Raw genomic sequence first — 56982 nt, 5'->3', positions numbered from 1 at the left:
TGCGCGGCCGGGTGTCGCGCGGCTCGGCCGGGCCGTCCGGGCGGAACAGGTCCGTGTTGACGCCGGAGGGCACCAGGGCCATCTGGCTCCTCGGGACACCCATCATCAGCAGCTCGCGGATCTCGTCCTGGCACTGCACGACGACCTTGTCGGCGACCCGGCCCAGCTGGCGCTCGTACGCGACGCGGTGCTCCGGGCTGGTGTCGTTGGCGCCCTGGTGGCGGCGCTTGACCGAGCCGAGCGCGTGATAGGTGAGCACCACCGGCACGTCGCTGCTGCGGGCGGCGGTGACCGCGGCCAGGCCGCTCATCCAGAAGTGGGCGTGGACCACGTCGGGCAGCCAGGTGGTGCGCCAGTCCTGGGCGGTCCACTCGGCGAAGTCCCCCATGTACGGCAGCAGGTCGTCCTTGGCCAGCGTCATCGCCGGTCCGGCGGGAACGTGCACGACCTCGAAGCCGTCGGCCGCCACGACCTGCGGCAGGTCGGGGTCGTCGCGGCGGGTGTAGACGCGGACCTCGTGGCCCTGCCCGGCGAGCGCCGCGGAGAGCTCGGCGACGTGCGCGTTCTGGCCGCCGGCGTCGACCCCGCCGAGGGCGGACAGGGGGCTGGCGTGCTCGGAGATCATCGCGATGCGCATGTTTCCTCTTCCAACAGTCGGTCCCAGTCCGCGAGGAAGCGGTCGAGTCCGTAGCGGGCCAGGGCGACCTGACGGGCGCGCGCGCCGAGCCGGCGGGCCGCGTCCGGCTCGTCGATCAGCCACTGCGCCGCTTCGGCCAGGGTGTCGACACGGGTGGAGAGCACACCGGCGTCGGGGGGAACGGCGGCGATCGCCTCCGTGGTGGCCAGGGCGAGCACCGGCATGCCGATCTGCATGGCCTCGATGAGGCTCAGCCCGAGCGACGTCCACCGGCACAGGTGCAGGTACGCCCGCCGCCGCGCGATCTCCTCGTGCATCCGGGCCTGCGGCGGGTCGTCGTACGCGGTGACCCGCTCGAGCTCCAGTCCGGCGACGCCCATCCCGTACACGTCGAGCGGGGCGACCGCCGCGAACCGCGGCATCAGGTCGGTGCCGGTGACCCGGTTGCGCCGTACGGGCTCGTTGGTGACGACCGCGAACCGTTCGAGCTCGCCGGTCCAGCGGGCGGCCGGTTCGACGATGCCGTGCTCGATCACCGTGGTGCGGGTGCCGCCGGTGTCCCAGAACAGCTCGTTGAAGTGGGTGACGTGCGCGATGACCAGGTCGTCGCGGTCGGCCATCGGGTGCCGCGAGTTCGGGACGTCGCCCTTGGGGGTGTTGTGCTCGACGTAGATCTTCGGTGCGGGCAGGTGGGCGACGCGCTCCAGCTCGTCGGGGCGCTGCAGGACGATCACGTCGATGTCGCCCGGGCGCAGCGCGCCGACGTCGACCTCCTCGACGGTCTCCGGCCAGTCGAAGGTGCGGGCGCGGCCGCGGCCCCATTCGTCACGCCCGGCGTTGACCGGGACGAGGTAGCGGTGCTTGCCCTGGACGAACGACGTCGTCCAGGAGCCGTGCACGTGCCAGAGGAGGATGTTCACGCGGCTACCTCTTCCGTTCGCTTCGCGGGGGACGGCACGCCGAGCAGCCGCAGGGCGGCGAGGACGTCGGCGGGCCGGATCGAGGACAGGCAGGGGTGCCCCGGCACGGGACAGCGGGTGGCCCGGGTGTCGCGGCACGGCGCCCCGGCGTCGCCCAGGCGCACGTGCGGTACCCGGTAGGGCCCCCACTGCCCGAAGGGGACGGTCGGGGCGTAAAGGCTGACGACCGGGGTGCCGACCGCGGCGGCGAGGTGGGCGGGGCCGGTGTTGGCGACCACGACGCAGGCCGCCCCGGCGAGCAGGCGGGCGAGGTCGCCCATGCTGGTCGGGCCCACGTCGGTGGCCTCGCCGCCGGCCACGAAGGCGGCCAGCTCGCGCTCGTCGGGACCACCGGTGACCAGGACCTCGTGGCCCTCGGCGGCGAGGGCGGCCACGACCGCCCGCATGGTCTCGGGCGGGCAGGACCGGGCCTCGACCGACGCGCCGGGGTGGACGACGACGTACTGGCCGGCCCGGATCGGCCCGAGCGCGACCCGCAGGCCGCCGTCGTCGGTGTCCGGCAGGGCGAAACCCGCGGCGGCGGCGACAGAGCGGGCCCGTTCCGCTTCCGGCACCCCCACCGGTACGCGGTGCCGCACGTCGAGCAGCGATCCGGGGTAGTCGTCGCTGATCGCCGTGATCCGGCCGACCCCGGCGGCGCGCAGCAGCAGGGCCAGCGGGAGCGCCGACTGGTGGAACGAGGTGAAGATGACGGCCTCGTCGGCGCCGGTGGCGGCCAGCCGGGCGGTCAGGTCGTCGACGAAGGCGGCGTCCACGGGCGACGGTTGCGGGTCGATCCACGGCAGCCGCGCCTCGACGATCTCGTCGACGCCGGGCAGCAGCTCGGCGGCGGCCCGCCCACGCGGCCCGCAGAGCAGCACCACCCGCTCGGCGCCCGCCGCGACCGCGCGGATGCCGGGCCCGGTCAGCAGCACGTCGCCGGCGGAGTCCGACCGCACGACCAGCACGGTGCCGGCCCGGCCGCGGACGTCCGCCGGGGTGACCAGCGCCTGCCGCTGCAGGATCAGGTCAGCGGCACCGGGGAGATCCGTGGCGGCGGCGGGCGCGGCCGCGACCTCCGGGGCGAGCGTGACGTCGGTGGGGACGATGATGCCGGTGGCGCCGGCCGCCGCGGCGGCGACCATGTCGCGGCCGATGTCGCCGACGACGACGCAGCGCTGCGGCACCGTGCCGAGGGCGGTGGCGGCATCCTCGACGAGTCCGGGGGCGGGCTTGCGGCACCGGCAGCCGGCCGTGTCATCGTGCGGGCAGAACTGCCAGGTGTCGAAGGGACCGAGCAGCTCCTCGATGCGGGCGTGTACCGCGTGCATCTGCTCGGCGGTGAACCGGCCCCGGGCCAGCCCGGACTGGTTGGTCACCACGCCGAGCCGCAGCCCGGCGGCGCGCAGCCGGTCGAGCGCCTCGCGGGCGCCGGGCATCGGCCGCACGAGGGCCGGGTCGCCGTTGTACGGCACGTCGACGACCAGCGTGCCGTCGCGGTCGAAGAGGACGGCGTCGTACAGCCCGCTCACCGTTGCGGCTCCAGCGGGCGCGCCCCACGCCACCTCAACCAGCCCCGCAGCCAGTGGGCGGTCGCCACCGGCGGGATGGCCGCGCTGGTCAGCACCATGGTGGTGACCTCACGGGCGTCCCGGGGGCCGGGCTTGACGCGGGCGACCGTGAACTCGGCGGTGCCGGCGGCCCACAGCGCGGCCGCCACACCGGCAGCAGTGGCCAGGGACCCGCGCCGGGTGAGCGCTGCCGTGACGGTGAGCGCCGCGGCGAGAGCCCCCGCGGCGGTCACCGCCACGTGCCGGGGGCGGCGCCCGGGCGGGATCTCGAGGCGCGCGCGCCAGTCCCGGCCGTACAGGTGCCGCAGGAGCGCGTCGTCGGCGTTGCCGCGCTGGGTCCGTACGCTGACCCAGCGGTTCTCCGGACGCACCGGATGGGTGACCGTCCGTCCTCCCTTGACCAGGTCGAAGCCGGCGAGCCGGACCCGGTGGGCGAGCTCGGCGTCCTCCCGGAACGCCCGCGGCAGGCGCTCGTCGAAGCCGCCGGTGGCGAGCAGGGCGGATCGCCGGTACGCCATGTCGGCGGTGATCCACGCGCCGTCGGCCAGCGCGGCCGTCACCCGCTCCCAGTCCGTCGGGCGGCGGTCGTCCGGCAGCGGTACGCGCAGGTTGCCCTGCACTCCCCCGGCCTGCGGGCCCGCGGCGGCGAGATCGTCGTTAAGCCGCGACAGCCAGTCCGGGTCGGGCAGCACGTCGTCGTCCAGAAAGGCCACCCACTCGTGGCTGGCCGCCTGCCACCCGACATTGCGGGCCGCGGCCGGACCGGCGGCGCGGCCGGTGAGCACCTTCACGTCGACGCCCGGCGGCACCGGCAGCTCATCGGTGGCCGCCGGCCGGTCGTCGACGAGCAGCAGCTCGACCGGCCCCGGTGCCGGGCCGCCCGCCGCCAGCGCGGTGAGCAGAGCCGTGAGGCTGGGCCGGCCGAGCGTGGGGATCACCACGGATATGCCGCTCATCGACCGTTCCCGAACGCCGACGCGCGGTGAACCGCGAAGGGCCCGAGGGCGAGCAGGTCGACCGGGGCCGAGCCGAACAGCTCCATCGCCTCACGCGGAGTGTCCACCATGGGCCGTCCGGCGGTGTTCAGCGAGGTGTTCACCACCACCGGGAGGCCGGTGAGGCGCTCGAACTCGGCGAGCATCTCGGCGACCACCGGCTCGGTCTCGGTGTGCACGGTCTGCACCCGGGCGGTGCCGTCGACGTGGGTGACCGCCGGGATGCGGTCCTTCCACTCCGCCTTCACCTTGTGCACGAACAGCATGTACGGGCTCGGGTAGACGCCCTCGAAGATGTCGGCGAAGCGCTCGGCGCGGACCATCGGCGCGATCGGGCGGAACTGCTCGCGGCCCTTCACGTTGTTCATCCGCGTCTGGGTGTCGGCGTCGCCCGGGTGGGCGAGCAGCGAGCGGTGGCCCAGTGCGCGCGGGCCGTACTCGCTGCGGCCCTGGTACCAGGCGACGATGCCGTTGTCGGCCAGGACGCGGGCGGCTTCCGCGGCGATGGACTGCGGCCGCGTGTACGGCAGGGCGGCCCGCTTCAGCTCGGCCTCGAGCTCCTCGTCGCTCCACCCACGACCGAGATCGGCGCCCGCGAACGGGGCGATCGTCCCACCCTGGCGGGCGACCGACAGGGCGGCGCCCAGCGCGGTGCCGGAGTCACCGGCCGCGGGCTGCACCCACACCCGGTCGAACGGCCCCTCGGCGGCGATCCGGGCGTTGGCCACACAGTTCAGCGCCGTGCCGCCGGCCATGGTCAGCGTCTTGACGCCGCCGGACGCCTCGTACGTCCACCGGGCCAGGTCGAGCAGGACCTCCTCGAGGCGGACCTGCACGCTCGAGGCGAGGTCGGCGTGGGCGTCGGTCATCTCGCCCTCCGCCGTCCGCGCCTTGGTCAGCGCCGACCAGTCGATGCGCTCGACGGTGAAGCCACCATCCTCGTTGGCGTGCACCCACTCGCGGAACAGGTCGAGGTACTTCGGCCGGCCGTACGACGCCAGCGCCATCACCTTGTACTCGTCCGAGGAGTGCATGAAGCCGAGGTGCCGGGTCAGGTCCTCGTAGAGCAGGCCCAGCGAGTGCGGCAGCTGCTGGCTCGCGAGGGTGGTGAGCTGCCCGTCGCGGTAGACGCCGGCGAGGTGGCTGGCGACCTCGCCACGACCGTCGAGCACCAGCACGGCGCTGTCCTCGGGAACGGAGAGTCCGGCGGAGGCGGCGTGGGCGACGTGGTGCGGCACGAAGCGCACCTGCTCGGGGTCGAGCCCCGGCAGCGCGCCGGCGAGGAACTGCGGCGCCCGGCGGGCGTAGTCCACGCGCAGGTAGTCCCATGGGTCGTTCAGGCCGAGGTCGGCGGCATCACGCGTCATCCCCGGATCGAAGGAGTAGGCGACGGCGTCGAGGTCGCCGGGCTTCAGGCCGGCCTCCTCCAGGCACCAGGCGGCGGAGAGCTCCGGCAGCTCCCAGGCCGAGAACGGCACGGGGCGCTTGCCGTGCTTGCGCCGGCTGAAGCGCTCCTCCTCCGCGGCGGCGACTACCTGACCGTCGACGATCAGGGCGGCAGCCGGATCGTGGAAGATCGCGTTGATTCCCAGGACTCGCATGGGGCGGCGGATACCCGGGCTCACCTTGTTTACTCGCATGATCATCGACTTCTTAGAAACTTCTTTAGTTGCGTCGTGACCTGCACTGATAGGCACGCCGCCCAGGTTTGGAACCGCGAGCGAAGGGCAACCGGCCCGCATGCATGACGTGGAACAGCTCATCGATGGCACGTGGGGACCCGGCAGCGGCACGCGTCAATTGACCGTTTTGAACCCTGCCGACGGGCAGCCGGTCACGACCGTCGCGGTGGCGTCCGAATCGGACGTGGCGGCGGCCGTGAAAGCGGCGCGGGCCGCGGCGCCCGGCTGGGCGCGTACCGCACCGGCGGCGCGTGCCGCGGCGCTGCACGCGGCGGCGAACGCGGTCGAGGCGGCGGCGGACGAGCTCGCCGAGATCATGAACGCGGAGATGGGCAAGCCCGTGGGCGGGGCGAGGGACTCGATCGGCGCGGGCGTCGGCACGCTGCGGCAGTACGCCGAGCTCGGCCCGACGCACCGTGGGCGCAGCCTGGCGGGCAACGACGAGGCGATCGACCTGATGGCGTACGCCCCCCGCGGCGTCGTCGCCGCCATCACGCCGTGGAACGACCCGGTCGCGGTCTCGTGCGGCCTGCTCGGCGCCGCCCTGGTCACCGGCAACACCGTGGTCTACAAGCCGAGCGAGCGCACCCCGGCGACCGGCTGGCGGCTCGCGCAGATCCTCGCCCCGCATTTCCCCACCGCCGTGCTGTCGCTGCTCAGCGGCGACGCCCCGGTGGGTGCCGCGCTGGCCGAGGCGGACGTGGACGTGGTCGCCCACGTCGGCTCGACCGCGACCGGCCGGGCGATCGCTGCGGCGTGTGCGCGTACCGGGGCCAAGGCCCTGCTGGAGAACGGTGGCAGCGACCCGCTCATCGTCGACGCCGATGTGGACCCGGCGTGGGCGGCGCAGCAGACGGCGCTCGGGGCGTTCGCGAACTCGGGCCAGATCTGCGTAGCGGTCGAGCGCGTCTACGTGCACCGAGACGTGGCCGAGCCGTTCCTCGAGGCGCTGACCGCGGAGGCCGGCACGTGGGCCGCCGACATCGGCCCTCTGGTCGACACCCGCCTGCGCGAGGCCGTGCACGCCCAGGTCAGCGCGGCGGTGGAGGCCGGCGCGCGGGTCCTGACCGGCGGCACCGTGCCGGACGGGCCGGGCGCGCACTACCCGCCGACCGTCCTGGCCGACTGCACCGACGACATGCCGGTGGTCCGCGAGGAGACGTTCGGCCCGGTCGCGCCGGTGGTCGTGGTCGACTCGTTCACCGAGGCGCTGACCCGGGCCGCCGACTCCCCGTACGGGCTGGCCGCCACCGTCCTGACCGGCTCGATGTCCCACGCCCAGCAGGCCTGGCGCGAGCTGCCGGCCGGCACCGTGAAGATCAACGCGGCGTTCGGCGGCGCGCCCGGCGGCGCGGCACACCCGCGGCGCGGCAGCGGCCAGGGCTTCGGCTACGGCCCCGAGCTGCTCGACGAGATGACCGTGACCAAGGCGGTCCACATCGAGGCCCCGCCGGCCGGCTGGTGAGCGCCGATCAGCAGCCGATCGTGACCAGGTCGCGCTCGACGTCCTGAGGCAGCGCCCGCCGCTGCCTCAGGACCCAGGGCGCCATCCTCACCGCGTCGGTCACCCCGGCGCGGTCCTCCCGCCAGGCGGCAGCGACGGTACGCCGCACGACGGCCGGCGGCCTGCGCAGCATCGCGGTCAGCACCCGGTTACGCACCTCGAGGCGGCGGCGGGCGGATACGTTCCGGCCGGCCGGCAACGGCAGATGCCGCACGGTCAGCGAGGGCGCGTAAGCCAGCCGATGCCCCGCGGCGGCCAGGTCCATGGCGAGCAGCGCCTCCTCGCCGTACACGTGCAGGGCCGGCTCGAATCCCCCGGCCGCGAGGAACGCCTCCCGCCGCACCATGACGGCGCAGGACAGAAAGCCCAGAATGGACGGTCCCGGCGCGTCGACGGGCACACCGAGCCGCGCGGCGGCCATGGCCGCCGAGATCGGGTCCTCCCGCCCCTCGGGCCCGACCAGCACGCGCGCGGATATCAACGCCGTCCGAGGGTACGCATCCAGCAGCGCGGCCGCCCCCGCCAGCGAACCCGGTTCCCAGTACGAGTCGTCGTCGGCGAACGCGACGTACCTGGTCCCCGCCCGCTCGACCCCCACGTTGCGGGCCGCCGCACCGCGGTTCTCCCCCAGCCGCACCACATCGACGCCGGGATGCTCGTCCGGCCCGCCGTCGTCGGAACCGTTGTCCACGAGAATGACCGGGGCGGCGTGCCGGGGCAGAGTCTCCCGCAGCCGCTCCCGCCGGTTGCGGGTCGCGACCACGACGGTCACGTCGCCGGTCTCGGGCGTGGCGACGCGGCCCGGTACGGCTGCTCGATCGATCTGGATCGTCATGGCCAAGGCCAGTACCCGCGATCTTGCGTGTCCAAGCCCTGACGGTCAGTCACGAAAGAGGGAACCGCCCCGAACGGCTCACCGGCGGGTGGCCACCGCGGCCAGGCTCACCGCGACGCCGTCCTCGGCCAGCGCCGCGGGCACAGCCAGCCCGCGCCGCGCCGCGACCGACCGCCAGCGCGCCCCCGCCCAGCTCGACCCGGCGGCGGCAGCGGCTGCGGTCACCGCCGGCAGGATCACGGAGCGTCCGCGGCGGCGGGCGTACCAGCCACCGGCGACGGCGCCCAGCACCAGCCGGCCGGCGAGGGGCCCCGGCTGCAACCGGCTCGGCGTCCCGGGCAGCTTGTCGACGACCAGCTCCCCGCCCGCGGCCAGCACGGTCAGGACGCGCACGAACCGGCCGCCGTCACCGGCCAGCGCCGCCAGCGGGGTCGCGCTCCGGGCACCGGCGGACGCACCGAGCACGGCGGCACGCAGCAGGACGTCTCGAGCCATGGCCCTACCGCTACCCGGAGCGCCACGCCGGGAAACGCCTCGCTGGTCCGGCTCGGCCGGCGCCGGCCCAGGCCGCCAGCGGCGCTATTGTCGGACAGCATGACCGTCGGCGTGACCATCGTGGACGCGTGCATCCACCAGGGACGTGGAGGCAGCCCCACCGCCGTCCTGCTTGATGACGACCGCCTCGACGACGACGCGCGCCGGGCCGTCGTCCGCGCTGCCGGCACCTCCCACGCGGCCTTCGTGATCCCGGCAACGGATGCAGTCCGGTTCTTCACCAGCAACGCCGAGCTCACCAACTGCGGCCACGGCACGATCGCCGCCCAGGCTTTCCTGCTGCACAGCCGCGGCACAGCCGTCCACCACGGGCGCCAGCGGAGCGGGGCACGCACCTTCGACACGACCGCCGTCCGGCGCGACGACGGCATCGAGGTGTGGTTCGACCAGGGCATCGTCGACCTGCCACGCACGGATCCCGCCGGCCTCGGGCGGATCCTCGACGCCCTCGGCATCGCCGGGCCCGCCCTCGCCGACGGCGACAGGCCAGTCGTCGCGTCGCCCGGGACACCGCGCCTGCTCGTGCCCGTGGCCAGCACGGCGGTCCTGCTGTCCCTGCGACCGGACTTCGGTCGTCTCGCCGACGAATGCCGCCGGCACGGCTACCTGGGCTGCTTCGTCTACCGGATGTCCCCGGAGCGCGACACCGCGGACGCCCGCATGTTCGCCCCCGCCATCGGCGTCGACGAGGACATCGTCAACGCCAACAGCAGCGGATGCCTCGCCGCCCACCTCCACGCCACTCACGGGCGGGGCACGATCGACGTGCTGCAAGGACACGCCGCCGGGCGACCGTGCCTCGTCCACGCCACCGCCACCACCACGGCCGAGGGCATCTCCACCCGGGTCGGCGGAACCGCCCTCATCCGCTCGCCGGCGGATGCTCCTTGAGCCAGGCGGCCGCCCGGCGAGCCGAGGCGCGGGACAGCCACGCGTCCTGCACCAGCTCCGCCAGCTCCTTGCGGGTCAGCTCGCCGATCCGGCACGCCCGCACCAGCACCGACGGATGGCCGTTGAAGTGCGGCGTCGTGAAGAACGGCGTCGACTCGTCCTGCACGAGCGCCTGCTTGTCGTCCTGCGACTCGACCCAGAAGACGATCACATCCGGGTAGCGCACCCCGGTCTGCGGGTCGACGGCGTCCGGGCGAGGGTTCCGGAAGAAGACGAACGACTTCCCGCCCACCTGATAGACCGGGTTGTCCCCGCTGCCGTACTCGACCGTCACGTGCGGCATGGACTGCGCCAGCTCGTGCACGTCCTCGACACCAGCCGGCCGGTCATCGTCGAGGGACACGCCCCACCGTAGCCGACGCCCGGCTACAGGGCGCGGAGCTTGTCGGCCAGGTCCTTGTGGAAGAAGTCGATGAAGCCTTCCGGGTCCGGGCCGGCGTTCATCAGCACGATGTGGTCGTAACCGGCTTCGGTGTACTCCTTCACGGCCTTCACGTACGGTTCCGGGTCCGGGCCCACCGCGAACTGGCCGCGGATGTCCTCGGCGCGGACCGTCTGGGACGCGGCCTCGAAGTTCGCCGGGTTCGGGAGCTCGCTCATCACCTTCCAGCCGGTCAGCGCCCAGCGGGTGGTCTTCAGCGCCTCCTGCACGCCGGCCTCCTCGGTGGTCGCCCAGGCGACCGGGACCTCGGCGTAGCGCGGGCCGGTGCCGCCGGCTTCCCGGTACGCCTCGACCAGGTCGGTGCGGGGCTCGGTGACGAAGAGGCCGTCAGCCAGCTCGGCCGCCATGGTCGCGGCGTTCTTGCCGCCGGCGGCGACCGCGATGACCGGGAGCTGGTCCGGCAGGTCGAAGACGCGAGCGTCCTCGAGCTGCAGGTGCTTGCCCTCGTACGACTGGTAGCCGCCCTGCCACAGCAGCTTGATGATCTCCAAGGCCTCGCGGAGGCGTTCCTGGCGGCCCCGGACGCTCGGAAAGCCCTGGCCGACGACGTGCTCGTTGAGTCTCTCGCCGGAGCCGATGCCGAGCGTGAAGCGGTTGTCCGAGGTGATGGCGAGGGTGGCGGCTGCCTGGGCGATGATCGCCGGGTGGTAGCGGACCGTCGGGCAGGTCACGCCCGTGGCCAGGCCGATACGGTCGGTTTTCGCCGCTATCGCGCCGAGGACCGTCCAGGCGAAGGGCGAGTGGCCTTGGACGTCCAGCCAGGGATGGTAGTGGTCGCTGATCTCGACGAAGTCGAAGCCTGCTCGTTCGGCCTGCACCGCCTGCTGGATCAGTTCCTTCGGGCCGAAACCTTCTGCTGACAGCTTGTATCCGAGCTTCATGCCGTTTTGCCCCCTTGGTCGTCGGTTTCTTGGCAGGTGCCCCGCGGATCGGGCGGCAAACCCCCGGGGCCGGCGTACTGCTTTACTATGATACTAGGAAAGCAGTAGGAGATACCGTGTTCGTCTTCCGGCTCGAGACGCACTCCGGCGTGCCGCCGTACCTGCAACTCGTCCAGCAGGTCCGCCAGGCGGTGCTGCTGGGCTTCCTCCAACCCGGCGACCGCCTCCCGCTCATCCGCGAGGTGGTGGAGGACCTGGCGATCAACCCGAACACCGTCGCCAAGGCGTACCGGCAGATGGAGCAGGAGGACCTGGTCACCGGCCGGCCCGGCCAGGGCACGTTCGTCAACGAGCAGCAGTCGGCCGTGATGCCGGCATCGACCTACACGTCGCTGCGCCGGGGCCTGACGACCTGGCTGCGCCGCGCCTATGCGGCCGGCCTCGACGAACAGGCGGTCAACGCGCTTTTCAGCTCCGTCCACCAGCAGACGAGGAACGAGGACGTGGCGTGACAGCGATCGAGTTCGCGCTGCGCACCGACGGTGCGGGCAAGCGGTACAGGAAGGGCTGGGCACTGCGCGACTGCACCCTCGCCCTGCCGGCCGGCGGCGTGATCGCCCTGGTCGGACCGAACGGCGCGGGCAAGACCACGCTGCTGCGCCTGGTCGTCGGTTTGCTGGCTCCGAGCACCGGCACGGTGGAGGTCCTCGGCCACGACGTCACCGCGAGCACCCCTCAGACCCTGTCCCGGATCGGGTTCCTGGCCCAGGACCACCCGCTGTACAAGCGCTTCACCGTCGCCGAGATGCTCCGCTTCGGTCGCGCCTGCAACCTGCGGTTCGACCAGCAGCTGGCCGAGCGCCGGCTGACGAAGCTGGGCATCCCGCTCGACCGCAGGGCCGGTACGCTCTCCGGCGGGCAGCAGGCCCAGGTCGCGTTGGCTCTGGCCCTGGCGAAGCGGCCGGACCTGCTGGTCCTCGACGAGCCGGTGGCCAGCCTCGACCCGCTGGCCCGGCACGAGTTCCTGCAGGTGCTCATGGGGGCGGTCGCCGAAGGCGGGGTGACCGTCCTGTTCTCCTCCCACGTCGTGCACGAGCTCGAGCGCGTCTGCGACCACCTGGTCGTGCTCAACCAGGGCCGGGTCACGCTCACCGGTGACATCGACACCCTCCTCGCCGAGCACCGGCTGCTCGTCGGCCCGCGTACGGCCACCGACCTCGACCGGGCCGGCACCGTCGTGGAGGCCGTCCACAGCGACCGGCACACGACCCTGCTGGTACGCGACGGCGCCATCCCGGCTGCGCCCGGGTGGCAGGCCCGGCCGGTTGCGCTGGAGGACCTGGTGCTGGCCTACCTGCGCCGGCCGTCCGAGCCGAGCGCCGCGGTCACGCCGGAGGTGGCGGCATGACGTGGTTGATCTGGCGGCAGCACCGGACCGAGGTCTGCGTCCTGGCTCTGCTCGTCGGCATGTTCGGCATCGCCCTGCTCGTGCTCGGGACGCAGGCCCACGACCTGTTCGCCGGCGGTCCCGCCAGGTGTGCGGGAGAGGCCGGTGTCGGCGAAGCCTGCGCGGCCTCCTTCCGCCGGCTCGACGAGGATTACGGGTACGTCGAGAACCTCCTGGCGGCCATCTACCTGGTCCCCGTCGTCATCGGTGCCTTCCTCGGTGCGCCACTGCTCGCGCGCGAACTGGAGGACGGCACCTGGCAGCTCGCCTGGACGCAGGCCGTGCCACGGATGCGCTGGCTGGCAGTCAAGCTCGCGGCGCTGGCCGGCGTCACCGTCACGCTCACCGGGGTGTTCACCGCGGTGCTCACCTGGTTCCGTCAGCCGTTCGACGCGTGGGAGGGGCGGTTCCAGTACGACGCGTTCGACCTCGAGGGACTCGTCCCGGTGGCGTACGCGCTGTTCGCTTTCGGCGTCGCCACCGCCGCCGGGGCGATGCTGCGGCGCAGCCTGCCCGCGTTCGGCGTCGCGTTCGGGGCGTTCCTCGCCGTCCGGATGACGGTGGCGCTGGTGGCCCGTCCCGCGTACGCCACGCCGCTCACCGCAATGGAGCCAGTCCCCGCCGGCGGCTCGAAGTCCGGCTTCGCGGACTGGGTGATCGAACACGGCTACGCCGATGCCACCGGGCGCAGGCTGAGCGGGACCGATTACTACGAGCTGGAGGACGCCGCCGACCGGGCCGGCACCAACCTCGACCAGTTCCTGCACGCGCGGGGCATGCAGCAGTTCAAGGTCTACCACCCGGCCGACCGGTTCTGGACGTTCCAGCTCATCGAGGCGGCCCTGTTCGTCGCCGTCGCCGCGGTCCTGATCGGTGTCGTGGTGTGGCGGGTACGCCGTCGTATGGTCTAGTGCCGTATGCAGCACTGAGGGGTGTGGTGACCGGGGAGGTCACCACACCCCTTCTGCGGTGCGTCGCTCAGGAGCGGGCGTCGGAGACGGCCTGCTTGGTCTGGTCCTTGGCGTCCTGGGCCGAGGACTGGGCCTGCTCCTTGGTGGTCTGGGCCGCGTCCTGCGCGGTTTCCTTGACCTGAGCGGCGGCCTGCTGGACCGTGCCGGAGACGTCGTCCTTGAGGTGGGAGGCCACGTCCTTGACCTTGTCGGTGAGGTCTCCGCTGTGTTCCTTGATCTGCTCGCCGGCTCGCTTCTCGGCCTCGGTGACCGGGATGAGGGTGGCGGCCAGCATGCCGACGCCGAAGGCGATGATGCCCGCGGCGAGGGGGTTGCCCTGGGTCTGCTGGGTGACGGCCTGCGGGGCGCCGCGGACCGTGTCGGCGACGTTGTGCGCCGCGTCCGAGGCCTTGTCGCCGAGCTGCGACGCCTTCTCCGACGCCTTGTCGCTCAGCTGCGAGGCCTTGTCCTGCACGGTGCCGGCCGCCGAGTGGGCGGCTCCCGCGGTGGCGTGCCGGGCCTGGTCGGTGCTGCCCATGACCTTCTCCTTCACCGAGGTCCAGCGGCGCTTGGCCACCTGCCTCGGGCTCGTCTTCTCCGCGAGCAGGTCCACGTCGCGCGTCAGGGAGGCGCGCGTCTGCTCGATCTCCTGCCTCAGCCGGTCGGGTTCTTCAGCCATTGGGCGTCCTCCTTGATCGTGTCGACGGTGCGGTGCGGCACGGGGTCGACGGTCTTGAGCTTCTTGCGCCCGTTGGCGTACAGAACGGCGCCGACGATGCCCCAGATGACCGCGACGATGAGCGCCGCCCACCCGAGGTCCATGACGTTGCCCAGCGCGAACACCAGGGCGAAGCTGAGCAGCACCACCGCGAGGTAGCCGGCGAAGCCGGCGCCGCCGAGCATGCCGGCGGCCTTGCCCGCCTTGGTGGCCTCCTGCTTGAGCTCCGCCTTGGCGAGCTCCACCTCCTGGCGGAACAGCTGGGAGAGGTCGTTGCTGATGTTGCCGATCAGCTCACCGACGGAGGTCGACGAGACCTCCTCGGTACGGTCCTGACCGGCCGGGTACGGCGTGGTCATCGCGTGCCGCCCGGATACTCCTCCTCCACGACGACGGGCGTGCCCGTGCCGGTGGAGGCGTACTCGGTGCCGCCCGCGGTGTAGCCGACGGCCGGGTCGACGTAGTCCGTCGTCGTGGTCGTGGTCTCGTAGCCGGTGGCGTAGGTGCCGCCGCTGCCGTACGAGGTGCCGGTGTCCGCACCGGAGACGAACGAGTCCGTCTGGGGCTTGCCGGCGGTGTCGTCGGCCTTGGCCACGCCCTTGCCGAGCCGTCCGACCACGAAGCCGGCGACCAGGGCGGTGGCGAGGAAGGCGCCGGGGCGGCGGCGGGCGAAGTCCTGGACCTCGCGGAGCACGCCCTCGGGGCCGTGGTGGTCGAGGTAGTCGGCCAGCTGCCGGCCGCCGTCGGCGACCCGGGAGACGACGCTCGCGGCCGGCGAGTCCTGCCGGTCGCCGCGCATCTCGTCGAGCTGGTCGGCGGCCTGCCGGATGCTGCCGACGAGCTTGTCGTTCTGGGTACGGGCCTGGCTGCTGACCTTGTCGCGGACCTCGGAGGCGACGTTGCGCGCCTGGCTCTTCGCCTCGGCGCCGACCCGCTGGACCTGCTCCTTGGCGGTGTCCTTGACCTCGCTCGCGGCCTGCCCGGCGGCCTGCGCGCTCTCCCCCGCGACGTGCTTGGCCTGCTCCTTGGCGCCGGAGGCGCCGCTGTCCGAGCCGGTGGTCGCCGTCGTGGCCGGGTAGGTCTCGGCGGCAGGGTACGTCTCCGTGGCAGGGTACGTCTCCGTGGCAGGGTAGGTCTCGGTGACCGGCTGGACCGGTACCTCGCCGTAGCCGGGGGTCGCGTCGCCATAGTCCGGTGCGCGGGCGCCCGTGTAGGGGTCACTCATCGCTACCTCCATCGTGGTTCGTCCGTTGGTGCGTCCCCCTTGCGCCTACCCGCTGGGGACGTTCGCCGAACCTGGTTCGGCTTGACCGATAGTGCGAATTCGCCCTGCATATATCGCGTGCGATGGGGTAAGCGCGCAGGCCGCCGCTTCTCCTATCGCACCCATCGGCTTACCATGTTCGACATGGTGACCGAAGGTGCGTACGACGGGCGGCGGCTGCGACAGTGGCTCGACGGCGAGGCCCGCGGGTTCTCCCGCCGCGACCTGATGAAGCTGACGGCCGCCGTCGGCGCCGGAACCGCGCTGGCACCGGACGCGGCCGCCGCCGCACCCGCGCCGGGCGGGCCGATCGTCAAGCCGTTGCCGCCCGAGCTCTTCCGGGTGTTCGGCGCGAACGCCGAGATGCGCTGGTCCGCGATGGACGGCCAGGGCTACCTCGTACCCGTCGACCGCTTCTTCGTCCGCAACCACACCCGGACCCCGGTGATCGACGCGGCGACCTGGCGCCTGCACGTGACCGGGGCGGGGCTGCGGCACGGGCCGGTCGAGCTCACCTACGCCGACCTCAGGCGCCTCCCCGCACACACCGTGACGACACCGGTCGAATGCGCGGGCAACGGCCGCAGCTTCTTCACCACCCAGCAGGGCGAGACGGTGTCGGGCACCGCATGGCAGCTCGGCGCGATCGGCGTGGCCCGGTGGCGCGGCGTCCGCCTGTCGACGGTCCTGCGGCACGCCGGACTCACCCGGCACGCGGTCGACGTCCTGCCGGTCGGCCTCGACGACAACTTCGTCACCGGTGGCGTGGACCTCGGCCCGGTACGCCGTCCCCTGCCGATCCGCAAGGCCCTGCACGACGTGCTCGTCGCGTACGAGATGAACGGGCAACCGCTGCCGCCCGACCACGGCTTCCCCGTCCGCCTGATCGTCCCGCACTGGATCGGCATCGCCTCGATCAAGTGGCTGGGCAGCATCGAGGTCGCCGACGAGCCACTGTTCTCGCCGTGGAACACGCAGTTCTACCGGCTGTTCGGGCCCGGCTTCCCGGCGGAGGGGCAGCCGTTCGACCGCCAGGTCGTCAAGAGCGCCTTCGAGCTGGACCGCGACGCACAGCTCCCGGCGGGCCGCCCGGTCCGCCTCCGCGGCCGCTCGTGGTCGGCGTCCGGCCGCATCCGGCACGTCGACGTCAGCACCGACGGCGGCGGCCGCTGGCGCCGGGCCCGCCCGGTCGGCGGCAGCGAGGGCGCGGCCTGGCAGCGGTGGGAGCTGGACTGGCGGCCCGAGCCCGGCCGCCACGAGCTGCTGGCCCGGGCGACGGACGTGCACGGCAACACCCAGCCGGACGTCGCGGTGCACAACGACCTCGGCTACCTCTTCGACGCCGTCGTCCGCCACCCCGTCGTGGTCGCCTGACGTCCCGCCGCCCGGCCGTTACGGCATCAGGCCGATCGCCGGGCCAGCCAGACCCTGCGCTCGGCGCGCACCGTGAGGTCGGTGCGGTGCGGAAGCTCCGCCGCCAGCTGCTCCAGGTCGGTCAGGTCCTCGGCCGGGAGGCGGTCCTGCAGGCCGTGGCGGATGCGGCCCAGCGCGACCGCCGCATAGCGGCCGGCCGCGGCGGGCAGCGGCGGCCGCAGGACGAGGTCGAAGTGGCGCTCCGCCTCGACGGTGTAGCCCGCGCCCGCCAGCCGCTCGCCCCACGCCTCGCCCATGTGGAGACCGTGTTCGAGGCGCTTGGCGGCGAGCAGGGCCTGGCACCGCTCCTCCAGCGCGGCTCCGGCCGGGTCGTCCAGGAAACGCGGGAACGAGTCGAGCTCGACCACGGCGAACAGGCCACCGGGGCGGGTCAGCTCGAACGCCCGGGCGAGCGCGGTGTCCGGGTCGCCGACGTGGTGCAGGGACGCCGACGCCCAGACCAGGTCGGCCGGCTCCAGGGGTGGCCAGGGGTCGTCCAGGTCCGCCCGGACGGTCCGGATCCGGTCCCCCAGGCCCTCCTCGTCCGCCCGGTGGCGCAGGTGGGTGAGCATCTCCTCGTCGACGTCGACGGCGGTGATCCGGGCGGAGGGCAGATGGCGGGCGAGCGACCGGCTGCCGACACCGGTGCCCGCGCCGAGGTCGACGATGTGCGGGTGCTCCGGCAGCTGTGCTCCCACCCAGCCCACCAGTTCCGCGTAGTACTCGTGCAGGACGACCGCGTCGAGTTCGAGCATCTCGCCCAGGTGCGTGTGTGCCATACACCGACCGTACGCGTCTCATGCGCTTATGGCATAAGCTCTTGCGCATGAGGCAAGACGGAGAACTGGACGCTCTGGTCCGCCAGCGCATCCGCGGGATACGGACCGCCCGCGGATGGTCGCTGGACGAGCTGGCGGTGCGCTGCTACCTGAGCCCGTCCACGCTGAGCCGGATCGAGACCGGTCACCGGCGCATCGCGCTCGACCAGCTCGCCCCGATCGCCCGGGCGCTGGGCATCACCCTGGACCAGCTGGTCGAGGCGGGCGGGGACGACGACGTGGTGATCCGGCCGCACCACGAGCCGGAGCGAGGCATCACCACCTGGCTGCTCTCCCACGGTGACGCCGCGCCCGGGATGACGGTCGCCAAGCTGCGGATCACCCGGCCGGTTCCGGCGGACCTGCGGGTGCACCCGGGGCGCGACTGGTTCACCGTGCTCTCCGGGACGGTGCTGCTGCGGCTGGGCGAGCGGACCATCCGGGTCGAGGCGGGCGAGGCGGCCGAGTTCTCCACGATGGTGCCGCACGCGTTCGGCGCGGACCGGGGACCGGCCGAGGTGCTGTGCATCCTGGACCACGACGGCGAGCGCAGCCACCTCGGCCCGCAGCGCTGACCCTCAACCACCGTGCCAGGTGCGCCACAGGGCCGCGTACGCGCCGCCCGCCGCGACCAGGTCGTCGTGGGTGCCCAGCTCGACCAGGCGCCCGGCCTCCATGACGGCGACCCGGTCGGCGTCGTGCGCGGTCTGCAGCCGGTGCGCGACGGCGATGACCGTACGGTCGTGCAGCACCGCCGCCAGCGCCCGTTCCGCGTCCCGGGCGGTCGTCGGGTCCAGCAGCGCCGTGGCCTCGTCGAGCACCACCGTGTGCGGGTCCGCGAGGACCACCCGGGCCAGCGCCAGCTGCTGGGCGCGGGCGCCGTCGAGGGCGAGGCCCGTCCCGCCCAGCGGCGTGTCCAGACCCTCCGGCAGCTCGTCCACCCAGTCCGCGCCGACGACCGTCAGCGCCGCGCGCAGCCGGTCGTCCGTGGCGTCCGGGGCGGCCAGGACGAGGTTGCCGCGGACGGTGTCGCGGAACACGTGGTGCTCCTGGCTGACCAGGACGACCTGGCGGCGCAGCAGGTCCGCGGGCAGGTCGGCGATCGGCACGCCGCCCACCGTCACCGTTCCGCTGCGCGGCCGGTCCACCCCGGCGAGCAGGCGCCCGAGCGTCGACTTGCCCGCGCCGGACGGGCCCACGACGGCGAGGCGCTCCCCCGGCCGTACCGTGAGATCCACACCCCGGAGCACGTCGCGGCCGCCGTCATAGGCGTACCGGACATCGCGGACCTCGATCCGGTCGTTCGCCGGCGGCGGGCCCGGCACGGTGACCGCCGGCGGGATCGCCACCAGCCCCTCCACCCGGGCGAACGACGCCGCGCTGCTCTGCAGCTGCTCGAGCCAGATCAGGATGGCGTCCAGGGGCACCGCCAGCTGGCGCAGGTAGAGCGCCGACGCCGCCACCGCGCCCAGGCTGAGCCGCCCGTCGACGTGGAGCACGCCGCCGACCAGCAGCACCGCCACCACCGGGACCACATAGGAGACGTCGACGGCGGGGAACAGCACGCTGCGCAGGAAGAGGGTCCGCAGCCGGGCGCGCAGGGACCGGGTGATCGCCTCCCGGGCCGCGGCCACGCGGCGTTCGCGCAACCCGAAAGCCTCGACGGTACGCGCACCGGCGATGGTCGACGCCATCTCGTCGGCGAGCGCGGAACCCGCCGCACCCTCCTCCAGGTACGCGCGACGGGCGCGGCGCAGGTACCAGTGGGTCGCGGCCGGGATGCCGGCGAGGCCCAGCACGGCCACCGCGCCCAGCAGCGGGTTCAGGACGAAGACGGCGACGATCACGAACAGCGCCTGCCCCGCGGCGATCAGGACCTCGGGCACGGCGTCGCGCAGGGTGGCGGCGACCGCGCCGACGTCCGCGGTGCCCCGGGTGGCGAGGTCGCCCGCCGGCACCCGTTCCGCCACGGACGCCGGCAGGGCGAGGGCCCGGTCGAGGAAGCGCTCGCGGACCCGGGCCGCCGTACGCTCACCGAAGCGGAAGCCGACCGCCAGCGCCGTGCGGGCCAGGACGATCTGCACCAGCGTGCACAGCAGGATCCCGGCGGCGAGCCGGTCCACCGCACCGACCGACGCGCCGCCCCCGGCCACCGTGTCGACGATCCGGCCCAGCAGCCACGGCCCGCCCAGCCCGGCGACCGCGGCGAACGCGTTCAGCAGCACCATCGACGCGACCGTGCGGCGTTCCGCCTGCAGCAGGCCCGCGGCCGCGCGGCGCACGTGGGCGGTGCCCGCGACGGGAAGCGTGGTCATCGGGCGGTCCCGGCCGGCACGCCCTCCCCCGCGGCGCGGCTGACCAGCGACCGGTATCCCGGTTCCGCGGCGAGCAGGCTGCGGTGCGTGCCGCTGGCGACGACCCGGCCGCCGACCAGGTAGTGCACGACGTCGGCGCGTTCGAGCAGCGCGGGCGAGGTGGTGGCCACGAGGGTGGTTCGTCCCGCGCGCGCGGCGCCGAGCCGCTCGGCGATGGCCGCCTCGGTGTGCGCGTCGACGGCCGAGGTCGGCTCCACCGCGAGCAGGATCTCCGGGTCGGCGTGCAGCGCGCGGGCCAGGCGGACCCGCTGGCGCTGGCCGCCGGAGAGGTTACGGCCCTGCGTGTCGAGCACCGCGGCGGTGCCGCCGGGCAGACCGTCCACGATGTCACCCGCCGCGGCCGCGGCCAGCGCCCGGGCGACGGCGGCGTCGTCGACCGCCGCGCGGCCCGCGACGACCTCACCCAGCGTGCCGGTGAACAGGTACGCGTCGTTGTCGGCGACCAGGACGCGTTCCCGCATGGCGACCCGCATGACGGGGATGCCGCCCCACGTGGCGGTGGTGAGCCCGTACCGGCCCAGCCGGTCGACGACGGCCTCGGCGTCCCCCGGCCGGGCCGTGGCGATCGCGGTCAGCAGTCCGGGGCCGACCACGACGCCGGACTCCGGATCGCGCAGCGCCGCCGGACCGTCCGGTCCCCGCTCCGGCGGCCGCGGGTCGGCGGGGAGCCGCAGGAACTCCAGGATGCGCCGGCCGGCGACCAGGGCACGGCCGATGTCGAAGCCGCCCTCGATGACGAAGGCCGCCGGCACGACCAGGACCGCCGCGTACCCCCAGACCGCGACGAGCTCCCCCACAGTGATCGTGCCCTGCGCCGCCATCCGGGCCGCCAGCCAGATCACCAGGGCCAGGAACAGCGCGGGCAGCCCCACACCGAGGGCCTGGATCCAGCTGGTCACCGCGCCGACGCGGTAGCCCTCGTCGACGACGCGGCGGGACTCGCGGCGGTAGCGGGCGGCGTACACCGGCTTGCCGCCGAGTCCGTTGAGGATGCGCAGCCCGGCGACGATGTCGACGAGCCGGTCGGCGAGCGCGCCCTGATGGGTCCGGTACCGCGCGCCGGCGCTCTGCAGGCGCCGCAGCATCGGCCCGACCACGACCGCCAGCGCCGGCACACCCGCGAGCACGACGACGGCCAGCAGCGGCGAGATCTTCAGCATCAGCACGGCGACCACCGCGTACGCCAGGACGGCACCCAACCCGGGCCCCGTGACCGTCAGGGCCTGGGCGAGCATCCACACGTCCGCCACGCCGATGGTCACGACCTCCCCGCCGCCGATCCGCCGGGGCAGGGCCGCACCGAGCCGGGTGGCGTGGGCGATCACTGCCCGGATGGTGCGGAAGCCGCCGTCGAGGCGGATCTTCGTCATGGTCCGGTGGCGCAGAATCGCCAGGACCGCGTTGACGACACCCATGGCGAAGAGCGCCGCGACCCAGGCGGCCAGCACGGGCAGGTCACGCCGGCGCAGGCCGGCATCGACGGCCTGGGAGAGAAGGTACGGCGGGAGCGTGAGCCCCACCATCCACGAGGACCCGAGCAGCGCACCGGCCGCGACCCGGCGCTTCTGCCGGCGTACCAGCCACCACAGGTACCGCAACGGACCCCGCACGTCGGCGACCGCGAGTCCTGCTTCCGTCACCCCTTGCACCCTAGAGCGCCGCGATCATTCCCGGGAGTCCCCAAATCCCGCACCCCGCCGCCGGTTAGTCTCCGGGCGTGGACCATTACGCACCACCCCTGATCAGCGCCGAACGGGTCGTCGGCGGCCGCCCGTACGACTTCTCCCGCCGGGTGGCGGTGATGGCCATCGTGAACCGCACCCCGGACTCGTTCCACGACCGCGGCCGCACGTTCGCCCTGGACCGCGCCACCGAGGCGGTCCGCGCGGCGGCCGATGCGGGCGCCGACTGGATCGACATCGGCGGCGTACCGTTCGCCCCCGGCCCCGAGGTGAGCGCGGCCGAGGAGCTCGACCGCGTGCTGCCGGTCGTCGAGGCGGCCCAGGGCCTCGCGGTCGTCTCGGTCGACACGTTCCGCCCGGAGGTGGCCCGCGAGGTCATCAAGGCGGGCGCCGGCGTCATCAACGACACCTCGGGCCTGCGCGACCCGGCGATGGCCGACGCGGTCGCCGGCACGGACGCCGCCCTGGTCATCACGCACAGCCTGGCGCCGCCGCGCACCCCGCACCCCGGACCGACCTACGGCGACGTGACCACCGAGGTCGCGGACTTCCTGCGGCAGCGCGTCGCCCTGGCCCAGGAGCGCGGCGTACGCCCGGAGCAGATCATCATCGACCCGGGCCACGACCTGAACAAGAACACCCACCACACCCTGGAGATCACCCGCCGCCTGCGCGAGGTGGCGGACATCGGCCACCCGCTGCTGGCCGCGGTGAGCAACAAGGACTTCATCGGCGAGACCCTCGACCTCCCCCAACGCGGACGCCTCGCCGGCACCCTGGCGGTGGTGGTCTTCTGCATCCTGCAGGGCGCGCGCATCGTCCGCGTGCACGACGTACGCCCGGCGGTGGAGGCGGTCCGCATGACCGAGGCGATGCTGGGCCTGCGTGAGCCGGTCTACACCCGCCACAACATGCCCTGATCCCATGACGAGCAGCGCTGAGGACTATGGCTGGTTCACCGAGGACTACGCCCTCGGTCTGGACTTCTGCCTGACCTTCGTCCGCGACGTCGCCCCGGACCGGGTCCTGGAAAGGCTCGGCGGCCAGGAGCCGGTGGAGCTGGTCGGCGCCGCCCGGCTGCAGGGCGGCGCGGACCTGGTGCCGATGCGGCCCGACGTCATCAATGAGGACGGGCACTTCGACGCCGACCGGACGACCGGCCTCGCCTTCATCGCCGCCGCCGCGGTCGGTGACTGGACCATGATCGTGGAGCCGGGCGGGTTCCTGTGCACCGAGGACCCGGTCGTCCAGGCGCTGTCTCTCGGCGGCGAGTTGGTGACGCTGTACCAGAGCGAGCACAACGACCCGCGATTTCTCTGGGCCCGTGACGGCGTGGTGCTGGTCGACCTCGACCCCACCTCCGCGGGCTGGCGCGACGGCGCGGAACCGGACCGGCTCGACAGCGTGCTCGTCCAGCTCGGTTTCGACCTGAGCACCGAGGAGCTCGACCCGGACGACCCGGGATATCGGTACGACGAGCAGTGGCAGGAGCGGGCGCTCGCGCTCATGCACCACCTGACCGGCGTACGCCTCACGGTCGAGCTGCTCGAGACGGCGGTCTTCCGGTGCGCGGCGGTGCCGGACGCCCCGTCCATCGAGGAGGAGCTCGCCTCCCAGGTCCGGGCGCGGTTGCGCGCGTACGCCGACGATCCCGACGGCGAGACCGAGTTGGCTACGGATGACGAGTGGACCACCGACGACGCCTGGGCCGACGAACGGCTGTTGAAGACGGGCGCCACCGGGCACGCCCTGTACGTCAGTGCCCCGTCGCTGATCCTGGCTTTGGCGCAGGCGGACGAGCACCTGGTCCGGCGGGTGACACGGTGGGCCCGGCTGTGGGCGTTCGCCGAGGCCGAGCTGATCGACGAACCGTGGTTCGCCACCGTACGGCGAGCGGTGGAGCGGGCCGAGACGGTCAGCGAGTTCGAGCTGGAACGAGCCAGGGCGAATGCCGGCCCGCTGCCGGTAGGGCCGACGACCGGCCCGGATGGCCGTCCGGACCGCGCGTCCCGGCGGCACATGGCGCTCTTCCTGCTCACCAACCCGGATCCGGATCCGCTGAGCGAGGCGGCTCACACGCTCATAACGGCTGCCCACATCGCCGGCTACCGGTTCGACCGGTTGACCGCCGACCTGCTGCGCGACCTTCCCGAACTCCGCTAGCGGCGGCCGGGGTGCTCGCGGACGGCCGGAGAGTGGACGAGGTGGCGGGCGGTCAGCTCCTGTCCCACGGCCGCGGCTCGGGGTCGTGGGCGAGGGCCTCGCGGATCGTCGTCACCGACGCGACGATTTCTGTCAGCGGCCGCTTGATCGTCGCGTTGCGCACGGGTTCGAAGTCGTGGATGCGGCGGTGCGGGGCGAGCAGATCCGCCGGCTCGAGGTCGTACTGGCTGGTTCCGCTCCAGCCCGCCTGCACGTCCACCCGACCGTCCCGGAGCGGACCCACACGCAGCCACGCCGTGCACTGGTCGGAGAAGTTGAACGGCAGCAGCGCCACCGGGTCGGTGCCGGCCGCGAGCCGCCGCAGCTGAGTGAGCCAGCAGTCCAGCGTGTACACGCAGTCCAGGCGTCCCCACTCGTACTCGGGATGATCCAGCCAGAGGATGCACTCCATGCGGCTCGTGCCCAGCTTCAGGACCAGGCGGCGCGGAGCTTGGTGCGATGGTTCGATCGAGAGCCCTTGCGTCATTTGCTCAGCAGCTCGGTCATCCAGGGCTCCCGGGGCACCGCCCCCGGGCCGGCGACCTGCATCGCGCCCAGGCAGGTGAGGAGCATGCCCATGGCGATGAACTGCCGGGTCTCTTCGACGCCGGCGCCGGTCAGTTCGCGGACCGTGCGGTAGATGCGGCCGAAGCAGTCGCGGACCACGGGGCCGATCGCGGGGTCGGCGCTCGCGGTGAAGCCGTGCAGGAGCACGGTGATCAGCTCACGCTCGGCGAGCAGGTCGTCGTAGGCGGCGCCGAGGCTGGCCAGGGTGGGTTCCTCGGCGGCGGCCTGCCGGAAGCGTTCCTCGATGCGCCGGCCGGCGTGGTCGACGGTCGCGATGAAGAGCTGCTGTTTGGTGCCGAAGAGGCGGATCACGTACGGCTGGGAGACGCCGGCGAGGCGGGCCACCTGGTCGGTCGTGGTGCCGGCGTAACCGCCGGTGGTGAACGCGGTCAGCGCCGCCCGGAGCAGCTGTTCCTGGCGTTCCTCGGCGGTGAGACGGGTACGGGCCACGACCACCAGGTTATCAGCCGATAACTTCTGCCGGAAAGGGCTTGCGTAAGCATCGGCTGATAACTAACGTGGCGAGCGCAGAAGTTATCAGTGGATAACAACAGGGAGTTCCCATGACCGTGCTCGCCGCCCCGCCCGAACCGGCCGCCCCGCCGCGCCGGGCCCGCCCGCTCGCCGCCGTCCTGGCCGCGGTCGGCATTCCGATCTTCATGGTCACGCTCGACAACCTGGTCGTGACCACCGCGCTTCCGGTCATCCGCACCGAGCTCGGCGCCTCCCTCGCGGACCTGCAGTGGTTCGTCAACGCGTACACGTTGCCGTTCGCGGCCTTCCTGCTCACCGCCGCCGCCCTCGGCGACCGGATCGGGCGGCGCCGGATGTTCCTGACCGGCATCGTCGTGTTCACCCTGGCCTCCGCGGCCGCCGCGCTGGCCACCGAGCCGTGGATGCTCACCGCCGCCCGGGCGGTGCAGGGCCTGGCCGGTGCCGCCGTCGCTCCCCTGTCGCTCACTTTGCTGGCTCAGGCCGTACCCGAAAGAATGCGCAACGCCGCCGTCGGCATCTGGGGTGGTATCAGCGGTCTGGGTGTGGCGGTCGGACCGGTCGTCGGCGGTGCCGTGGTCGAGGGGCTGCACTGGTCCTGGATCTTCTGGCTGAACGTGCCCGTCGGGGTGCTCGCCACCGTGCTGGCCGCCACCGTCCTGCGCGAGTCGCGCGGTGGTGCGCCCCGGCTCGACCCGCTCGGGCTGCTGCTGTCCGCGGCCGGGATGCTGCTGCTGGTCTGGGGCGTGGTGGACGGACCCGACCGGGGCTGGACCTCGGGACGGGTGCTCGGCATGCTCGTCGGCGGCGGCGTCCTGCTCACCTCGTTCCTGCTGTGGCAGTGGCGCAACTCGACCCCCATGCTGCCGCTGAGCCTGTTCCGGTCGCGCGGCTTCAGCCTGGTCACCGTGGTGACGCTGACTTTCTCGGCGGGTGCCTTCGGCTCGGTGTTCCTGCTCGCGCAGTTCTTCCAGGTGGTGCAGGGGCTGGGCCCCCTGGAGGCCGGCGTCCGCACGCTGCCGTGGACCATGGCGCCGATGGTCGTCGCGCCGCTGGCCGGGATCTTCGCCGACCGGGTCGGGCTGCGGAACCTGATCGTGGCCGGGCAGGTGCTGCTGGCCGCGGGCGTGCTGTGGATCGGGCTGGCCAGCACCGCCACGGTGTCCTACAGCGACCTGGTGATCGCCTTCGTGCTCTGCGGCATCGGCATGGGGCTGACCTTCGCGCCGATCAGCACGATGGCCCTGGCCAGCGTCTCCGAGCAGCAACGAGGCGTCGCCTCCGGCGCCAACAACACCATCCGCGAGCTGGGCGTCGCGGTCGGGGTCGCGGTGCTGGCCTCGGTGTTCAGCGAGTACGGCGGCTACAGCGGCGGACAGGAGTTCGTGGACGGACTCGTGCCGGCGGTGCTGGTGGGCGCGGCCGTGATCGCGGCGGGTGCGGTGGTCGCGCTCTGGCTCCCGCGCCGGCAGAAGGGTTGAGGGACGACACGGAAGCGGCCGGGAAAATAGTCCCGGCCGCTTCCCTCGCGCGGGGGTCAGCCGATGCTCACCCAGGCGTCGTCGAGGCCGCCGTGGAACTGGTCGTTGTTCTCGCCCGTACCCTTGCCACCGAGGCTCAGCGGCTGGGTCGTGACTACGGACAGAACCGCGGGGATCGTCTTGGAGCCCTCGACCTGACCGTCGACGAGGACGGTCAGCGTGCTCCCGGCGCGGCGGCACTCGAGGGCGTGCCATCCGCCGTCGGCCATGGACTTGCCGCTCTTGGCCAGGTAGATCGTCGTGGACGACTTGTCGCTCATGACGCAGCTGGGCCGGCCCGAGACGCCGTCGACCTGCAGCTTGTACTGCCCGCCTGCGGTCGAGTAGCCCTTCTGCAGGACGTTCTCACCCGACGAGGTCTCCGCGGGCGAGAGCAGCACGTGTGCGCCGAACCGCAGGTCCTTGGCTCCGGGGTTGAGGTCCGGGGCGTCGGCGGCCTGCAGCACCACCCGCGGGCAGGTCGTGCCGGTGCACTTCGCCGGGAACATGAGGGCCTGGCCGCTGCCGTGCGCCACGGACTTGAGGGTCCCGCCGTTCACCGCGCGGGTCTGCAGCAGGTGGCCGTTGCCGGAGCCGTCGTCGTAGGTGCCGTCCGGCACCGTCGAGTCGAAGTTGTACGACGCCACGTAGGGCGACGGCGGCGCGGGCGGCACCGGCGTGCGCGCGGTGGGGCCGCCGAAGGACGCGTACCGCTTCTGCGCGAGGCCGCCGATGGTGGTGAAGTCACCGCCGACGGCGAGCAGGTTGTTGGCCGGGTTGCTGACCACCGTGCGGACGCCGACCACGCCGTTCGCCTGCGGCGCCCACTCGGTCAGGTTGCCCGCGCCGTCGACCGCCGCGAGCTTGACCCGGGGTACGGAGCCGTCGGTGCAGACGCCCTTGGTGCCGTTGTTCGTGGTGGTGCACGCCCGGTCGAAGTGGCCCCCCACGTACGTGGTGCCGTTCAGGGTCGCGATCGCCTGGGCGTCGCCGTCGAAGACACGGGTCCAGCGGGCCAGGCCGCCGAAGGTGTACGCGATGGCCCGGCCGCCCTGCCCGCCGAGCGCGGCGTAGACGCCGTCGGCATCGGTGGTGAGCGCGAAGACCTGCGACACCGGCTTGGGCAAGAAGCCCTTGTCGAGGACGCCGCTGACGCCGTCGACGGCCGTGAGCCGCAGGGTGGAGCTGATGCCGTTGGTCTTGTGGAAGCTGCCGCCGAGGTAGACCCGGCTGCCGGCGACCGCCAGCGCGTTCACGGTGTCGTCGGTGGTCGGCGCCCAGGTGTCCAGGCCCCCGCTGGTCGTGCTGAACGCGGCGAGGTTGGTCCGCGGCGCACCGTCGACCGAGGTGATCCGACCACCGAGGTAGAGCCGGCCGTTGCCCACGGCGAGGGCGTTGGGCTGCCCCAGCACCGTGTGCTTGAGGGTGGTCAGCTCCCCGCTGGTGGCGTCGATGCCGGCGATGGCGTCGCGGGACATGCCGGCGACCTTGTCGAAGTCGCCGGCGGCGAAGACGGTGGTGCCGTCGACGGCCAGGGCGCGGACGGTGGAGTCGGCTCCCGGGTTCCAGCTCAGCAGCGTCCCGTTGCTCGCGTCGAACGCGGCGAGGCGGGCGCGGGCGATCGTCTTGCCGCCGACGACCGCGCCGGTGAACGAGCCGCCGACGTAGACGACGTCACCGCGGTGCGCTACGGCGTACACGGGGCCGTTGAAAGACGGCGCCGTGGCGGGCGTACCGGAGACGACCTCGGCCAGGGCGGCACCGCCCGCCGCGACCAGGACGGTCGCCACGCCGAGGGTGACCAGCTTTCGCGTGGCGGATTTCAGGCCATTTCGGTTGTTAAGCACACCAGGGGTCAACGGCGCTCGCGCCCCGAGGACGCGAGCGCCGCCGTTTTGTTCCCCTAGGGAGTGATCGTGAAGGTGCGGGTGGTCCCGGTGAAGGGCTTGATGCTGCCGGTCAGTCCCTTCGCGTCGCCGTAGTGGACGATCCGGTACGTGCCGGGCGCCGCGTCGGCCGGCACCGTCCAGCTGATCTGAGCCGTGGAGACGCCGAGGTACTCGCGCTTCCACCGGTAGAGCGTCTGCCACTCGGAGTCGGTGGACACCGTGGTCCACGCGCTGCCGTCCTGACGCTGCACCTCGAGGAACGTGCCCTCGTCGCGCAGGTTGTTGTTGGGGTGACCGGTGACGAAGTCCGCGCGGACCGTGGCGCCGCGCGCGTACGACGCCGCCGGCTGGGTGATGACGCTGCCGAAGGACTTGCCCAGCGGAGGCGTGTCGAGCACCACGCCGGGGCGGACGCTGATCCTGTTCTGCGGCAGGGCGGGCGGCTGGACCGCGCTGGGCGTGGGCTGCCCGGCGCGCAGGGCCGCGGCGAGCTTCGCCAGTTCCTGGGCGTACGCCGGCTGGGTGTAGCGGCCGAAGTGCGTCGCGGCACCCTCGTAGTGCTGCAGGTCGTACTCCTCCGGGGTGGCGACGTAGCCGGCGTAGGCGTTCGCGTACCCCGCGAGGATCTGGTGGGTGGCGATACCGCCGAGCTGGGCGGCGACGGCGTCGCGGACCCGCTGGCCCGCCACGATGGTGAACTCGCCCGGCGCGGTGGTGATGGCCAGCTGGCCCAGCCGCAGGACCTGCAGCGGCATGATCTGCGGGGTCCACGGCGGGTTCTGGCTGCCGCTGCCGAGGAAGACGTCCTTGGGCGCCTGGCAGACCCGCACCTCGGCGGGCGTCGGGTTGACGATGATGCCGGCCACCAGCAGCAGCGGGTTGGTGCTGAGGTCGCCCTCGTCCACGATCGGCGGGCCGGGGCCGTCCTCGGCGCCCGCGGTGAAGTTCTGCCCCAGCGCGCCGGGGCAGGTGTGGTGCGCCTGGTGGTCCGGGGTGTACTCCCCCGCGACCTGGACGGCGGAGAAGTCGACGTAGCGGCCGCGGGCGTCGACGGGGCCGGTGAGCTCCTCGGTCGCGCTGTCGAACAGCTGCTGCGCCTTGTCGGCCTGCAGCTTGCCGATGATCCGCGTGTTCTCGAACTCGTCGTCCGTCGGGCCCTGGGCGCCGCCGTTGCGCAGGTTCGGCGACATGTCCCCGGCGTTGGTCTGGGCGAAGCCGGCCACGAAGGCGCCGCGGTGGGCCCAGTCGACGCCGTGGACACCGTCCTCGATCAGGTGGGCGGCGTACCCCTTGTTGTCGGCGCTGATGAGGTGGTTCGCCGGGGTCATCGAGGTGCCGTGGGTGGCGAAGAAGCTCAGCATGCCGACCGGGCGCCCGGCCTGCTCGAAGCGGAGCACGGTCATCCGGGTGTCCACGGCGCCGGGGAACTTCGCCCGGTCCGCGGCGGGGTTGTTGTTGAACGGCTCGATCGAGCGGTTGACGTTCGCGCCGGAGAGCGTGCCCTCGGCGATCTTGACGGAGCCCGGCGCGAGGCGGGCGTCCGCGGTGTCGACGGCCCGCACGATGCCGGAGACGATCGCCTCGAAGACCGGCGCCTCGAAGCCCAGGGTGGTGAGGTTCCACATCGTGTACTCGGAGAACCCGCCGGGGCCGGCGTGGGTGTGCGTCGCGGTCAGGACCACGTTCTGGTCGGTGTACGTGGCGCCGTGCTCCGCCCGCAGACGCTTGAGCACCTCCATCTGGACGGCCTGGGTGACGAAGTCGATCTCGGCGCTGACGAAGGCGACGTGGTGGCCGGCGCCGTCGGCCACCACGAAGGCCCGAGCCCACTGGCGCGAGGCCAGGCCCGAGGTGGTCTGGGTGGGGTCGGCGTAGCCGAGCATGCCGACCTCGGCGGCCTCGCCGGTGATGTCGCCGATGCCGACGCCCACCTGGTAACCGGAGGGAGCGGCGGAGGCGGGAGCGGGAGCGGGGATGAGCAGGAGCAGGCCCGTGGCGAGACCTGCGAGCAGGCGTCTGGGGGACAAGGGCACCTCCGGATATAGACCGAGGGCGATCAATAAGCGCAGATGCTAATGCGATTCATGTTTTCCCGCACGGACTGTGGAATACTTCCGGGACCTGCTCCCGAAACTTACGAGGAGGGCCCGTGGCCCGCGTGACCATCGCCGCGATCGCCCGGGAAGCCGGCGTCTCCGTGCCGACCGTCTCGCGCGTCCTCAACGGCCGCGCCGACGTCGCCCCGCAGACCCGGGAGCTGGTGGAGAACCTGCTCAAGGAGCACGGCTACCGCCGCCGCGCCTCGCGCCAGCAGACCGGCAAGGCGGCTCTCGTCGACCTGGTCTTCAACGATCTCGACAGCCCGTGGGCGGTCGAGCTGATCCGCGGCGTCGAGGACGTCATGCACGCCTCGGGAGTGGGTACGGTCGTCTCCGCGGTGCACCGGCGCTCGACCGCGACCCGGCAGTGGCTGCAGAACCTCTACGCCCGCCAGTCCGACGGCGTCATCTTCGTGACCTCCGAGCTGACCACGCCGGTCTACGCCGAGCTGCAGCGCCTCAACATCCCGGTGGTCGTGATCGACCCGGCCGGCGGAGCCCCGCCCGACATCCCGACCGTCGGCGCCACCAACTGGGCCGGCGGCCTGTCCGCGACCCAGCATCTGACCGGGCTCGGGCACCGCCGGATCGGCTTCATCGCCGGCCCGAAGAACCTCATCTGCAGCCGGGCCCGCCTCGACGGCTACCGCACCGGGCTCGAGACGGTGGACGAGTCCCTCATCCGGCAGGGCGACTTCCTCTACGAGTCCGGTTTCGCATGCGGCCTCTCGCTGCTGGAGGTGCCGGAGCCGCCCACCGCGATCTTCGCCTCCAGCGACACCATGGCGATGGGCGTCTACGAGGCCGCCCGGCAGCGCGGCCTGCGGATCCCCGACGACCTCAGCGTGGTGGGTTTCGACGACCTTCCGGAAGCCCGGTGGGCGTCGCCACCGCTGACCACCGTGCGCCAGCCGCTCGCCGAGATGGGCGGGCTGGCGGCGCGCACGACGCTGCGGCTGGCCCAGGGCGACGAGATCGAGACGCCCCGAGTGGAGCTGGCCACCGAGCTAGTCGTCCGCGACAGCACCGCCCCGCCCCGACCGGCGCCGTAGGGCAAACGCCCAATTCTTCGATCGAGCGCAATCTCTGTCCGTTCTCCGTCGTGTGTGGATCCGCCCGATCGCCATACTTCTCTCGCTTCGCGCGCCCGCGCCTCGAGAGAAGGTCTCTGATTCATGCGACCGCACCGGCTGCTGACTGCCCTCGTCGTTGCCACCCTCGCCGTCTCCCTGGGCCCCGCCGACGCGGTCGCCGCCCCCGCGCCACCGCCGCCGGACATGTCCGCGCGGCCGTCCGCCGCGGCTCCACAGAAGGTGCAGAGACCGCGCGCTGAACCTCAGCGGGCCCAGGTCGCCGAGCCGGCGGGCGGTCCGGCGCGGTACGCGTACGACGCCGCCGGGCGGCTGACGGGCGTGGTAACCGGCGACGAAGCAGCCCGGTACACCTACGACGACACCGGCAACATCGTGCGGGTCGAGCGGTTCCCGGCATCTCAGCCGTCGGTGCTCGGCGTGGTCCCGGCGGCCGCTCCGCACGGCGCCCGCGTCACCCTGCGCGGGACGGCCTTCGCCGCCACCCCCGCCGACAACCACGTCGCCTTCAACGGGGTGGCCGCCACCGTCGTGACCGCGGCTTCCGACGAGATCACCGTCGAGGTGCCGGACACGGCCACCAGCGGACCGCTCACCGTCCAGGTCGGTGGCGCGACGGCGGCGGCCGGCCCGTTCACCGTCACCGCCGGCCCGCCGGTGGTCACCGGGATGAGCCCGGTGAGCGGCCCGGCGACCACCGAGGTGACGTTGACCGGCAGCGGTTTCGACCCGGTGCTCGGCAACGACGTGGTGATGATCGGCGGGCAGGCGGCCGACGTCGTCGCGGTCACCGCGACCACGATCCGGTTCCGGGTGCCGGTCGGGGCGGCCAGCGGCCGGGTCAGTGTGCTCACCGCGCGCGGCGACGCCGGCGCGCCGCAGGACTTCTTCGTGCCGCCGTCCGGGGTGGACCCGGCGCTCATCGAGTCGGTCACGCGGGTGCCGGCCGGGGCGACGCGTACCGTCGCGGTGAACACGCCCGGGAAGGTCGCGGTCGTGCTGTTCGACGCGCCCGCCTCCGGGACGGCCTCGATCGGCCTCGGCGCGAGCACCATCTCCGGGTACGTCGACGCCACCGTCATCGGGCCCGACGGCAAGGCGGTGCCGCGCGGATCGGCGAGCTCCAACCGCCCCTTCGACGTCGACCTGGCCGGAATGCGCGCCGGGCAGACGTACCAGCTGGTGATCGACCCCACGACCGCGAGCTCGTCCGGACAGCTCGCGGTGACCGTGTCCGAGCCGGTCCAGGGCCGGCTCGACCCGGCCGCTACCGGCCTGACCGCCAGCACCACCCTGCCCGGACAGGACCTGCGGCTCACCTTCGATGCCACCGCGGGACAGGCGCTCAGCCTCGGCTTCACCGCCAACACGCTGCCCGCAATGAGTTACGTCCGTGTCATCGACCCGCTCGGCGACGAGCTGGACGACCTGACCCTGAGCACCCGCCGGTCCGACAGCATCGACCTGGGCACTCTGGACGCCGGCGGCCGGTACGAGGTGATCGTCGATCCCCAGGACCTCGCCATCGGGTCGCTCACCACGACGCTGTCGGCGCGCGTCGACGCCGGCATGCTGCGCGACGACGGGCCCGCCGTCACCGCCACGATCACCCGCCCCGGCCAGGACGCCGTACTCGGCTTCGACGGGACCGCCGGCGCCGCCGTCAGCCTCGGTATCACCTCGAACTCGATGACCACGGCGGCCTATGTCAGCGTGTTGGCGCCGGACGGCTCCCGGGTGGTCGACCGCGACTACATCGGCCGCGCCGACGCCGACGTCGTGCGGATCGGCGCCCTGCCCACCGACGGGCGGTACCGGGTGCTGGTCGCCCCGCTGGAGGCCGGCACCGGCGCGCTGGCCGTGACCTATGCGCGGCGCACGGACGCGGGATCGGTCATCGTGGGCGGTGCGGGCGCCACCGTGACGATCGCCCGGCCCGGCCAGACCGCCGCACTGCACTTCACCGGCACCGCCGGGGACGCGGTGTCGTTCGGCCTGACCGGCAACAGCATCGGCTCCGCCCTGTACGTGACCGTACGGAAGCCGGACGGCAGCATCCTGCTCGACCGCGACTACACCCAGGCGGGCCGCAGCAACGCGATCCAGCTGACCCTGCCGGCCGGCGGCGAGTACCTGATGCTCCTGGAGCCCAGCGAGCCGGTCACCGGTGCCGTGACGGTGACCTACTCGCGCCGGCTCGACGCGGGCACGGTGACCGCGGGCGGCGCGGCCGGCACCGTGACGATCGCCCGGCCCGGCCAGACCGCCGCACTGCACTTCACCGGCACCGCCGGGGACGCGGTGTCGTTCGGCCTGACCGGCAACACCCTCGGCTCCACCCTGTACGCGACCATCCGCAAGCCGGACGGCGGCACCCTGCTCGACCGCGAGTACGTCGGCTCCGGCGACCGGGTGGTCCGCCCGCCGAAGCTCCCCGCCACGGGTGAGTACCTGATGATCATCGAGCCGGACCAGCCCGCCACCGGATCGCTGACCGTCACCTACTCCCTCCGCGCCCGGGCCGGCGCCCTGGATCCGTCCGGGCCACCGGTGACGATGACCATCGCCCGGCCCGGCCAGGAGGCCTCCGCCACGTTCACGGCGGGAACCGCCCGGCTGAGCCTCGGCCTCACCGCGAACCAGCTCAACAAGTACGCGTACGTCAGCGTCTTCCGCCCGGACGGCACGGCCCTGGTCGACGAGCAGTACCTCGGTCCGGGATCGACGAACGACGTCGACCTGCCGTCGGTGCCGGCGGGCACGTACGAGCTCCTCGTGGCACCCGGCGACGCGGCCACGGGCAGTCTCGACGTGACGCTCTCCACCGAAGCGGACGCCGGTGCGGTCACGGCCGGCGGACCCGCCGCGGCTGTCGCCGTCACGCGGCGCGGCCAGAACGCCCGCCTCTCCCTCGCCGGCACGGCCGGCCAGCGCCTGCGGGTCACCTCGTCGGGCTCGACGCTGCCGAGCTGGACGGACGCCGAGCTGCAGAAGGCCGACGGCACGAAGGTCGACACCGGCACGCTGTACGGCAACTCCTCTTTCACCTTCGACCCGCTGCCCGCCGACGGCGCGTACCTGCTGGTGCTGGACCCGTCGAGCGCCGGCACGGGCACCGTCTCCATCGCGGTGACGGTCGAGGCGAGCGTCGCGCGAGCCGCGCCGGCGCCGACGCGGAAGGCGACCGTCCAGCCGACCGCCGCGGCACCCGGACCGGGGTCCTGGATCCCGGACAAGGCGAGCCTGCAGGGCGTCGACTGGAATGCGCGGCGGCCCCGGGTGAAGACACCGAAGCCGCGTACCGCGCCGCGGGGGGTCACCGCCCTCGCCGGCCACATCCTCGGCCTGGACGGCAAGCCGCTGGGCAAGGTCGCGGTGTCGCTGGCCGGCCACCGGGCACGGACCGACGACCGCGGCCGGTTCCTGCTCACCGGTCTCACCGCCGGCGACGCGACGCTGGTGGTCGACGGCTCCACCGGCCGCGCCACCCGCAAGCACGGCGTGTTCCACATCAAGGTCGCCGTCGCCGCCGGGCGCACCACTGTGCTGCCGTTCACGATCTGGCTGCCGGAGCTCGACCTGCGGCACACCGTGCGGTTCTCCTCCCCCACGACGTCCGAGGTGGTGCTGAGGACTCCGAAGATCCCCGGCCTGGAGGTGCGGATCCCCAAGGGCACGGTGGTCCGCGACGCCGCCGGGCGCCCGATCACCGAGCTGGGCATCACGCCGATCCCGATCGACCGGCCGCCGTACCCGTTGCCGGAGAACGGCATCGTGCCCGTGTACTTCACGGTGCAGCCGGGCGGGACGTTCGTCTTCCCGCAGGGCGCGCAGGTGGTCTACCCGAACTACACCAAGCTGCCGCCGGACACCACGGTCGACTTCTACGACTACGACCCGGAACGCAGGGGCTGGTACGTGTACGGCCACGGCAAGGTCAGCAAGGACGGCCGTCAGGTCGTGCCGGACGCCGCCACCCGGGTGTGGGCGTTCCACGGCTCCATGTTCAACACCTCGGACCTCCCGAAGTGGCTCACGTCGATGTTCGGCGACGCGGTCGACTGGCTCTCCGGCGATCCCGTCGACCTGTCCACCGGGCTGCTCACCGACGCGCACACCGACCTCACGGTGGCCGACTCGATGCCGCTGTCGGTGACCCGCCGGTACTGGCAGGGCGACGACGAGGCCCGCGAGTTCGGCGTCGGCGTGACCGGCACCTACGGCATGTTCCTGCACTCGGAGAAGCAGTACGAGCAGGTCGACCTCTACGTGCCCGGCGGCACCAAGGTCCACTTCGTGCGGACCTCCCCCGGCACCAGTTACAGCGACGCCGTCTTCGAAGCCCGCGACACCGCCGGCGAGTACCGCGGCGCGGTCGTCTCCTTCGGCTCCGACCCGGCGCTCGGCACCAGCCACGGCTGGCGGCTCAAACGCCGCGACGGCGTCACCATGGTCTTCCCGATGTACAGCCCGGTGCTGGCGATCCGGGACCGCAACGGCAACCAGATCACCATGACCCGCAGCGAAGGCACCAAGGGACGCCTCGACCAGGTCACCTCCCCCAACGGCCGCTGGATCCGGTTCGACTACGACGACCACGACCGGGTCACCGCGGCGCGCGACAACACCGGCCGCGTGGTCGGCTACACCTACGACACGGCGGGCCGCCTGCAGACGGTGACCAACCCGGCGGGTGGGGTGACCCGGTACGCGTACGACGACAAGGGCCGCATCGCCACCGCCACCGACGCGCGGGGCATCACGTACCTGACGAACGCGTACGACGCGGCGGGCCGGGTCGCGCGGCAAACGCTGACCGACGGTGCCGTGTACGAGTTCGCCTACACCACCGACGCATCGGGCCGGGTCACCGAGACCCGGGTCACCGAGCCCGGCGGGACGGTACGCCGGGTCACCTTCAACGCCGCCGGAGCGGTGCTGACCGACACCGCCGCGCACGGGAGCGCCGCGGCGCGCACGACTGTCTACGAGCGCGGCGAGGACCAGGCGCTGGCGTCAGTGACCGACGGCAGCGGCCGGCGCACCGAGTACCACTACGACGCCGCGGGACGGCTGAAGTCGGCGACCGAGCTGGCCGGCACGGCGGACGCCGCCGAGTCGGGCACCGTCACCTACGGCGGCCCGTTCGACCAGCCGCTGTCGGTGACCGACCAGGCCGGGCACACGACGACGTACGCGTACGACACCGCCGGCAACCTGACCACGGCAACCGATCCGGCGGGCCGGGTCACCCGCTACACGTACGACTCCGCCGGATCCGTGCGTACCGTCACCGACCCGGCCGGCAAGACGTCCACCTTCGCCTACCGCGGAGCCGACCTGGCCACCGTCACCGACCCGCTCGGCCGGGTGACCCGCCAGTTCACCGACGCGGTCGGGCGGGTCACCGCGATCACCGACCCGGCGGGCGCGGTCACCCGGCTCGCGTACGACCGGCTCAACCAGATCACCCAGGTGACGGACGCGCTCGGCGCCCGCACCACCCTGGCGTACGACGCGGCCGGCAACCTCACCGGGCTCACCGACGCGCGGGGCAACACGTCGAGCTGGGCGTACGACGCCAGCGACCGGCCGGTCTCGTTCCGCGACCCGTTGGGGCGCACGGCAACCACCGGCTACGACGCGGCCGGGCAGGTGGCGACCGCCACGAACCGCCGCGGCATCACCACGACGTTCGGCTACGACCTGTTGCACCGGCCCACCACGGTCGCGTACGGCAGCGAATCGTCGGTGACCATGGCGTACGACCCGGTCGGGCGGCTCGCCTCGGTGACCGACACGGCCGCGGCGGGACCGACCACACTGGACTACGACGCGTTCGACCGGCCGGTGCGGGTCGCCGGTCCGCAGGGCACCATCCGGTACGCCTACGACGCCCTCGGGCGGCGCACCTCGGCCACCGTGGCGGGGCGGCCGGCGGTGACCTACGACTACGACGCGGCCGACGGGCTCACCCGGGTGGCGCAGGACGGGCACGGCACCGTCGGCGTCGAGTACGACGACGCCGGCCGGGCCGCGGTGACCACTCTGCCGGGCGGCTGGGCGAGGGCCGCGGAGTACGACGACGCCGGGCAGCTCACCGGCCTCACCTACCGCCACGACGGCGACGTGAAGGGCGCGCTGACCTACCGGTACGACCGGGCCGGGCGGATCGTCGCCACCGAGGGTTCGCTGGCGCGGGTGCGGCTGCCCGCGGCACGGGCCGACCTGCAGTACGACGCGGCCAACCGGCTCACCGCGTCCGGCGGCACGACCCTGAGCTACGACGCCGACGGCAACCTCACCGGCGACGGCACCCGCAGCTACCAGTGGAACGCCCGCGGCCAGCTGACCGGCGTGACCGGCGGCGGGCAGACAGCCGGGTTTGCTTACGACGGGTTCGGCCGGCGCACCGCCCGGACCGTGAACGGCAGCACCACCGGGTTCCTCAACGACGACGACATGCCGGTGCGGGAGCTCGACGGCACCACGGCGACCGCGGAGCTCCTCGGCGGCGGCGTCGACCAGTGGTTCTCCCGGTCCGGGCCGGAGGGTCGGCGGACATTCCTCACCGACGCGGCGGGCTCGACGATCGGGCTCGGTGACGACAGCGGCGCGATCCGCAGCACGTACGGCTACGAACCGTACGGGGCGGCGAGCCGCACCGGGGACGCGAGCGGCAACACGCTGACCTACACCGGGCGTGAGGACGACGGCACCGGCCTGATGTACTACCGGGCCCGCTACTACAGCCCGACGCTGCAACGCTTCATCAGCGAGGATCCGATCGGCGCGGCCGGCGGTGCGAACCTCTACGCGTACGCCGCGGACGCACCGACGAACTTCACCGACCCGTCCGGGAACAACCCGCTGCTCGTGGGCTGCCTGGTCGGCGGCCTCACCGACGGCGCGATGGAGTGGGCGAGCCAGCGCCTGTCCGGCCGCAAGGTCGACTGGGGCTGGGGCGGTGTCGGCGGCGCCGCGGCGCTCGGCTGCGTCTCGGGCCTGGCGGGGGCCTGGCTCGAGGGCGCCCTCGGCGGCGCGAAGGCGGCGGCCGGCTGCCTGCGGAACAGCTTCACCGCCGACACGGAGGTGGTGATGGCGGACGGGAGCCGCCGCCGGATCGCCGATGTGCGCGCCGGGGACCGGGTGCTGGCGGCGCCCGGCGAGCGGCCGGACGCCCGTGCCGTCCCCCGGACCGTGCGGACCGTCATCCAGGGCGTCGGGGCGAAACACCTGACCCGCATCACCATCGGCGACGACCACCTGGTCGCCACGGACGGGCACCCGTTCTGGCTGCCGCGCGAGCACCGCTGGGCCGACGCGGGCACCCTGCGTCCCGGCCAGTGGCTGCGCACCGCCGCCGGCACATACGTCCAGATCACCGCGGTCGACCACGAGACCGCCTGGGAGACGGTCTTCAACCTGACCGTCGACGGGTACCACACGTACTTCGTCGGCGCCGGCGCCGCGACCGCGTTGGTCCACAACTGTGCGGTCCTCGAGGTCACCTACAAGCCGGGCTGGACCCAGGCCCAACGCGCCGCCGCGGACGCGAAGATCGCCGGCATGAACGCCGCCGGCGGCATGCGGGTCACCCCGTCGGTGCGCGGCCGCGCCTCGTCGAGCACCTGGCGAGGCGCCGGCAACAGCATCCCCGCCGGCCACGACATCGACCACCTCATCGAGCTGCAGCTCGGCGGCGCCGACGACATCGCCAACATGTGGCCGCTCGACGCTTCGGTCAACCGCAGCATCGGCCGCCAGATCGCCAACCAGATCAAGAAACTGGGCCTGAAACCGGGGGACGCCGTGTGCAGCATCGTGATCCGGGAGGGGTGTTAAGGTGGCCGCCATGTCCGCGACCTGGGAAGAGTCGCATGTGGCCCGCACGGACGCCGGCATGTGCGCCCTGTGGCAACCCGAGCACTTCACCGCCGTCACCGACCTCGACTCCTGGGAGAACGAGGTCGCGGAGGACGACCGGCTGGTCGCGCACATGCGCGACGGCGCGTTCGTGCCGCTCAACGTCGGCGGCGACGGCAGCTGGCAGGTGGTGGTTCGCCGCGGCGGCCTCACCGCCCGGGAGTCCCGGTACCGGCTCGTGAGCTCCGAGCCGTACCTGCTGGTATCCCGGGGCGCGGTGGCGCTCGGCGGGCTGGAGGACGTCGGCGACGACCCGCCCACGATGCTGCCGCTCGAGGCCGGGCGGTACGCGGTGACCGTGCACCTTATCGAATGGGACGCCGAGCCGGGCGCCCTTGGTCCCGAGGGCAACCCCACTGAGCGGGCGCTGTCCGACTTCGTCGTCGAGGTCGGCGCCGCGGGTGACGGGCCGTACCGCACCCGCGTCGAGACCTTCGATCGGCCGTGACCCCGGGCGGGGGTCTGCGCCGCCGGCAGGTGCTGACGGTGGCCGCGGCGGGCCTGGTCGCCGGATGCTCGGACCCGCCGCCGTCGGCCGCTCGTGCGACGGCAGGGGATCCGCTCGCCACGGCACCGCCCGCCCACGCGGTCGTCGCCTCCTACCGGCTGCCCGGCGGCGACGTTCACGCGGTCGCCGATCTGCTGCGGCAGATCACCGGGCGGGCCGATGCGGCAGGCGCCGGAGCCGAGGTGCTCATCGGGCTCGGCGCCACGCTGTTCGACCGGGCCGGCCTTCCCGCGCAGCGGCCCCGCCAGCTCACCGCGATGCCGAGCTTCCCCGGCGACGTCCTCGACCCGGGGCGCACGCACGGCGACCTTCTGCTGCAGGCCGGCGCCGGCACCGCCGAGGCCGCGGAGCGGCTGCTCGCCACGGTCGCCGGGCCCCTCACCCCGCAGTGGCGGGTCGCCGGGTTCCGCGACGGGGCCGGCACCTCGCCGGCCGGGCACCCGACCGCCACCAACCCGTTCCATTTCACGGAGGGCCACGGCAACCCGGACGCCGCGCTGATACCGGCCGTGGTCCGCGTCGGCGGCACCGAGCCCGCCTGGGCGGCGGGCGGGACGTACCAGGTGGTGCGCGTCATCCGGCTGGCGACGCAGATGTGGGACCGGGACCCGGTCGAGGAGCAGGAACGGGTCTTCGGCCGGCGGCGCGACGGCACCTGGCTGGACGGTACGGCCGCCGCCCAGGACCCGCCGTTCGCGCGCGACCCGGACGGTGCCGTGACACCGCTCGACGCCCACGTCCGGCTGGCTCGCGGCACCGGCCCGCGCCCCGAGATGCTGCGCCGCGGGTATTCGTTCCGGGCCGAGGGCGAGGAGGGGATGTTGTTCCTCGCGTACCAGCGGGACCTCGAGCGCGGGTTCGCGGGAGTGCAGCGCCGGCTGGCCGGGGAGCGGCTGGCACGCTACGTTCTCACCGTCGGGGGCGGCTACTTCTTCGTCCCGCCCGCGGGCTGGACCGGCGCTCTGTTCCCGCGCTGAGCACGCGAGAACAGAGCGCGGTGGTGCGTCAGTCCACGATCGGCGGCGCGTTCTTCGCGGCTTCCTTCAGTGCCGCGGCGGCACCGGAGTACGGGTTGTAGACGTACGAGCGTGACAGCGTCCCCGGCACGGTGAAGTACTCCGCGGAGAGCTTCGCCGGGTCCGTGGCGATCTCGCCGCGTCCCGGTACGTCGTTGCCGTCGTCCCAGCCCCACGGGGCGTTGGCCGAGTTGGTGCCGCACGAGAACGTGCCCACGCCGCATCCTCCGGAGGTGTCCCCGGCGAACGTGCCGAGGGCGGCGAAGAGGCTGTCGTTGCCGCGCTCGGCCCAGAGCCCGCCGGCGGCGAACATGTCGACCAGGGCGTACCGCACGTCGCGGTCGTTGGTGCTGCTGGGCGTCTCCGCGGTGGTCGACGGGTAGTAGATGATCCCGTCACCGTTGATGGTGTACTGCGGGTACGCCTTCAGCCCGTGCCCGCCCCGCTCCTGCGCCGTCACGGGATGCTGGAACGAGTCGTGCGGCGAGGACTGGGTCTGCAGGGTGCCGTCGATCGTCTCGCGGCCGTTCGTCCAGGTGCTGCCGGCCGGCGTGTACGAGTAGAAGTCGGAGTGCGCCACGGTGACCGCGCCGCGCAGCACCCCGTAGTCCGTACCGTTCTTCTCGATCGCGAGGGTGACGCCCTCGCCGTCGTTCTCGTGCTCCGTCTCGAAGAACGGGTGATCGATCCAGTCGCGCGGGTGGAAGAAGAAGTACGTGATGAACCAGTGGCTGCCGGTCTCCACGACGGAGTAGTACACGTGCGCGGCGAAGGAGGCCCCGGGCTGCCCGGCGCTGTCCCAGTTGTTGCGCCCGTTGAGGTCGCCGTCGAAGTCGACCCTCGTGAGGTAGTCGGACCTGCCGCCCAGCGCGTGGCTGCCGGTGGCGTCGACGTCCTGGTAGTGGATGGGGGCCCAGCGCAGTGCCAGCTGGGCCCGGCTCACCGCCGCGTGCGCCGGCGCCGGGGCGATCAGCCCGGCGGCGACGAGCGTCGCGGTCAGCACGGTCGCGATCCTGCCCGTGACGGACATAGGTTCTCCCGCGTTCGAAGAGATTGATCGCGGTCAACGTAAGAGATCGGGTCCGGCGTGTACATGTCCGCTGGACGAAGGACAGATGGAGACCGGCGGACAACTGCGCCCGGCACGCCGGAAGTTTCAAGCTTGGGAGCGATCCCACGTCGCGTTTCACGGTGCAAGACGAAGGCAGCCGGGAGCCTTGACACGTCATGACTGCGCCCCTACGTTAACGAAACCTCTCGAAAACTTACGGACTGCTCTCGTAACTTTCGGCGCGGCATTCGAGTATGGAGACAAGCGTGGAGCGCAGGGCACTATCCCGTCGCCACTTCCTCACCCTGGCCGCCGGAGCCGGCGCGGCCTCGGCGCTGGCCGCGTGCGGCAGCTCCGGTCCGGGCACTGCGACCGGCGGCGGCGCCGGCTCGGCGGACTACTGGTTCCTCACCGGCCAGCCCGGCGAGGGCATCCGCCGGCACAGCGTCGACCGGTTCAACCGGGCGAACCCCGACAGCAAGATCTCGGCCACGGCGTTCCAGAACGACGCGTACAAGACGAAGATCAAGACCGCCCTGGGCGCGGGCCAGGCCCCGACGATCATCTGGGGCTGGGGCGGCGGCGGCCTGAAGAGCTGGGTCGAGGCGGGCCAGGTCGAGGACCTGACCGGGTGGTTCGGCCAGAACGCCGCGCTCAAGAACCGGCTGTTCCCCTCGTCGTTCGGCGCCGCCACGATCAACGGCAAGATCTACGCGATGCCCGCGGAGACCGTCCAGCCGATCGTGCTGTTCTACAACAAGGAGGTCTTCGAGAAGCACGGTGCCACTCCCCCGCAGTCATGGGGCGACATCATGAACCTGGTCTCCCTCTTCAACTCCAAAGGCGTCGCACCCTTCTCGCTGGGCGGCCAGTCCCGCTGGACCAACATGATGTGGATGGAGTTCCTCTTCGACCGCATCGGCGGCAGCGAGGTCTTCCAGGCGGTCTTCGAGGGCAAGCAGAACGCGTGGTCGCACCCGGCCGCGAAGGAGGCGCTGACCAAGCTCCAGGACCTCATCAAGGCCAACGGCTTCGTCAAAGGTTTCTCGTCGATCACCGCCGACTCGAACGCCGACCAGGCGCTGCTCTACCGCGGCCGGGCCGCGATGATGCTGCACGGCACGTGGACGTACGGCAGCATGGCCAACGACGGCGGCGACTTCGTCAAGAGCGGAAAGCTCGGCTACCAGAACTTCCCGCCGGTCGAGGGCGGCAAGGGCGACCCGAGCGACACGGTCGGCAACCCCGGCCAGTACCTCTCCATCTCCTCGAAGGCCACCGCCGAGCAGAAGGAGGCGGCCAAGAAGTTCTTCCAGACCGCCGTCCTCTCCGACGCCGAGGTCAAGGAGTGGGTGGACGCCGGCTCGGTCCCCATCGTCAAGGGCAGCGAGGCCACCCTCGCCACCTCGAAGGACGCCGCCTTCCTCACGTTCGTCTACGACGTCTCGAGCAACGCCAGGACCTTCGCCCAGTCCTGGGACCAGGCGCTCAGCCCGACCGCCGCCGAAACCCTGCTGGACAGCATCGCCAAGTTCTTCCAGCAGTCGATCGGCCCCGACCAGTTCATCACCACCATGAACGGGGTCATCGGCAGATGACGGCGGCCCCCGGCGGGCGGACCGGCCCCGTCGCCTGGATGGCGCTGCCGGCCCTCGCGACGTTTGTGGCGTTCGGCGTCGTACCACTGCTCGGCGTCCTCGTCCTCAGCTTCACCACCTGGGACGGCATCGGGCAGATCCGGGCCACGGGGCTGACCAGCTGGCGCTCGGTGCTCTCCGACGCCGGCCTGCCGCACGCCCTCGGGGTCACGTTCCTCATCATGGCGCTGTCGTGGGTCTTCCAGACGCCGCTGAGCCTGCTGATCGGGGCCTTCCTCGCCGGGCACCAGCGCTACCGCGAGCTGCTGGCGGTGCTGTACTTCATCCCGCTGCTGCTGAGCTCGGCCGCCCTCGCCATCACCTTCAAGGCGTTGCTGGACCCCAACTTCGGCCTCGGATCGGGGCTCGGCATCCCGCTGCTCAGCCAGGACTGGCTCGGCGAGAGCCGCCTGGCCCTCGGCGTCGTCGTCTTCGTCGTGTCCTGGCAGTTCATCCCGTTCCACTCGCTGATCTACCAGGGCGGCGTCCGGCAGATACCGACGTCGCTGTACGAGGCGGCGCAGATCGACGGCGCCGGCCGGGTGCGGCAGTTCCTGCGCATCACCGTGCCGCAGCTCAAGTACACGATCATCACGTCCTCGACCCTGATGGTCGTCGGCTCGCTGACCTTCTTCGACCTCATCTTCGTGCTCACCGCCGGCGGCCCCGGCGACGCCACCCGGGCACTGGCGCTCGACATGTACCAGCGCGGCTTCCAGGCCAACCTGATGGGCCCGGCCAGCGTCATCGCGGTGATCCTGGTCCTGGTCGGGCTCGGCCTCGCCCTGCTGCTGCGCCGTCTGGGCGGCCGCGGCGACGAGAGCCAGCTGGAAGGAGCCTGAGGTGGCGACGCTCACGACCGGCACCCGGGCCGCGGAGGACATCAGGGACCGGGCGGCGGCACCGCGCCGGCGCAGCTGGCTGCGCCTGAACTGGTTCGGCGGCACGCTCGGCTGGGTGTGGCTGCTCATCGTGATGGTGCCGATCTACTGGATCGTCATCACCAGCTTCAAGACCCAGAGCACCTACTTCGCACAGAACCCGCTGGCACCACCGAGCGCACCGACCCTCGAGAACTACCGGCTGGTGATCGAGTCGGACTTCGCCCGCTACTTCCTCAACACCGTCGTGGTCACGGTGGGCGCGGTGGCACCGGCGGTGCTCATCTCGTTCATGGCCGCGTACGCGATCGTGCGCGGCAGCGGGCAGCGCTTCCTGCGCTGGACCAACTCGCTGTTCCTGATGGGCCTGGCGATCCCGCTGCAAGCGGTGATCATCCCGGTCTATCTGATCATCATCCGGCTCCGCATGTACGACACCCTGGGCGCGATCATCCTGCCCTCGATCGCCTTCGCCATCCCGCTGTCGGTGCTGGTCTTGTCGACCTTCATCCGCGACGTCCCCAAGGAGCTCTTCGAGTCGATGCGGATGGACGGCGCCACCGAGTGGGGCACGCTGTGGCACCTGGCGTTCCCCCTGACCCGCCCGGCCCTGGTCACGGTGACGATCTACCACGGCCTGCTCACCTGGAACAACTTCCTGCTGCCGCTCGTCCTCACCCAGAGCCCTCAGCAGCGGACCCTGCCACTTGCCCTGTGGACCTTCCAGGGGCAGTACAGCGTCAACGTCCCGGCCGTGCTCGCCTCCGTGGTGCTGACGACCGTACCGATCCTGCTCCTGTACGCGATCGGCCGCCGCCAGCTGCTCAGCGGCCTGACGGCGGGCTTCGGGAAGTAGGGCCTTCCCGTGGTGACGGGAGCGGGCTGTGCGGGGAGGCACGGCCCGCTCTCCGCGTCAGGCGCCGAGGACTACCAGCCGGCCTTTAGTCGGTAAGCCGTCCCGGGTCGGAGGGTTCGTAGACCAGGACGACGTGCAGCGTGGTTCCCTCATCGGCCAGATTCCGCGCGGAGGCGCTGACCGTGTACTTGCCTTGGGCTGTGATCGGAGTCCTAAGGGTGGCGAAAACCCCATCCTCTTCTCCCGCCGTGGCCAATGCATTCCGGCAATCGGAAGCCATCGGTGAACCCTGCGCCGCGTCTTGCAGCACCCGGGTGGTCCAGTCCGCCAGCGCGTCGCACGCCGCCGGGCCGGACCCCTTCGGTACGGTCGTCTCCCACGCCGTGAGGAATCCCGTCTCCGGGCCCGTGGCCTCCTGAACAGCGATGGTGAGTCCATGTAGCTTCTCGTGGCGATACGGGGGTGGGTCGCCCTGCAGCAGGGGAACGGGGTCTGCCGCCGCAAAGCCGCGTGGGCCTCCTAGTTCTGCGGTCTGCTGGATCGCCGCATCGCTGGCGGCGGCCGCGTCGTCGCCGCCTCTGCCCCGAACCTGCACCACCACAGCAGCGGCACCGATGAGGAGCACGGCACCCGCGAAGACAGGCCAGCGCCGCCGCCGGCGATCGATTGTGGCGGTGAGGCTGTCCTTGATGGACGGCTCGGCATCAGCCACGCCTTGACGAGGGAGCTGGGTCAGCATGCAGGCATCTTCCTTCATCCGGAGGCTGGAAGGTGTCCCGAAGTCGACGGTGCAGCGAACCCGAGCGGTGAAGTCGCCGTTCCGGGTTGATGCGACCAGGGCGGACTCGCGCTCGATGACAACCCGGCGCTCGTCACAGTGACGATCCCGGCGTGATGATCACGACCGGGATCTCCCGGGCGGTCGATTCCTGATACCGCTGGTAGGACGGCATGGCGGCGACCACCCGCTCCCACAGCGGAGGCTTCTCGGCCGCCGTGGCGGTCCGTGCCGTCGCCCGGAACGTCCGCCTGCCGACCTGCACGGTGACGTCCGGATCGGCGACCAGGTTGAGATACCAGGCGGGATGCCGGTCGGCGCCGGCATTCGAGGCGACGACCACGAAGTCCCGTCCGTCGCGCACGTACACCAGCGCCGCGCGCCGGAGCCTGCCGGACCTGCGGCCGCGCGTGGTCAGCAGCAGGTCGTTCACGCCCGGCCTCGGCTCGCCGCCGGTCTCGAGGAAGCGGCGGATGAAGACCTCGTCCGCCATCAGAGCGCCTCCACTCCGATGTGGACGCGGCGGTGGCGGGGCGAGTCGATCTCGTCCAGCACGGCGACGGCGAAGTCCGCGTACGAGACACGGCTGTCCGCCTCGGCCGCGGCCAGCCGATACCGGCCGGTGCGCCCGCCGCCGTGGTCGAAGTCGCCGGCCGGGCTGACGACCAGCCAGTCGGGGCCGCCGGCCGCGGCGCGCAGCGCCTCCACCCCGGCGGCATGGCCGAGGAAGAACGACCGGTACTCTGGGGATAGCCGGGCGTGTCCATCAACGCCACGCCGGACGCCGTCGGTAGCACCGCGGCCAGCCCCACCACCACCAGCCGTTCGACGCCGGCCTGCGGCAGACCAGCGGTCAGTGCGCGGGCGGCAGCGGTGAAGAAGGCGTCGGGCTGCGCCCCCGGGTCGTAGACGGCGCTGATCGCCGCGTCGTGACGTGCGGCCGCACGAGCGACACTGTCCTCGTCGGTCACGTCACCGGCCACGAGCCGGACGCCGCCGCCGGCGAGGTCGGCGTGCCCGCCGGGCTCGCGCACCACGGCGGTGACCCGGTGGCCCCGCAGCCTCGCCTCGGCGACCGCCGCCCGGCCGGCCCGACCGCCCGCGCCGAAGACAACGATCTCGCTCATGGTCATGCACCCCCGTCGTCGGCCGGTCCCCTGCCGGCCATCGCCGCAGACCGTATCCGGGCACCCGGTTTCCGAACGGATACCGGCTACCGTGATCGCGTGACCGCACCGCTGGACCCCGACATGTTCGACCCGGTCTGCCCCTCCGACCTCACGCCGATCCGCGTCGGCGACAAGTGGGCGGGCATGATCATTCGCTGCCTGGAGCACGGGCCCCGGCGCTTCTCCGAGCTCCGCGTCCCGCTGCGCGGCATCACCGCGAAGGCCCTCACCAAATCGCTGCGCACCCTGGAACGCGACGGCCTGGTCGCCCGCACGGTGCACGGCGATCCGGTACGACGCGTCGAGTACGAGCTGACCGACCTCGGCCGCAGCATGCTGGCCCCGATGGCAGCCGTGTGCGCCTGGGCGCAGGAGCACTGGGACGAGCTGCTCGACGCCCGCGAAGCCTCGGCGCCCACGGGCCGGGCGGGATGAACTACGGGGAGCCCTGCGCGGCGGATCTGGACGCCGTCGCCGGCTCGCTGAACGGCCGGCGCATCGAACGGATCGCCTACTACGGCTTGGTCTCGGACAGCGCCGAAGAGTGGGACTTCGGCACCTGGCACTGGCCGATCATGGGCGTCGAGCTGGTGACCGACGACGGCGCCTCGTACTCCGCGGTCTGGGACTCCTCTCTCGGCAACTTCAGCCTGCACCTCTCCGCCTCGCCGATGTGGCAGCACCTGCTCTCGCCTGAGGAGGGCGGCACGTGCAGACGGTGGCTCGTCCAGGACCATGCCCGGTGGGCTGCGTTGCGGGCGGGACCGATCGTCGACAGCCGACTGATCTGGCATCCCGACCTGACCGACTCGGGCGCCACCGCGCCGGCGGCTCTCCGGCTGACCTTCGCGGCCGGCGACGCCTGGATCATCGCCGCGATGGAGCAGCCGGGCGGGTGGTGGCTGGGTGCCGACGAGGTGGTCGTCGCATTCACCTCCGACATGGCCACCCGGATCGGCCTGCCCGCCAACGGAGCGGATTGATCCCTCGCGCCATACCTTCGCAGCCGATATATTGGCGCATGTGGAAGTCCCGCTGCGTGAGCCCACGTTCTTGATTCTCGCCGCTTTGGCCGCGGCACCGATGCACGGCTACGGCCTGATCACCGAGGTGGCCCGGCTCTCCGACGGCCGCATCTCGCTGCGGCCCGGCACGCTGTACGGCGCGCTCGACCGGCTGGTCGACGCGGACCTGGTGCACGTCGATCGCGAGGAGGTCGTCGACGGCCGGCTGCGCCGCTACTACCGGCTCGCCGGGCCCGGCCGCGATCTGCTGGCCGCCGAGACCGAACGGATGCGCCGCAACGTCGAGGCGGCGACCCTCCGGTTGGGCGCCGCCAAGACCAGGCCCCGCCTGAGTGGAGGACTTGCATGAGCCCGGCAGGGCCCGACCACGCCACGGCAGAGCTGGAACGCCGCTATGCGCGCTGGACAGCACTGTTCTATCCGGCCGACTACCGGCGCAGGCGTGGTTCGGAGCTGGTGGACACGTACCTGTCGCTGGCCTCGCCTGGCCGGCGGAGACCCTCGGTCGCCGATGTCGCCGACCTCGCCGCCGGTGGGCTGCGCCAGCGTCTGCGTATCGCGGAGGACCTGGCACCGGCGTTCCAGCTCGCCGGTCTGCTCGCGCTGATGACCGCCACGGCGCTCGCGGCCGGGTGGGCGACTTCTCAAGTTCCCGCCCGGCTCGGCGTCGTGATGTGGGCGCCCTGGTTGCTGGCCGCTGTGGTGCACGTCGCCGCGCCCGGCCGGTGGTACCGCCGTGCGGCAGGGCTCGGTGTGCTGGCGACCGCCGGCGTCGTGCCGATCGCGATGCTGACCGGCCTGCCGCGTCCGCCACTGTCCGTGCTGCTGCCCCAGTTCGTGCTCGGTGTCGTCGCGCTCGGCGCGGCAACGCGGCATCCCTGGTGGGTCCGGCTGATGCCGATGGGCGCCGCCGCGGTGAGTGTGCCGGTCATCGCCGGCAGCGCCCCGGACCCCGAGTTCTTCATCGGCTCTTACTGGTACGCCGCAGCCGTACTGCCGGCCGCTGCGACAGCGCTCCTCATCGGCGCGACACTGCTCGCGTTCGGCCTGGCCGCCCGGCGCGACCCCCGCGGGCTATGGGCGCTCCTGATCCTGGTCACCCCGATCGGGATGCTTGCGGTGGTCCCGCTCGGCGCGATGCTCGACGATACCGGCCCCGGCCGCCCCATCATCCCCACGTGGTCATCCATGGTGATCGCATCGGTACTGGTAGCCGCCGCCGGACCAGCGCTGGTGTCGCTGGGCCTCGCGGCGCGCCGGCGCGAGCTCACGTAGGTTCGACGGCGACCGGGGTGTGCAGCACGCGGTCCGGCCCGACAACGCGCCGCTGCCCGGTGAGCCGTACCGTGGCCGAGCACGGCAGGTCGGTCACCGAGCCTCCGACGTGGATCTCGAGGTCGCCGGGGTCCACCACGCGACGCAGGTCCCGGCCGACGAAGGCGGTGCGGTCGGCGTGCAGCGTGAACTCCACGCGGGCCGCCGCGCCCGCGGCCAGCGGCATTCGGGCGAAGCCGGCCAGCTGGCGCAGCGGGCGGGTGACCTCCGCCTGGACGTCGTGCAGGTACAGCTGGACGACCTCGGCCCCCGCGCGTGCACCGGTGTTGCGGACGCGGACCGAGACCGTGAGGGTGCCGTCGGTGGGGAACTCGGGTGAGCTGACCGTGAGGTCGTCGTACGCGTACGTGGTGTAGGAACGCCCGTGGCCGAAGCCGAACAGCGGGGTCGGATCCAGGTTGCTGACGCCCTCGCTGTTGGCGCCCAGCGGCGGCTGGAGGTAGGTGCCCGGCGCGCCGCCCGGGAGCCGGGGGATCTGGACCGGGAGCCTGCCGCTCGGGTTGATGCGGCCGGAGAGCACCCCGGCCAGCGCGGCCCCGCCCTCCTCGCCCGGCATGAACGCCTGGACCATCGCGGCGGCCGCAGTGAAGGCGCCCAGCGCGTACGGGCGGCCGGAGACCACCACCACGATCACCGGCGTACCTGTCCGCAGAAGCTTGCCGAGCAGCTCGGTCTGCACTCCCGGGAGGGCGAGGTCCGGCACGTCGCAGCCCTCGCCGGACGTGCCGCGGCCGAAGAGGCCGGCCCGGTCGCCGACCACAGCGATGCACACGTCGGCGGCCTCGGCGGCGGCGACCGCGGCGGGGAAGCCGAAGCGGTCGTCGTCGCGGACGGGGCAGCCGGGCTCGAGGATCAGGTCGTGGCCGGGCAGTTCCGCACGCAGCGCCGTCCACAGTGAGTCCACGTCGAGACCGACGCCGTACTCGGGGAAGTCGCCCAGGACATGGTTGGGGTAGGAGTAGCAGCCCATGAACGCCTGCGGGTCGTCGGCGCACGGTCCGACCACCGCGATGCGGCGGCGACCGGTGCCGAGGTCGAGCGGGAGCACGCCGGCGTCGTTGGCGAGCAGGACGATCGAGCTCTCGGCCAGCTCCCGGGCGATCTGCCGGTTGGCCGGCGCGTCGAGGTCGATGCCGGCGCCCGCCGCGACCGAGTGTTCCGGCGTCCAGTCCGGGTCGAGCAGACCCAGTTCGGCCTTCTGCCGCAGCACGCGGCGGGCGGCCCGGTCCACCAGGTCTTCCGGTACGCGACCCGCCCGCACCGCCTCGACGAGGCCGGCGCCGTAGCCGATGGTGTCGGGCAGCTCGACGTCGATGCCGGCCGCGAGGGCGAGCGCGCCGGCCTCCGCGGGTGACGCGGCGACGCGGTGCATGGTCTGCAGGAACGGTACGGACCAGTAGTCGGAGACGACGACGCCCTCGAAGCCCCATTCGTCGCGCAGGACGCCGGTGAGCAGTGCCGGGTCCGCGCCGGCCGGGACGCCGTCGATCTCCGCGTACGAGTTCATCACGGAGCGGGCACCGCCCAGCCGGACCGCGGCCTCGAAGGGCGGCAGGATGATCTCGCGCAGCTCGCGCGGGCCCATGGGGACCGGTGCGTGGTTGCGGGCGCCGCGGGACGCGGAGTAGCCGGCGAAATGCTTGAGGGTGGCGACGACGCCCTCGTCCTCGAGGCCGCGCACGTACGCGGCGCCGAGGGTCGCCACCAGGTACGGGTCCTCGCCCAGCGTCTCCTCGACGCGCCCCCACCGGTAGTCGCGGACGACGTCGAGCACCGGGGACAGGCCCTGCTGCACGCCGACCGCGCGCATGTCGGCGGCGATGGCACCGGCCATGCGGGCGACCAGCGCGGGATTGAAGGTGGCGGCCCAGGCGAGCGCGGTCGGGTAGACCGTCGCGCCCAGCGTGGTGAACCCGGTGAGGCATTCCTCGTGCACGATCGCCGGGATGCCGAAGCGGCTGCTCGCCACCACCCGGCGCTGCAGCTCGACGACGCGGGCCCGGCCCTGCTCGGCGGTGACCGGCCGGGTACCGAACAGCCGGGTGAGGTGGCCGATGCCGTGCCGCACGGCCTCCGCGAGCGGCCGGGACCCGGCCGCGAAGACGTCCTGCATGGGGGCGACCTCGCCGGTGGTCTCCACCGCGAAGCCGTCCCACACGCTGCCGAGCTGGGCGACCTTCTCCTCCAGGCTGAGCGCCGCAAGCAGGACGTCGGCCCGGTCGCCCGGTGTGCGGGCGGTGTCGGTCCACCGGCGCTGGTCGACCGGGTTCCGCACGGCCATGATTCCTCCCGCCTCGCCGAAACTTCCGGGGTTGTTCCGGTCGGCCTCCGCAGTCTGCCCTGCGGGCCGACCGGGACGCAAGCCGTCAAGCGGCCAGCTCCGAGCCGGAAGTTTCCGAGAAACAGCGATCCCGCCGTCTCGGCGTGCGAGGCGGCGGGATCGTCGGCTGACGGGCGGGTTACTCCCCCGGTTTCTTGAACTCCTCCTGGGGCTTGCCCTCCATGTAGTCCGCCACCGTCCGGTAGACCGCCGGATTGACGACGCCGTGCGACATCCGGTCGTAGTGCCCGGCCCAGTCGGGGTTCACCAGGTAGCCGGCCACGACCAGGGACTGGGTGCCGACCACGAGCGCCGCGGTCTTGTCGGCGTCGGTCGTACCCGTCTTGCCGAAGATCGGGTGACCCACCGCGTCGCGGGCGTTGGGCTCCGTGGCACCGGCGCAGTTGCCCAGCTGGGCGTGGTCGCCGACCGGGCAGCGGGCCGCGTCCAGTGCCTTGCGCGCCACATCCTTGCTGGTCGCCCGGGTGCACTCCGGCTGGCCCGCCTTGATCTTCGTGCCGTCGGCGGCGGTGATGCGCTGGATCGGCGTCGGCTTGCAGTACATGCCGTCGCCGGCGAGGGTCGCGTACGCGTTGGCGATGTCCAGCGGCGTGGAGGCGGAGACGCCCAGGGTGAAGGCGCCCCACTGATGGGCCGACGCGGGGTCGTTCGCCAGGTCGGCGTCGGACTTGGCCCGGAACTGCACGCCGAAGCGCTTGGCGACGTCCACCACCTTCTCGGCGCCGACCTGCTCCTGCAGCGGCACGAAGTACGTGTTCACCGACTTGCCGAAGCCGGTCCACATGTTGAACGTGCCCTGCTCGCTCTTGGCCGCGTTCGACGGGCAGTAGAAGTGCGTGCCCGGGCACGCCGCGTCCGAGCTGGGATCGATGATGTAGCCCGACTTGTACGTCGACCCCGACGTGATCTGGTGGTCGAGCTCGAAGCCGTTCTCCAGCGCCGCCACCATGGTGAGCATCTTGAACACCGAGCCCGCCTGGTAGCCGACGATGTCGCCGCCGCCGGTGATGATCGGGTTGGTGGTGTTCGGGTACGTGCCGCGGATGCCCTTGGCCGCCAGGTCCGGATTCGAGCTCAGCTTGTTCTTCGGATGCTCCGTGCTGTCCAGCTTGAACTTGCGGTTGGCGGCCAGCGTGCGGACCCGGCCGGTCGCCGGCTCGATCCCGGCCAGCAGCAGGGCGTTGCGGTTGTTGTCACTGGTCTGCTCGAGGATCCGCTTGCGGGCCGCGGCCTGAGCCTTGACGTCGAGCGAGGTGACCACCCGGTAGCCGCCGCTCTTGAGCTGCCGCTCCCGGTCGTACGTCGTGTCGCCGAACTCCTTCTGGCTCAGCCACCAGCGGTAGAAGTAGTCGCAGAAGAAGCCCCAGTTGTTCTTCGCCACCGACACGCAGCCGTTGCCCGGGCGCTTGGTGGTGCGGCCGAGCTTCTCCTTCTTGGCCTTGGCGGCCTCCTCGGCGGTGATGTACTTCAGGTCCGCCATGTTGTCGATGATGTAGTTGCGCCGGTCGAGCGCCTGCGGGTAGCCGGACGGCGTGGTGGGGTCGAACGAGGTCGGCGCCTTCACCATGCCGGCCAGCAGCGCGGCCTCGGCGATCGAGAGCTGGCTCGGCTTCTTGCCGAAGTACACCTGGCTGCCCGCGTAGACGCCGTAGGCGCCGTTGCCGTACGGGGCCATGTTCAGGTAGCGCTCGAGGATCTGCTGCTTGGTGAGCTCCTTCTCGAGCTGCAGCGCGTACTTCATCTCGCTGAGCTTGCGCTCGGGGGTGTCCTTGGTGGCGTCGATCGCCTCCTGCGGCGTCTTCGCCGAGTACGCCAGCATCATGCGCACGGCCTGCATCGTGAGCGTCGAGGCGCCCTGCTTGGCCCCGCCGTTCTTGTTGTTGACGAAGGCCCGCGCCACGCCCTTGAGGTCGACGCCGTTGTGCTCGTAGAACTGGTGGTCCTCGGCCGCCACGATCGCGTTCTGCATGTTCTTCGAGATGTCCTTCAGCGGCACCTCGCTGCGGAACTCGTCGTACATGACCGCGATCTGCGTCTTGCCGTCGGACGCGAAGATCCGGGTGACCTGCGGGGCCGACTGGTGCTCCAGCTCGCTGGGCAGCTCGGCGAACCCGCGCGAACCCGCCTTCGCCGCCAGGCCGGACATCGCCACGGCCGGGAACGAGGCCGCCGCGACGACCACGCCGGCGAGCAGCCCGCAGATCACCAGCGAGCTGGTGTTGGCAAAGAACGAACGATCGCGTTTTCGGGTCCAGAAACTCACCCGGCCCACGTTAGCCACGGGGATCCAGCACCGCCTCTCGAGGGTTGCCCCATTTGTCTGCGTGCAGAACGGCATCAAGGGGACGCCGCCGACGCCACCCGTGCCGCTCCAGGTCCGGTACGCGCTCCAGGTGCGTGACCGGCCCCAGGCACAGCCACGCCACCGGGCGCACGCCCTGCGGTATGCCCAGCAGGCTGCGCAGATAGTCCTCGCGGTAGAAGGAGACCCAGCCCACGCCGAGCCCCTCCGCCGTCGCGGCCAGCCACAGATTCTGGATCGCCAGGCACACCGAGTACAGCCCGGCGTCGGCGATCGCGTGCCGGCCGAGGACCACGGGGCCGCCGCGATCAGCGTCGTACGTCACGACGACCGAAAGAGTGGACTCCATCACACCATCGATCTTGATGCGCGCGAACCGCTCCGCCGCCTCGCCCTCGAGCTGCGCGGCGAAGACCGCCCGTTCCTGCTCGACGTGGTCGCGGAAACGCCCGCGCACCTCAGGATCGCGGACCAGCAGGAAGTCCCAGGGCTGCGACAGGCCCACGCTCGGCGCCGCGTGCGCCGCCATGAGGATGCGTTCCAGCACCTCATCGGCGATCGGCGCGCCGGTGAACTCGCCGCGCACGTCGCGCCGGCGATGGATGGTCTCGTACAGGTCGTGCACGACGGCTCCCGATGATCGGCTCCAGGGGTCAGAGCTGATTCTCGAAGGTGGCCACCCCGCCGCTCGCGGCCGCCTCCGGGATCCGGGCCTTCGCGGCGGCGTCGCCGTACAGCGCCCAGCGCAGGAACTCGGCCGAGGTGCCGGTCGTGGCCTCGAAGTCGGCGCTCTCGGTGACATGGCCGCCCTCGGTGATCGACAGCATGGCCCGCGACCACGGCACCGCCGCGAAGACGGCGTGCCCGGCGCGGTAGGTGACGGTCTCGTCCTTGCGGCCGTGCACGAACAGCATCGCGGCGGCCGGGCCGGTGAACGGCGTGCCCTGGAAGTCCGTGCCGGCGAGCACCACGGCCGCCTTGAGCCGCTCGTCGCGCCGGGCGCTGAACAGCCCCGCGGTGGTGATCCCGCCCGCGGAGTGCCCCGCCGCGGCCAGCCGGCCGGGGTCGATGATCGCGCTGGTCGGGCCGCCCTGGGCGAGCAGCGCGTCGATCACGTGCGAGGCGTCGGCCGGCTGGTTGACGATGTCGAGCGGGTCCAGGTCCGCCACGCCGTACGAGGTCTTCGGGTAGGTCGGCCCGGCCACCACGAACCCGGCCTGCGCCCAGCGGGCCAGCATGGCCTCGTAGTCGCCCGGCTGGGAGGTGAGCCCGTGGCTGAAGAGCACCAGCGGGAAGCGACCGCTCGCGGCGGGCGCGTCTGCGGTGGGGGCCGGCGTCGCCGGCGCCGTGCCGGCCGCCGGATACCAGACCGTGGTGGGCAGGGCCCGGTCGCCGCGGCTGAGCTGCAGCACCTTGCGGCCCACCGGGTACGGCGTGGCGGGCGCGGTGCCGCTCGGCGGGGTGTACGGCGCCGTGACGTCCCGCGGTGCGAGCGACGACGCGGTGGTCGAGGCGAGGATCGGGGCCGCCGAGGCGGACGCACTGGTCGCCCCCGCCATGCCGACGCCGGTCTCGGCCGTGCAGGCGGCCAGGCCCCCGGCCCCGGCGACGCCGGCCAGCCCGAGCAGCAGAGTCCGTCTACGCATGGTGACAAGTGTGCAAGGCGTCCCTGTGATGACCTTGAGAATCCGACGAGCCGAACATCACAGCCCGAGGTAACCGGAATATGCTCCGGTTCATGACGAACAGGCCTGTGAGAATCGCGCTGCAGCTGCAGCCGCAGCACGCCGACTACGCGACGATCCGGCGTACCGCCGCGGAGGCGGAGGAGCTCGGCGTCGACGTCCTCTTCAACTGGGACCACTTCTACCCGCTGTACGGCGAGCCCGAAGGCCTGCACTTCGAGTGCTGGACGATGCTCGGCGCGTGGGCCGAGGCCACCTCCCGGGTGGAGATCGGCGCCCTGGTGACCTGCAACAGCTACCGCAACCCGGACCTGCTCGCCGACATGGCCCGCACCGTCGACCACATCAGCGACGGCCGGCTCATCCTCGGCATCGGCTCCGGCTGGTTCGAGAAGGACTACCAGGAGTACGGCTACGAGTTCGGCACCGCCGGCGGCCGGCTGAACGACCTCGCCGCCGCGCTCCCGCGGATCGAGGCGCGGCTGGGCAAGCTGAACCCACCGCCGACCCGCAAGATCCCGACGCTCATCGGGGGCGGCGGCGAGAAGAAGACGCTGCGGCTCGTCGCGAAGCACGCCGACATCTGGCACAGCTTCGGCGACGCCGCGACCGTGGAGCACAAGCTCGGCGTGCTGCGGCAGCACTGCGCCGACGTGGGCCGCGACTTCTCCGAGATCGAGATCTCCGGCGGCCTGCCCACCGGCGACGACGCGGTGAGCAAGGCGGCCGCCCTGCGCGAGCAGGGCGTCTCGCTGTTCACCGTCGGGGTCGGCGGCCCGAAGCCGGACCTGGGTCCGCTGCGCGACTGGCTGGCCTGGCGCGACGAGCAGAACGGCTGACCTCGCCGCGGCCGCACCCCGGGGCCGGGCGGCATCCGGAGCATCGTTCACGACCCCACCGTCCGGGTCGTCGGGATAGGTACGGCGGACGACG

At 72.6% G+C, this 56982-nt stretch carries 49 protein-coding genes and 1 pseudogene (1 of these 50 only partly in view); 22 read left to right on the top strand and 28 right to left on the bottom strand.

Going from position 1 to position 56982, the window contains the following annotated elements; all coding sequences use genetic code 11:
• The 5 genes in view from AB0J80_RS24470 to AB0J80_RS24450 are tightly spaced (each overlapping or abutting the next) and all read right to left on the bottom strand, a layout consistent with a single transcriptional unit that may run on beyond the window.
• Positions 1 to 637 carry the 5' portion of a glycosyltransferase gene (locus AB0J80_RS24470; RefSeq protein ID WP_364708957.1) on the bottom strand. Its footprint begins 587 nt before the window's first position, so only the first 637 of its 1224 coding nucleotides appear in the window; the start codon lies at positions 635 to 637; its stop codon lies beyond the left edge, outside the window.
• Positions 622 to 1557 carry a glycosyltransferase gene (locus tag AB0J80_RS24465; RefSeq protein ID WP_364708954.1) on the bottom strand — a complete coding sequence of 312 codons (936 nt, stop codon included), beginning with the start codon at positions 1555 to 1557 and terminating at the stop codon, positions 622 to 624. The genes AB0J80_RS24470 and AB0J80_RS24465 overlap by 16 nt, the downstream gene beginning before the upstream one ends.
• Positions 1554 to 3128, bottom strand: a complete 1575-nt coding sequence (locus AB0J80_RS24460; RefSeq protein WP_364708951.1) for an HAD-IIIA family hydrolase — start codon at positions 3126 to 3128, stop codon at positions 1554 to 1556. The genes AB0J80_RS24465 and AB0J80_RS24460 overlap by 4 nt, the downstream gene beginning before the upstream one ends.
• Positions 3125 to 4123 (bottom strand): glycosyltransferase, encoded by a 999-nt coding sequence (locus AB0J80_RS24455; RefSeq protein ID WP_364708948.1) that lies wholly within the window; start codon positions 4121 to 4123, stop codon positions 3125 to 3127. Before AB0J80_RS24455 ends, AB0J80_RS24460 begins: the two co-directional genes overlap by 4 nt.
• Positions 4120 to 5763: a carbamoyltransferase C-terminal domain-containing protein gene (locus AB0J80_RS24450; RefSeq protein ID WP_364708945.1), complete on the bottom strand. Its 1644-nt coding sequence runs from the start codon at positions 5761 to 5763 to the stop codon at positions 4120 to 4122. Before AB0J80_RS24450 ends, AB0J80_RS24455 begins: the two co-directional genes overlap by 4 nt.
• Positions 5764 to 5902: 139 nt before the next feature.
• On the opposite strand from AB0J80_RS24450, the gene AB0J80_RS24445 reads away from it, so the two are divergent.
• Positions 5903 to 7309, top strand: a complete 1407-nt coding sequence (locus AB0J80_RS24445; RefSeq protein WP_364708942.1) for an aldehyde dehydrogenase family protein — start codon at positions 5903 to 5905, stop codon at positions 7307 to 7309.
• A 7-nt stretch (positions 7310 to 7316) separates the two neighbouring features.
• Here the strand turns inward: AB0J80_RS24445 and AB0J80_RS24440 are convergent, their stop codons facing one another.
• Together AB0J80_RS24440 and AB0J80_RS24435 are read right to left on the bottom strand one after the other, a co-directional pair.
• Positions 7317 to 8183, bottom strand: coding sequence for a glycosyltransferase (locus AB0J80_RS24440; protein WP_364708939.1), 867 nt, complete (start codon positions 8181 to 8183; stop codon positions 7317 to 7319).
• Between the two features lie 78 nt (positions 8184 to 8261).
• Positions 8262 to 8678: a hypothetical protein gene (locus tag AB0J80_RS24435; RefSeq protein ID WP_364708936.1), complete on the bottom strand. Its 417-nt coding sequence runs from the start codon at positions 8676 to 8678 to the stop codon at positions 8262 to 8264.
• A gap of 99 nt (positions 8679 to 8777) precedes the next feature.
• Here AB0J80_RS24435 and AB0J80_RS24430 point away from each other — a divergent pair, with 99 nt between their 5' ends.
• Positions 8778 to 9629 carry a PhzF family phenazine biosynthesis isomerase gene (locus tag AB0J80_RS24430; protein WP_364708933.1) on the top strand — a complete coding sequence of 284 codons (852 nt, stop codon included), beginning with the start codon at positions 8778 to 8780 and terminating at the stop codon, positions 9627 to 9629.
• Here AB0J80_RS24430 and AB0J80_RS24425 read toward each other — a convergent pair.
• On the bottom strand, positions 9601 to 10032 hold the full coding sequence (locus AB0J80_RS24425; RefSeq protein WP_364708930.1) for an MmcQ/YjbR family DNA-binding protein: 432 nt from the start codon (positions 10030 to 10032) through the stop codon (positions 9601 to 9603). The two genes, AB0J80_RS24430 and AB0J80_RS24425, sit on opposite strands and share 29 nt — an antisense overlap.
• 23 nt (positions 10033 to 10055) lie before the next feature.
• Complete coding sequence (locus AB0J80_RS24420; protein ID WP_364708927.1) at positions 10056 to 11012, bottom strand: TIGR03557 family F420-dependent LLM class oxidoreductase; 957 nt, start codon at positions 11010 to 11012, stop codon at positions 10056 to 10058.
• A 116-nt stretch (positions 11013 to 11128) separates the two neighbouring features.
• Here AB0J80_RS24420 and AB0J80_RS24415 point away from each other — a divergent pair, with 116 nt between their 5' ends.
• Genes AB0J80_RS24415 through AB0J80_RS24405 form a run of 3 tightly spaced genes read left to right on the top strand, consistent with a single transcriptional unit; the run spans position 11129 to position 13370 of the window.
• Complete coding sequence (locus tag AB0J80_RS24415) at positions 11129 to 11524, top strand: GntR family transcriptional regulator (RefSeq protein WP_364708924.1); 396 nt, start codon at positions 11129 to 11131, stop codon at positions 11522 to 11524.
• Positions 11521 to 12420: an ABC transporter ATP-binding protein gene (locus tag AB0J80_RS24410; protein WP_364708921.1), complete on the top strand. Its 900-nt coding sequence runs from the start codon at positions 11521 to 11523 to the stop codon at positions 12418 to 12420. The genes AB0J80_RS24415 and AB0J80_RS24410 overlap by 4 nt, the downstream gene beginning before the upstream one ends.
• Positions 12417 to 13370, top strand: a complete 954-nt coding sequence (locus AB0J80_RS24405) for an ABC transporter permease subunit (RefSeq protein WP_364708918.1) — start codon at positions 12417 to 12419, stop codon at positions 13368 to 13370. The genes AB0J80_RS24410 and AB0J80_RS24405 overlap by 4 nt, the downstream gene beginning before the upstream one ends.
• Before the next feature lie 67 nt (positions 13371 to 13437).
• Here AB0J80_RS24405 and AB0J80_RS24400 read toward each other — a convergent pair whose 3' ends face one another.
• Genes AB0J80_RS24400 through AB0J80_RS24390 form a run of 3 tightly spaced genes read right to left on the bottom strand, consistent with a single transcriptional unit; the run spans position 13438 to position 15352 of the window.
• On the bottom strand, positions 13438 to 14088 hold the full coding sequence (locus AB0J80_RS24400; RefSeq protein ID WP_364708916.1) for a DUF3618 domain-containing protein: 651 nt from the start codon (positions 14086 to 14088) through the stop codon (positions 13438 to 13440).
• Positions 14064 to 14486 carry a phage holin family protein gene (locus AB0J80_RS24395; protein ID WP_364708913.1) on the bottom strand — a complete coding sequence of 141 codons (423 nt, stop codon included), beginning with the start codon at positions 14484 to 14486 and terminating at the stop codon, positions 14064 to 14066. The genes AB0J80_RS24400 and AB0J80_RS24395 overlap by 25 nt, the downstream gene beginning before the upstream one ends.
• Complete coding sequence (locus tag AB0J80_RS24390) at positions 14483 to 15352, bottom strand: hypothetical protein (protein WP_364708910.1); 870 nt, start codon at positions 15350 to 15352, stop codon at positions 14483 to 14485. The genes AB0J80_RS24395 and AB0J80_RS24390 overlap by 4 nt, the downstream gene beginning before the upstream one ends.
• Positions 15353 to 15535: 183 nt before the next feature.
• Between AB0J80_RS24390 and AB0J80_RS24385 the strand changes: the two genes are divergently transcribed.
• Positions 15536 to 16765 (top strand): sulfite oxidase, encoded by a 1230-nt coding sequence (locus AB0J80_RS24385; RefSeq protein WP_364708907.1) that lies wholly within the window; start codon positions 15536 to 15538, stop codon positions 16763 to 16765.
• Positions 16766 to 16791: 26 nt separating this feature from the next.
• On the opposite strand, the gene AB0J80_RS24380 is transcribed toward AB0J80_RS24385, so the two are convergent.
• Entirely contained in the window at positions 16792 to 17583 is a 792-nt protein-coding gene (locus tag AB0J80_RS24380) for a class I SAM-dependent methyltransferase (protein ID WP_364708904.1), read from the bottom strand.
• A 47-nt stretch (positions 17584 to 17630) separates the two neighbouring features.
• On the opposite strand from AB0J80_RS24380, the gene AB0J80_RS24375 reads away from it, so the two are divergent.
• Entirely contained in the window at positions 17631 to 18197 is a 567-nt protein-coding gene (locus AB0J80_RS24375) for an XRE family transcriptional regulator (RefSeq protein WP_364708901.1), read from the top strand.
• Between the two features lie 3 nt (positions 18198 to 18200).
• On the opposite strand, the gene AB0J80_RS24370 is transcribed toward AB0J80_RS24375, so the two are convergent.
• Positions 18201 to 19937: an ABC transporter ATP-binding protein gene (locus tag AB0J80_RS24370; RefSeq protein WP_364708898.1), complete on the bottom strand. Its 1737-nt coding sequence runs from the start codon at positions 19935 to 19937 to the stop codon at positions 18201 to 18203.
• Positions 19934 to 21520, bottom strand: coding sequence for an ABC transporter ATP-binding protein (locus tag AB0J80_RS24365; RefSeq protein WP_364709428.1), 1587 nt, complete (start codon positions 21518 to 21520; stop codon positions 19934 to 19936). The genes AB0J80_RS24370 and AB0J80_RS24365 overlap by 4 nt, the downstream gene beginning before the upstream one ends.
• A 194-nt stretch (positions 21521 to 21714) precedes the next feature.
• Here AB0J80_RS24365 and folP point away from each other — a divergent pair, with 194 nt between their 5' ends.
• Together folP and AB0J80_RS24355 are read left to right on the top strand one after the other, a co-directional pair.
• Positions 21715 to 22599: a dihydropteroate synthase gene (gene folP / locus AB0J80_RS24360; protein ID WP_364708895.1), complete on the top strand. Its 885-nt coding sequence runs from the start codon at positions 21715 to 21717 to the stop codon at positions 22597 to 22599.
• 4 nt (positions 22600 to 22603) lie between these two features.
• Positions 22604 to 23842 carry a DUF6461 domain-containing protein gene (locus tag AB0J80_RS24355; RefSeq protein WP_364708893.1) on the top strand — a complete coding sequence of 413 codons (1239 nt, stop codon included), beginning with the start codon at positions 22604 to 22606 and terminating at the stop codon, positions 23840 to 23842.
• 52 nt (positions 23843 to 23894) lie between these two features.
• On the opposite strand, the gene AB0J80_RS24350 is transcribed toward AB0J80_RS24355, so the two are convergent.
• Together AB0J80_RS24350 and AB0J80_RS24345 are read right to left on the bottom strand one after the other, a co-directional pair.
• Positions 23895 to 24368 (bottom strand): hypothetical protein, encoded by a 474-nt coding sequence (locus AB0J80_RS24350; RefSeq protein ID WP_364708890.1) that lies wholly within the window; start codon positions 24366 to 24368, stop codon positions 23895 to 23897.
• Positions 24365 to 24898, bottom strand: a complete 534-nt coding sequence (locus AB0J80_RS24345) for a TetR/AcrR family transcriptional regulator (RefSeq protein WP_364708887.1) — start codon at positions 24896 to 24898, stop codon at positions 24365 to 24367. The genes AB0J80_RS24350 and AB0J80_RS24345 overlap by 4 nt, the downstream gene beginning before the upstream one ends.
• Positions 24899 to 25011: 113 nt before the next feature.
• On the opposite strand from AB0J80_RS24345, the gene AB0J80_RS24340 reads away from it, so the two are divergent.
• Positions 25012 to 26421, top strand: coding sequence for a DHA2 family efflux MFS transporter permease subunit (locus AB0J80_RS24340; protein ID WP_364708884.1), 1410 nt, complete (start codon positions 25012 to 25014; stop codon positions 26419 to 26421).
• Between the two features lie 56 nt (positions 26422 to 26477).
• Here AB0J80_RS24340 and AB0J80_RS24335 read toward each other — a convergent pair whose 3' ends face one another.
• Positions 26478 to 28250 (bottom strand): LamG-like jellyroll fold domain-containing protein, encoded by a 1773-nt coding sequence (locus AB0J80_RS24335; RefSeq protein ID WP_364708881.1) that lies wholly within the window; start codon positions 28248 to 28250, stop codon positions 26478 to 26480.
• Positions 28251 to 28363: 113 nt separating this feature from the next.
• On the bottom strand, positions 28364 to 30376 hold the full coding sequence (locus AB0J80_RS24330; RefSeq protein ID WP_364708878.1) for a neutral/alkaline ceramidase: 2013 nt from the start codon (positions 30374 to 30376) through the stop codon (positions 28364 to 28366).
• Between the two features lie 122 nt (positions 30377 to 30498).
• Between AB0J80_RS24330 and AB0J80_RS24325 the strand changes: the two genes are divergently transcribed.
• The 4 genes from AB0J80_RS24325 (at position 30499) to AB0J80_RS24310 (ending at position 40950) form a co-directional block, all read left to right on the top strand.
• Positions 30499 to 31500 (top strand): LacI family DNA-binding transcriptional regulator, encoded by a 1002-nt coding sequence (locus tag AB0J80_RS24325; RefSeq protein WP_364708875.1) that lies wholly within the window; start codon positions 30499 to 30501, stop codon positions 31498 to 31500.
• Positions 31501 to 31623: 123 nt separating this feature from the next.
• The gene (locus tag AB0J80_RS24320) at positions 31624 to 39384 is read left to right on the top strand and encodes an RHS repeat-associated core domain-containing protein (RefSeq protein ID WP_364708874.1); all 7761 of its coding nucleotides are present in this window, start codon (positions 31624 to 31626) and stop codon (positions 39382 to 39384) included.
• Positions 39385 to 39394: 10 nt separating this feature from the next.
• Entirely contained in the window at positions 39395 to 39913 is a 519-nt protein-coding gene (locus tag AB0J80_RS24315) for a hypothetical protein (RefSeq protein WP_364708871.1), read from the top strand.
• Positions 39910 to 40950 (top strand): Dyp-type peroxidase, encoded by a 1041-nt coding sequence (locus AB0J80_RS24310; RefSeq protein WP_364708869.1) that lies wholly within the window; start codon positions 39910 to 39912, stop codon positions 40948 to 40950. Before AB0J80_RS24315 ends, AB0J80_RS24310 begins: the two co-directional genes overlap by 4 nt.
• Before the next feature lie 28 nt (positions 40951 to 40978).
• On the opposite strand, the gene AB0J80_RS24305 is transcribed toward AB0J80_RS24310, so the two are convergent.
• The gene (locus AB0J80_RS24305; protein ID WP_364708867.1) at positions 40979 to 42019 is read right to left on the bottom strand and encodes a hypothetical protein; all 1041 of its coding nucleotides are present in this window, start codon (positions 42017 to 42019) and stop codon (positions 40979 to 40981) included.
• A 287-nt stretch (positions 42020 to 42306) separates the two neighbouring features.
• Between AB0J80_RS24305 and AB0J80_RS24300 the strand changes: the two genes are divergently transcribed.
• The 3 genes from AB0J80_RS24300 to AB0J80_RS24290 are packed head-to-tail and all read left to right on the top strand — an operon-like array spanning position 42307 to position 45414.
• A complete protein-coding gene (locus tag AB0J80_RS24300) occupies positions 42307 to 43638 on the top strand; it encodes an extracellular solute-binding protein (RefSeq protein WP_364708864.1) in 1332 nt (443 codons plus the stop codon).
• Positions 43635 to 44519 (top strand): sugar ABC transporter permease, encoded by an 885-nt coding sequence (locus tag AB0J80_RS24295; protein ID WP_364708861.1) that lies wholly within the window; start codon positions 43635 to 43637, stop codon positions 44517 to 44519. Before AB0J80_RS24300 ends, AB0J80_RS24295 begins: the two co-directional genes overlap by 4 nt.
• Position 44520: 1 nt before the next feature.
• Positions 44521 to 45414 carry a carbohydrate ABC transporter permease gene (locus AB0J80_RS24290; RefSeq protein WP_364708858.1) on the top strand — a complete coding sequence of 298 codons (894 nt, stop codon included), beginning with the start codon at positions 44521 to 44523 and terminating at the stop codon, positions 45412 to 45414.
• A gap of 85 nt (positions 45415 to 45499) precedes the next feature.
• Here AB0J80_RS24290 and AB0J80_RS24285 read toward each other — a convergent pair whose 3' ends face one another.
• From AB0J80_RS24285 to AB0J80_RS24270, 4 genes and pseudogenes are all read right to left on the bottom strand, one after another.
• Positions 45500 to 46153, bottom strand: a complete 654-nt coding sequence (locus AB0J80_RS24285) for a hypothetical protein (protein ID WP_364708856.1) — start codon at positions 46151 to 46153, stop codon at positions 45500 to 45502.
• A 133-nt stretch (positions 46154 to 46286) separates the two neighbouring features.
• The gene (locus tag AB0J80_RS24280) at positions 46287 to 46685 is read right to left on the bottom strand and encodes a nitroreductase/quinone reductase family protein (RefSeq protein ID WP_364708854.1); all 399 of its coding nucleotides are present in this window, start codon (positions 46683 to 46685) and stop codon (positions 46287 to 46289) included.
• The gene (locus AB0J80_RS24275; protein WP_364708852.1) at positions 46685 to 46900 is read right to left on the bottom strand and encodes a hypothetical protein; all 216 of its coding nucleotides are present in this window, start codon (positions 46898 to 46900) and stop codon (positions 46685 to 46687) included. Before AB0J80_RS24275 ends, AB0J80_RS24280 begins: the two co-directional genes overlap by 1 nt.
• A 143-nt stretch (positions 46901 to 47043) precedes the next feature.
• A pseudogene (locus AB0J80_RS24270) lies at positions 47044 to 47319 on the bottom strand (NAD(P)H-binding protein); the annotation flags it as partial.
• A gap of 99 nt (positions 47320 to 47418) precedes the next feature.
• Between AB0J80_RS24270 and AB0J80_RS24265 the strand changes: the two are divergent.
• The 4 genes from AB0J80_RS24265 to AB0J80_RS24250 are packed head-to-tail and all read left to right on the top strand — an operon-like array spanning position 47419 to position 49661.
• The gene (locus AB0J80_RS24265) at positions 47419 to 47796 is read left to right on the top strand and encodes a helix-turn-helix domain-containing protein (RefSeq protein WP_364708849.1); all 378 of its coding nucleotides are present in this window, start codon (positions 47419 to 47421) and stop codon (positions 47794 to 47796) included.
• Positions 47793 to 48344: a hypothetical protein gene (locus AB0J80_RS24260; protein ID WP_364708846.1), complete on the top strand. Its 552-nt coding sequence runs from the start codon at positions 47793 to 47795 to the stop codon at positions 48342 to 48344. Before AB0J80_RS24265 ends, AB0J80_RS24260 begins: the two co-directional genes overlap by 4 nt.
• A gap of 40 nt (positions 48345 to 48384) precedes the next feature.
• On the top strand, positions 48385 to 48735 hold the full coding sequence (locus AB0J80_RS24255; protein ID WP_364708843.1) for a helix-turn-helix transcriptional regulator: 351 nt from the start codon (positions 48385 to 48387) through the stop codon (positions 48733 to 48735).
• Entirely contained in the window at positions 48732 to 49661 is a 930-nt protein-coding gene (locus AB0J80_RS24250; RefSeq protein ID WP_364708840.1) for a hypothetical protein, read from the top strand. Before AB0J80_RS24255 ends, AB0J80_RS24250 begins: the two co-directional genes overlap by 4 nt.
• On the opposite strand, the gene AB0J80_RS24245 is transcribed toward AB0J80_RS24250, so the two are convergent.
• From AB0J80_RS24245 to AB0J80_RS24230, 4 genes are all read right to left on the bottom strand, one after another.
• Positions 49654 to 52002 (bottom strand): glycoside hydrolase family 3 N-terminal domain-containing protein, encoded by a 2349-nt coding sequence (locus tag AB0J80_RS24245; protein ID WP_364708837.1) that lies wholly within the window; start codon positions 52000 to 52002, stop codon positions 49654 to 49656. The genes AB0J80_RS24250 and AB0J80_RS24245 overlap by 8 nt on opposite strands.
• Positions 52003 to 52180: 178 nt before the next feature.
• Positions 52181 to 54325, bottom strand: a complete 2145-nt coding sequence (locus AB0J80_RS24240) for a transglycosylase domain-containing protein (protein WP_364708834.1) — start codon at positions 54323 to 54325, stop codon at positions 52181 to 52183.
• Between the two features lie 10 nt (positions 54326 to 54335).
• Positions 54336 to 54989 (bottom strand): 5,6-dimethylbenzimidazole synthase, encoded by a 654-nt coding sequence (gene bluB, locus AB0J80_RS24235; protein ID WP_364708831.1) that lies wholly within the window; start codon positions 54987 to 54989, stop codon positions 54336 to 54338.
• A 28-nt stretch (positions 54990 to 55017) separates the two neighbouring features.
• On the bottom strand, positions 55018 to 56010 hold the full coding sequence (locus AB0J80_RS24230; protein ID WP_364708828.1) for a chlorophyllase: 993 nt from the start codon (positions 56008 to 56010) through the stop codon (positions 55018 to 55020).
• Positions 56011 to 56102: 92 nt separating this feature from the next.
• Here AB0J80_RS24230 and AB0J80_RS24225 point away from each other — a divergent pair, with 92 nt between their 5' ends.
• Positions 56103 to 56888 (top strand): LLM class F420-dependent oxidoreductase, encoded by a 786-nt coding sequence (locus AB0J80_RS24225; protein ID WP_364708825.1) that lies wholly within the window; start codon positions 56103 to 56105, stop codon positions 56886 to 56888.
• The last annotated feature ends 94 nt before the right edge of the window (positions 56889 to 56982 follow it).

This window comes from Actinoplanes sp. NPDC049548 (genome assembly GCF_040676695.1).
GTDB lineage: Bacteria > Actinomycetota > Actinomycetes > Mycobacteriales > Micromonosporaceae > Actinoplanes.
Note: the sequence above shows the minus strand (reverse complement) of the source record. Positions and strands in the feature narration are given on the sequence as shown.

Coding starts and splice junctions, on each gene's coding strand:
- AB0J80_RS24375 (WP_364708901.1), top strand. CDS start 17,631: ATGAGGCAAGACGGAGAACTGGACGCTCTGGTCCGCCAGCGCATCCGC.
- AB0J80_RS24355 (WP_364708893.1), top strand. CDS start 22,604: ATGACGAGCAGCGCTGAGGACTATGGCTGGTTCACCGAGGACTACGCC.
- AB0J80_RS24445 (WP_364708942.1), top strand. CDS start 5,903: ATGCATGACGTGGAACAGCTCATCGATGGCACGTGGGGACCCGGCAGC.
- AB0J80_RS24450 (WP_364708945.1), bottom strand. CDS start 5,763: ATGCGAGTCCTGGGAATCAACGCGATCTTCCACGATCCGGCTGCCGCC.
- AB0J80_RS24285 (WP_364708856.1), bottom strand. CDS start 46,153: ATGCTGACCCAGCTCCCTCGTCAAGGCGTGGCTGATGCCGAGCCGTCC.
- AB0J80_RS24395 (WP_364708913.1), bottom strand. CDS start 14,486: ATGACCACGCCGTACCCGGCCGGTCAGGACCGTACCGAGGAGGTCTCG.
- AB0J80_RS24250 (WP_364708840.1), top strand. CDS start 48,732: ATGAGCCCGGCAGGGCCCGACCACGCCACGGCAGAGCTGGAACGCCGC.
- AB0J80_RS24350 (WP_364708890.1), bottom strand. CDS start 24,368: ATGACGCAAGGGCTCTCGATCGAACCATCGCACCAAGCTCCGCGCCGC.
- AB0J80_RS24400 (WP_364708916.1), bottom strand. CDS start 14,088: ATGGCTGAAGAACCCGACCGGCTGAGGCAGGAGATCGAGCAGACGCGC.
- AB0J80_RS24225 (WP_364708825.1), top strand. CDS start 56,103: ATGACGAACAGGCCTGTGAGAATCGCGCTGCAGCTGCAGCCGCAGCAC.
- AB0J80_RS24320 (WP_364708874.1), top strand. CDS start 31,624: ATGCGACCGCACCGGCTGCTGACTGCCCTCGTCGTTGCCACCCTCGCC.
- AB0J80_RS24455 (WP_364708948.1), bottom strand. CDS start 4,123: ATGAGCGGCATATCCGTGGTGATCCCCACGCTCGGCCGGCCCAGCCTC.
- AB0J80_RS24405 (WP_364708918.1), top strand. CDS start 12,417: ATGACGTGGTTGATCTGGCGGCAGCACCGGACCGAGGTCTGCGTCCTG.
- AB0J80_RS24230 (WP_364708828.1), bottom strand. CDS start 56,010: ATGCGTAGACGGACTCTGCTGCTCGGGCTGGCCGGCGTCGCCGGGGCC.
- AB0J80_RS24260 (WP_364708846.1), top strand. CDS start 47,793: ATGAACTACGGGGAGCCCTGCGCGGCGGATCTGGACGCCGTCGCCGGC.
- AB0J80_RS24420 (WP_364708927.1), bottom strand. CDS start 11,012: ATGAAGCTCGGATACAAGCTGTCAGCAGAAGGTTTCGGCCCGAAGGAA.
- AB0J80_RS24370 (WP_364708898.1), bottom strand. CDS start 19,937: ATGACCACGCTTCCCGTCGCGGGCACCGCCCACGTGCGCCGCGCGGCC.
- AB0J80_RS24365 (WP_364709428.1), bottom strand. CDS start 21,520: ATGGTGGGGCTCACGCTCCCGCCGTACCTTCTCTCCCAGGCCGTCGAT.
- AB0J80_RS24305 (WP_364708867.1), bottom strand. CDS start 42,019: ATGTCCGTCACGGGCAGGATCGCGACCGTGCTGACCGCGACGCTCGTC.
- AB0J80_RS24435 (WP_364708936.1), bottom strand. CDS start 8,678: ATGGCTCGAGACGTCCTGCTGCGTGCCGCCGTGCTCGGTGCGTCCGCC.
- AB0J80_RS24295 (WP_364708861.1), top strand. CDS start 43,635: ATGACGGCGGCCCCCGGCGGGCGGACCGGCCCCGTCGCCTGGATGGCG.
- AB0J80_RS24430 (WP_364708933.1), top strand. CDS start 8,778: ATGACCGTCGGCGTGACCATCGTGGACGCGTGCATCCACCAGGGACGT.
- AB0J80_RS24440 (WP_364708939.1), bottom strand. CDS start 8,183: ATGACGATCCAGATCGATCGAGCAGCCGTACCGGGCCGCGTCGCCACG.
- AB0J80_RS24245 (WP_364708837.1), bottom strand. CDS start 52,002: ATGGCCGTGCGGAACCCGGTCGACCAGCGCCGGTGGACCGACACCGCC.
- AB0J80_RS24390 (WP_364708910.1), bottom strand. CDS start 15,352: ATGAGTGACCCCTACACGGGCGCCCGCGCACCGGACTATGGCGACGCG.
- AB0J80_RS24315 (WP_364708871.1), top strand. CDS start 39,395: ATGTCCGCGACCTGGGAAGAGTCGCATGTGGCCCGCACGGACGCCGGC.
- AB0J80_RS24340 (WP_364708884.1), top strand. CDS start 25,012: ATGACCGTGCTCGCCGCCCCGCCCGAACCGGCCGCCCCGCCGCGCCGG.
- AB0J80_RS24280 (WP_364708854.1), bottom strand. CDS start 46,685: ATGGCGGACGAGGTCTTCATCCGCCGCTTCCTCGAGACCGGCGGCGAG.
- AB0J80_RS24380 (WP_364708904.1), bottom strand. CDS start 17,583: ATGGCACACACGCACCTGGGCGAGATGCTCGAACTCGACGCGGTCGTC.
- AB0J80_RS24385 (WP_364708907.1), top strand. CDS start 15,536: ATGGTGACCGAAGGTGCGTACGACGGGCGGCGGCTGCGACAGTGGCTC.